Origin of the sequence: Ruminococcus sp. CAG:330 (assembly GCF_000437175.1) — a bacterium.
Lineage (GTDB): Bacteria > Bacillota > Clostridia > Oscillospirales > Ruminococcaceae > Ruminococcus_C.
This window is the reverse complement of record NZ_FR898087.1, coordinates 9517-50870: the sequence shown is the minus strand read 5'-3', so window position 1 is coordinate 50870 and position 41354 is coordinate 9517. Positions and strand designations below refer to the sequence as shown.

Below are 41354 nucleotides of genomic sequence, written 5' to 3'. Positions count from 1 at the left end.
GTTCCACCTGCATCGGGTATCGTCTGGCAGAATCGGCAGGACACACCATTGTTCCGCCGATGCCCTCCCTGATCCCGCTGGTGACGGAGGAGAACTGGTGCCGGGATGCCATGGGGCTGTCCCTGCGGAACGTCACACTCCGACTCTATCGGGGCGACCGCTGCGTTTTTGAGGAGCTTGGCGAAATGCTCTTCACCCACTTTGGCATCTCCGGTCCGCTGGTGCTCAGCGCAAGCGCCATGATGCGCAAGGGCACGCCGCAGGACTATCGGATGGAGATCGACCTGAAGCCGGGACTGACACCGGAAAAACTGGATCGCCGCATCCAGCGTGATCTGAGCGAAGCTCCCAACCGTGATGTGGGGAATCTGCTCCATGCGCTGCTGCCGGCAAAGCTGATTCTTCCGGTGCTGAAGCAGTGCCGCATTGCGCCGGACACCAAGGCAAACAGCCTGACACGCGTGCAGCGCCAGACGCTTGGCAGCGGTATCAAGGCGCTGCCGCTGCACATCCGTGCGTTTCGCCCCATTGACGAGGCGATCATTACACGGGGCGGTGTCTCGATTCGGGAGGTCAACGCCAAGACCATGGAGTCCAAGCGCTGTCCGCACCTGTACTTTGCCGGCGAGATTCTGGACGTGGACGCCTATACCGGCGGTTTCAACTTACAGATCGCCTTTTCCACAGCGTACTGCGCCGGCGCATCCATGGCGCTGGTGGAATGAGCGTCCGTTCTGCATCACACATTTCATAATTCTAAAATTGATGATACACATAAGGAGTTTTACAGTATGAAAACGATTAACATTGCCATCGATGGCCCTGCCGGTGCCGGCAAAAGCAGCATTGCACGGGAAGTGGCTTCTCAGCTTGGATTTGTCTACGTGGACACCGGCGCACTCTATCGTGCGACAGCACTGTTCTCGCTGGAGTATTCCACACAGGAAGAGTTTCTCAGGGCGCTGGAGGATGACTGCCACCTGGAGCTGAAGTACTTCGGCGGAACACAGTGCATCTTCCTCAACGGCGACAACGTCACCGAAAAAATCCGCACGCCGGAGATCTCCATGAAAGCGTCTGAGATCTCGGCGCTGCCGGAGGTGCGGGCGTTCCTGCTGGAGACCCAAAAGGACATCGCACGGGAATTCAACGTCATCATGGACGGCAGAGATATCGGCACCGTAGTTCTGCCGGATGCCGATCTGAAAATCTTCCTGACGGCATCGGCTGAGGAACGTGCCAGCCGCCGGTACTTAGAGCTGGAGGACAAGCCCGATGCGCCCACCTATGAACAGCTTCTGGAGGAGATCAAGCAGCGGGACTACAACGACACCCACCGGAAGATCGCACCGCTGAAGTGTGCCAAGGACGCCGTACGCATCGACAGCACCACCATGGGCTTCCACGAGGTTTGTGAGGAGATCATGGATCTGGTGGAGGATCGACTGGATCTGGAATGACGTTCCCAAAGGAGGTGATTTCTTGCCGTATCCCATTGTCTTTTTCTTTTACCGCATCGCCTATTATCTGGTGCGGATCGCATTTTTCTTTTACTACCGCATTTCCTTTGAGGGACGGGAAAATGTCCCCAAGGGCACCGCTGTCATCTTCGCCTCCAACCACCGCAGCTATCTGGATCCGGTGCTGGTGGCAATGGCAGCGCCCCATCCGTTCAACTTCATCGCCAAAGAACCACTGTTCAAAAACCCCGTCTTCGGCGGCTTTATCCGGCTCATGGGCGCATTCCCCACAGCGGATGCCAAGCACCCCGACTACGACATGCTCTCAGAGGCCACCAAGCGGCTGGACAGACGGCGCCACCTCACCATCTTTCCGGAGGGTACCCGCCACACTGACGGCAAGGTGGGCAGAGGCAAAAGCGGCGTCTGCGTTCTGGCGGCACGCAGCGGAAAACCGGTTGTCCCCATCGGGCTGATCTTCGACTCCAACAATCTCCACTTCCGCAGCAGGATCTGCGTGCGTGTGGGCAAGCCCATCTATGCCGCAGACTACGGACTGAACGCTGACTCCAATCCCTACGAAATGCACGCCATGCGGAAGGACATCATGGACAGCATCAAATCCATGGTGGAGGAAAATCCGCCGTTCCCCATTCTCCACGATGTGCCGAAACACCGCACGTCCATCGAGATCGCACAGGACAAAAAGCGTGCCGCTCTGGAAGCGCAAAAAAAGGCAGCGCAGTCTGCCGACACCACGGAGGAGTGATCGCATATGGCTGAAATTACTGTCGCCGATTCCGCCGGCTTCTGCTTCGGCGTAGACCGTGCCGTCAAGCTGTGCTATCAGGCGCTGAAAACATACCCCAAGGTCGCCACCCTCGGTCCCATCATCCACAACCAGAGCGTGGTGGATGACCTCAAGAAAAACGGCGCACGCATTGTGAACGCCATCGCCGAGCTGGAACCGGACGAGTGCGTAGTCATCCGCTCTCACGGTGTCAGCCGCAGCGTTTACGACCAGCTGGCAGCGTGCGGCAATCCCTATGTGGATGCCACCTGTCCTTTCGTGGCAAAGATCCACGACGTTGTGGAAAAACATACGAAAAATGGGGACATTGTCCTCATCGCCGGAGATGCAAAGCATCCGGAAGTAGAAGCCATTGTTGGACATTGTAACGGCAATTGCTTTGTTTTCGAAAGTGAAAAAGCTCTGAACATTCTTTTTCAAAAAAATCCTGATTTTCTGCATAAAAGACTTGCAATTGTTGCACAAACAACGTATAATATATTAGTATGGGAAAAGTGTTTAGAAGTTCTTCCCAAGGACAACCCAAACATTATGGTTTACAATACAATCTGCCGTGCCACACAGGTGCGGCAGTCCGACGCGGACAAACTCTCCCGCAAATCAGATTTAATGATTATTGTGGGCGGCAGGCACAGTTCCAATACCGTAAAGCTGTTTCATGTCTGCAACAGAAACTGTAGGTCTTATCATATTGAGAATTCGGATGAGCTTTACACTTTAGACCTTTGTAATGCCGAGAAAATCGGGATTACGGCCGGCGCGTCCACACCGGCACATATCATTAAGGAGGTTCAGGAAACTATGACTGAAATTATGGATGGAAATACTCTGGAGGAAGGCGCTTCTTTCAAGGAAATGCTGGATCAGTCCTTCAAAAAAATACATACAGGAGAGAAAGTCAAGGGTACTGTTGATGCGGTAAGCAACACCGAAGTTACAGTAAACGTTGGCACCAAGCACACCGGCTATGTGCCGCTGAGCGAGCTGACTGACGACCCGTCGGTAAAGCCGGCTGACATTGTCAAGGTCGGCGACGAGCTGGATTTGATCGTCCTGAAGGTAAACGACCAGGAGGGTATTGTGACCCTGTCCAAGAAGAAGGTCGATGAAATGAAGGGCTTTGAGGAGATCATCAAGGCAAAGGATGAGGGCACTGTTCTGGAGGGCACTGTAAACGCAGCTGTCAAGGGCGGCGTCATCATCACTTACGCTGGTGTGCGGGTATTCATTCCGGCATCTCAGAGCGGTCTGCCCCGTGGCGCAGAGATGGATACGCTGGTAAAAACCAAGCAGCGTTTCGTCATTCTGGAAGTCAACGAACACCGCCGCAGAGCAGTTGGTTCCATCAAGGCTGTTGTAAAGGCTGAGAAGGACGCTGCAAGAGAGGCATTCTGGGAAACTGCTGAAATCGGCAAGACCTACAAGGGCGAAGTAAAGTCCCTGACCAGCTACGGCGCATTCGTAGATCTGGGCGGCATCGACGGTATGGTTCACATCTCCGAGCTGTCCTGGAAGCGCATCAAGCACCCGAGCGAAGTTGTCAAGGTTGGCGACTATATCGAAGTATACATCAAGGATCTGGACAAGGAGAACAACCGGATTTCTCTGGGCTACAAGAAGCAGGAAGACAATCCGTGGGAGAAGTTCAAGGCAACCTACAAGGTTGGCGACGAGATCGATGCAACTATCGTTTCCATCACTCCGTTCGGTGCATTCGCACAGATCATTGACGGCGTAGACGGTCTGATCCACATTTCTCAGCTGGCTGACAAGCGTGTTGAGAATGTCAAGGACATCGTTTCCGTGGGCGACGTTGTCAAGGTAAAGATCATCGACATCGACATCCCGAACAAGCGCATCAGCATTTCTATGCGTGCACTGCTGGATGACGAGGCTGACGCTGGCGAGGATGAGGAATAATCTCCCCTTTTCCGGTAACGAAAACAAATAAAAGAAACGGCAGTACAGCGTTTGGCTGTACTGCCGTTTTTGCGTTCCCGCTTATTTTTCCGTGGCATCGATCCAGCGCCACGGCATATTTTTCCAACGCTCTCCGGCGTAGTCAATTCCCACCCGCACATCGGTTCGGAGAGGCGGCCGGTATCCGTCATCGGCAATCCAAAGCACCGGACTGGTGACGAAGCTGCCGCCGTTGAATGTCCCGTCGATTTGCAGGAACTTCGTCAGCTTTGCCGGCCCGCTATGCACTGCGCCGGCACGAAGCAGCACGCCCTGCGGCTGTTCTTTTTCGCCGGTGATGACGTTCATCAGCCAGTGGATGCCGTAGCAGAGATAGACGTAGATGACACCGCTCTCCCGATAGAGCAGCTCTGTGCGCGGCGTGCGCCCCTTGGAGGCGTGACACGCCAGATCCTCCTGCCCGCGGTATGCCTCTGTTTCAGCGATGCGCTCCCATAGCAGCGTGCCGTCCGGCAGCTGACGCACCAGCAGCTTTCCCACCAGCTCCGGCGCAACTACCAGACAATCCCGATGGTAAAACGATTCGGTCAGACGAATGGGTGTCATAAAATCCCCCTCTATTCTGCGATGATACATTGATACAATTTCAAATACTGCCCCTCTTTCAGCGTGATGGGAACAGAATCTACAACGGTGCCAGTCGATGTGTCATACAAACAGCCGGACTCCACGATCACAGGTGCAACGCTTCCAAGCGATGTGTAAACGCCATATAACGGATACTGATCTTGATTTTCCTTTTCCATGGGACAAATGTGATATGTTCCAGGCTCGATATCCCGTCCCACACAGAACATGCCGGAGTGCTTGGTGGGATCGTTGGGAACGTTGTTCTTTGTGATATCATAGCAATTTGCCCACGAAAAGCTGAAATATGTGCCCTCTTCCAATTGCACAATGGCAGAATATTCATGCCATCCCTCACTCAGTTCCTGTTCTTTCTCTCGATCTGCATAGATGCCGGCATAGAACAAATGATCCGTTTCTTCCGGGTCAGAAACGACTACATATTCCCCTGCTGGGATCTCTTCTCCGACCAGATACGTTCCGGCGGAAAACACACCGCTCTCCTGCATTTTTTCCAAGACCACTGCATCATTCTCAACGATCTTCGGAGAGGCGTCTTCCATATATCCCATTCGTATTGCTGCGATCACCGCACCAGCCACAAGGATCACCGCTGCCAATATGCACCACAGCCAGACGTGCTTTCGTCTTTTTGCCGGAACAGGTACATTGTTCTCCACTGGCATCTGACAATATTCACACACATTCCGATACATCGGCGCACCGCAGTGCGGACAAACTCGTTTCATGCTCTTTTATTCCTCCGTCACACACTGCTGCTCCGGCTTTACATACAGGGTATGCTGGTTGGAAAAGATCACCATTCCCGGCTTTGCGCCGGCGGGCTTTTTCACGTAACGCACAGCACAATAATCCACCGGCACCTGCGCCGAATCCCGTGCCTTGCTATGATACGCCGCCAGCTGTGCTGCCTCTTCCAGCACCTTCTGCGTTGGCTCTTTTCCGCCGGTCTCCAGAATCACGTGGGAACCGGGGATGTTCTGGGTGTGCAGCCAGATGTCATTTTTGTTGGCGGTTTTCAGAGTCAGCTGGTCGTTCTGGCGGTTATTCCGTCCCACCAGAATCCGTGTTCCGTCCGATGCCGTATACTCCATGGGCGGCAGAGACTTGGGCGGTTTGCCCTTGCGCCGCAGCAGGCGCAGATAACCCTGCTCCGCCAGCTCCGCACGCAGCTGTTCCAGATCGTTCTCATTTTCCGCACGGCTCAGCGCATCCAGCACGCTGTCCAGATACATCAGTTCCTCCCGTCCCTTGGCAATCTGCTCCGTCAGAATCTTCTCCGCCGTGCATGCTTTCTTATACGCCTGATAATAGCGCTGGGCGTTCTGCGGCGGCGTCAGACGGACATCCAGCGGAATGTGTACTGTGGGACACTCCGGCTCGTAGAAGTCCTCCAGAACGGCTTCTGTGTCGCCCTTGTGCAGACGGTAGAGGTTGGCGGAGATCAGGTCTGCCTTTCGGCGGTCGTCATCCTTTTCCGCACACGCCTCCAGATCTGCCGACTGGGTGGCGATCCGGCGCTGAATCCGCTCCGTGGCGTGGAGCAGCAGGTGGAACAGATCATTGGCACGCTGTTTCAGGCGTGCAGCGTGGTCACGGCTGGCGAAAAATTCGTCCAGCAGCGCACAGGCGGAGGGCATGGTCTTGGTTACCATCAGTGCGCCGTACTGGTGCAGCGGCAGGAACGAGAAGTCCTTGGGCTGCCCCTCCCGCGTGCTGACCATGGTGTACACCTCGTTCCCCTGTTCCAGCAGTTCCCGTGTTCTGGCGATGGTGTAACAGAGCCGGTCTTTCTGGTCGTCTGTGAGGGACTCCGCCCGGCAGGGCTGTCCCTTTCCCGCATAGTATGCCCACTCCCGCACCAAAACCGGCGAAACACCCTCCAAGGTTTGCAGCAGCGCCTTGGAAAGTTCTCCCGTCTTTTGGGAGAGCACCGCCAGAATCTCCGCCGGCGGTGCCTCCAGGAAGTTCAGACGGTCGTCCCGTGGCGGCATCTCGTAGGGCAGCCCCGGCAGCACCAGCCGCTTGCTGGACATGGTGGCGTCCACACGCTTCATGCTGTCGATGACAATGCCGTTTTCATCAATGAGAATGAGGTTGGAGTACCGCCCCATGATCTCCACGGCAAGCGTCAGCTGCACCACATCCCCCAGCTCATTGATGCAGGAGAAATCAAAGTACAGCACACGTTCCAGCCCATCCTGCCGGATTGCCAGCAGTTTGCCGTTTCCCAGCCGTTTCCGCAGAAGCATGCAGAACATGGGGGGTGCCTTGGGGTTTTCCACAGCGATTTGCGTCAGGTGAACTCTCGCCCGATCGGCAGCGCAGGAAATCAGTATCTTTGCGCCGCCGCTCCGGCTGCGGAATGCAAGGATCAGTTCTTCCCGTGTGGGCTGGTGAATTTTCTCAATGCGTGCGTCGATCCACGGCAGAAGCTCCTGCCGTACTGCGTGTAAATATGCGCCGTCTAATGCCATGTGGTACTCGTCCTTTCTCGTCTATTTCTCATGCTCATAAATCACAACTCCATCCCGTGCAATCTCCTCCAGCAGCGACGGCTGAACCGGTTCATCCAGATTCACCACGTCAAACAGCAGCAGCGTTCACACCTCTTCGTCCAGATCCAGCGCAAATCGGGGAATGTCGCCGCCGGAAACCGCCAGATCAATGTCGCTCTGCTCCCAGTTATCACCTCTGGCACGTGAGCCAAACAGAATTACCTTTTGAATCCCGTGCTCCTTTGCCAGCTGGATGATCTTCGTTTCCACACGCTCGGATATGTTCTTCATCTGGCATCTCCCTGCGGCTTGTCCGCCGGAGCAGACGCTGCAACTGCCCGATACTGTAAAATTTCAAAGGAGATCTGGGTAGACAGGCTCTCCAGCTGTTCCAGACGGGCGTGCTCCTCCCGTCCGGTCTTATAGTAATAGGGCGTCATCTGGAACAGGTTCTGGATGTCCGCCGGATTGTCCAGCTTCAGCCAGCCGTCCACATACTCTGCCTGAATCAGTTCGAAGCCATCCAGCGCATAGTCCCGCACGGCATTGGGATAGGGCACGTCATAGATCGCCTCTTTCAGCCCCCACAGATGCTGCTGCCCCGGAATCACCATGAGCATGGTGCCGTTTTTCCGCAGCACCCGATGATACTCCTCGCCGCAGTATGGCGCAAAGATAGTCATGAGCATGTCACAGCAGCGGTCTGCCACCGGCAAATGGTACACACTCCCCACGGCAAAATGCCCGCCCGGACAGCGCTTTGCCGCTGCGTCTGCTGCACTCTTGGAAATATCCACTCCATACACCTGCATGGGAAGTGCAGCCTGTTCCAGCGCCCTGGACACGCCCTCAGTATAATACCCCTCACCGCAGCCGGCATCCAGCAGGACACCGCCGGCTCTGCCGTAGCGCACCGCCGCTTTTTCCAGCGCCTGCAACAGCGGCGCATAGTGTCCCGCATCCAGAAACCGTTTTCTGGCACGCATCATCACGGCGTTGTCTCCCGGATTCTTGGCGTGCTTCCGATTGGCGGGAAGCAGGTTGACATAGCCGCTGCGTGCCATATCGAACGTGTGCCCCTGGGCACAGCTCCAACACTTTCCCCGATGCTGCATAAACGAACCGCACACCGGACATTTCCAGATACTCATTGTTCTTCCCCTCCTGCACAAATTTCAGCGGGATCTGCGCCTGCCTGCGCAATCACCGTGACCTCCGGATGCGCTGCCCGAATATGCGCCGCCAGAATCTCTGCGGCAAAGCGCTCTGTCCCGTAGTGCCCGCAGTCGAACAGCGCCACATCCGAAAACTCCGCCGCATACCAGCGGTCGTGCTTGATATCGCCGGTAATCAGCGCATCGCAGCCCTGTGCCGCAGCCAGTTCCAGCATAGAGGCAGCAGAACCGGAGCAATAGGCGATCTTCCGAATGGGCGTTTCCTTGGCGGAATACCGCACGGCTCCGCCGAACACGCTCTGGAGCTGCTGTGCCAGCGCCTGCGGCGTCCACGCCCGTGTACTGGTATCCGTCCATCCAAAGCCTCTGCCGTCCTTCCAGCACGGTTCCAGCACGTCTGTGCGCCCTTCCAGCGACAGACGTTCCCGCAGCAGCGTGTGAGCGTAGGCATTCAGCCCCTCCGGCGCCATGTCCAGCGGCGTATGTACGCAGATCGCTGCGATCTGATGGGCAGCCAGCTGGTACACCGGATGCTGCACCGGCAGCGCCTTGAGGGGAGAAAAAATTACCGGATGGTGGGAGACAATGAGCTGAACGCCCTGTGCGGCCGCCTCGGCAATGACGCCTTGGGAAATATCCAGCGTCGTCAGAATTTTCTCCGCCGGCTGTGTGCCTGCGCCCGCCAGCAGTCCGGAATTGTCCCACGACTCCTGCGACGCAAACGGTGCAAATGCATCAATGGTTTCATAGATTTCCTGAACAGTTGTCATCTTGGATTCCTCCCCAATTTTGCCGCAGTTTCCTCCGCCAGGGACTCCCACAGCGAATATTCCGGCACGCCTGCCTGTTTCAGCTGCTGCGCCAGTTTCTGGAAACGCTTCAGCTTCCAGCTGGCGTAGGCGCTGGCACACGGTTCCTGCCAGTCAATGCGTCCCACTTCCTGTTCCAGCAATGTCAGCGGCTGCGGTGCAGCTGCGCTTCGCACATCCAGAACGACGTAAAACTTCCCGCCCTCTGAAACTACCTGTTCCGTCCAGTCAAAGCCGTTTTTGGCGAGCCACTGGCGCAGAACGGGCAGCTTGGTCATGGGCTGTAAAATCAGGTGCACCTGCGCCCGCCACGGACAGTTTTCCAGAATGTGCACAATGGTTTCTCCGCCCATTCCGGCAACCACCACATCAGTGATGCCCTCCGGGAGCACCTGCTCCAGCCCGTCGCACAGAAGCAGTTCCGCACGTGCCAGAACGCCGGCTTCCGTCAGCGTGCGCCTTGCCGCCTCCAGCGGACCGGCGTGGATGTCCGTGACCACCGCACGGGGGCAGCGGTTTTGCCGGAGCAACTCCGCCGGCAAATAGGCGTGATCCGTTCCCACATCGCAGACAACACCGCCCTCTGTCACCAACGCTGCACAGGCAGCCAGCCGTTTTGTCAGCATATTTCACGTCATCCTTTCCATGTATCAACTAAAGGCAACCCCGCACAAAGACCGCCTGACAGCTATCTTACGCACAAGCTTTGTACGGTGTTGCCGAAACAAAAATTGCCCCGCCGTGGAACTACCTTTTGGACGGCAGAATCACACGGGGAGCAATTCGAAAAAACAGGGTTACTGTACATCACCGGCTGCGATCTGCTTGTTGAGTTCTTCCAGCAGTTCTTCCGGATCGATGCCATGCACCATGCAGGCTTCTTCTACCGTTTCGCCACGAGAAGCCGGACAGCCCAGACAATGCATGCCGATTGCCATGAACAGCGGAGCTGTCTGCGGTGCAATGTCCAGAATATCACCAATGATGGTTTCCTTTGTAATCGTTACCATACTCGAAACACCTCCAGTCTGGCTGCAATGTGCAAAAATAGCATACCCAAAAGAGATACGCTTATGCAAAGACAGGCACGGCACGCTTCCGGCCACGCCTCTCTCTGTCACCTGTTTTGTGCGTTTTCTACGGTGCTTATGCTTCTTCTCTCATCTTTGCGAAGCATGCGCTGCAGTAAACCGGACGGCCTTCACGGGGCTGGAACGGAACTCTTGCCTCGCCGCCGCAGGAATCGCATGTGCCGATGAACATCTCACGCTCCGGCTTGGATGCGCCGCGCTTTGCGTCACGGCAGCTCTTGCAGCGCTTCGGCTCGTTTACGAAGCCTCTCTCAGCGTAAAATTCCTGTTCGCCAGCAGTGAAAACGAATTCCTGTCCGCAGTCCTTGCATACCAAAGTCTTATCTTCGTACATAGTGTAACCTTACCTTTCTCGAGGAGCTTTCCAATGTGCGCCTCGTGCCGGACAATGTCCGGTCTTTCCAATTCATGTGTCCCATTGCAGGGCAAGCGCCTCGCCATGGATCTGCTCCAGTGCAATCACACCACATCGGCCGCCGCAGAATGAAGCTTCCGCCGGGCACGCTGCAATGCGTTATCCACCGATTTCACAGAAAGGTGCAGCCGTTCTGCCGCTTGTGCATACGAAGCCCCTCCGTAAATCAGCATGCAAACCTGATATTCCCGTTTGGATAAACAGTTCAGCATGGTGCAGCAGAGCTCCGCCGTTTCCAGACGGCTCTGCACCACCGAATCCGGTGTGCGCTCTGTGTCCTGCACCAAGGAGAAAGGAGGCATATCTGCCGCCCCCACTGGCAGCGGAATATTCCGGCTGCGCCGGAGCGCAGATACCACCCGATTGGTCACGCATCTGCCTGCATAGGCAGAAAAAGGCACGCCGCGTATGGGATCATACCGACATGCCGCAGAAATCAGCCCCAGAAAGCCTTCCTGCGCGAGATCCTCGGCATCCGCTCCGCCCCGATACTGCCGCACCAGATTCCACACGAAATCGGTATAGCGCAAGATCAGGACCTCCATCGCCTGCCGGCTCTGCCGCGCCAGGAGGGCAAGTTCTTCGTCCGGTAGCTGTTCAAAAGATACCGGCTTCAATTTACATTCCCCTATCGATCCTCGAAATTGTTCAGTTTGCCATTGCTCAGGAAACACCGGCAACGTTCCTCTCAGACCGCCGCTGATGCTTTTTCTATTATACCGAAAAAAGGGCAAGTTGTCAATATGATTCCGAACAATTGTGGATTTTCCTTTGAAAACTGGCATATCTCCCAGTTTTGAGTATCATTTTTCCAGCAACATGCACAGTTCCGGCAGGACACCGCCGCCAAAAAATCCGGTGCATTTCTGCACCGGATCTGGTTCATTCTCTTGAATTTTGCAAAAGCTTAACGGCCGTCCAGAATGTTCAGGATGGCGGTGATGTCATCTCCCAGCGGATCGGAAGCCGGTGCAGCAGCAGCGGGCTGAGCCGGTGCGGGTGCAGGAGCCGGAGCAGCCTGCTGTGCAGCAGCGCCACGGTTTCCGCCAACGTTCACATCCTTTACCAGCGGGTTGTCCACTGGAATCGGCTCTTCCTGTGCTTCCTCCGGCTCTTCCGGAATGGCATCCGGATCTTCCATATCGAAGCCAGCAGCGATAACGGTAATGACCATCTCATCCTGCATGTCTTCCTTGAACGCAGTACCGAAGATGAATTCCACATCCTCTGCTGCCTTGTCTGTAATCATCTTGGTTGCAACATCCACGTCGGAGGAGAGGATATCCTCGCTCATTGCGATGTTGATCAGCAGGCGTCTTGCACCGGCGATAGAGGTTTCCAGCAGCGGGCTTGCGATAACAGCGTTGGCTGCTTCCTTTGCCTTGTCCTTGCCGGAGCCGTGACCGATTGCCATGTGGGCATAGCCTGCGCCCTTCATGATGGTGGAAACATCGGCGAAGTCCAGGTTGATATAGCCCTCTTCCACGATCAGGTCGGAAATGCTCTTCACGCCGGTCTTGAGAACATCGTCTGCCAGTGCGAACGATTCCCGCATGGTCAGCGGCTTGTCCAGACCCTCCAGCAGCTTTTCGTTCGGGATCACGATCAGAGAATCCACGTACTTCCGCAACTCTGTAATGCCCCGTTCTGCCTGCATCATCTTCTGTTCCCGCTCAAAAGCAAACGGCTTTGTGACAACGGCAACGGTGAGGATCCCGGCCTCCTGTGCCAGACGTGCAACGACCGGTGCTGCGCCAGTACCGGTGCCACCGCCCATACCAGCGGTAATGAATACCATATCCGCACCCTTCAGTGCAGCTTCGATCTCGTCCTTGTTTTCCTCGGCGCTCTGTCTGCCGACATCCGGTTTATTTCCGGCGCCACGGCCTTTGGTGAGCTTTGCACCGATCTGGATCTTCGAGGTTGCCTTGGAATTGTTCAAAGCCTTGGCATCTGTATTTACTGCAATATATTCAATATCCTGTACGCCGGAAGACACCATGCAATTCAGTGCGTTTCCGCCGCCGCCGCCGACGCCAATCACTTTGATATTTACATCAGGATCAAAGGAATCCTCATAGATAAAATCAGCCATCTAACATTTCCTCCTACAAAACTTCTGTGACACGCTGTATCGTGCTGTCCGCCGTGTAATTGAAAAGCGGTACAGCAGCTGTGTAAGTTCCCGCAAATATGGAACAAAACCTCTGGAAATACACTTATTATCTTAACACATTTTCGAAAACAATGCAAGCTTTTTTTTGAAATAAATTTGGTTTTTCATTTTCCCACAAGAATTTCCGGCCACACCGCCGGTATTTTTACAAAATTGTACAGGAATGTCGAAAATCGCCTGTACTTTTCTGAAAAAACCGGCAAGTTTACCACTCTTCCAGCGGTGCAGCGGTGGTGGTAGTCTCAGTGGCGGGCGAGATGGGGTTGCCGTTTTCATCGGTCTCCAAAATAGGCATGCCATTCTCATCCGTCGCTGTGGTCGCCAGCGCTGCCGTAGTCTGCTGTTCCACCGCAGACTTGTCCCGATAGGAGCACTGGTGATCCCCGACCATGGAAAGATACCCGATTTTATCCGGCGCAAGCTGATCCAGCACCGTTTCCGCCAGGGTGATCTTATAGTCCAGTTCACTCCAGTTTCCCACTTCAAATTCCACACGGGAGTCAAACACCAGTTTGATATCATACTTGTCAGTCAGATCAACGCTTGTGATAGGATAAGTCAGACCGCCCGCCATCTTCTTGGAGATGGTCTGAAAAATCCGATCTTTCTGGCTGTCCTGCGAGGTGAGCTTCTGACCTGCCTCCCGGGTCGCTGCCTCGTATCCGGTTACCGTGGGGAGGCTGCTGTCCGCATCGGGACTGTTTTTCAGAATCTTTCCGGCAGCGCTCACCTGCAGCGTTCCGCTGTCGTCCACCACATTGAACGCCGAATGGCTGGCTGAAACCGTAATGACCAGCACATCGGGGAATTTCTTCTCCACCTGAACATCCTCCACAAAAACCAGACTGTCCAGAATATTCTGCGCCACTTCCTCTTTGTTCAGACGCATCATATTGTCGCCGGTATGCACGCCGGATGCATGCGCAATTTCATCTTCATTATACTGCTTCGGTTTGTTCCCGCCGACCTCAATGGTGGCGATGTTAAAAAATGCGGTCATGGACAACGCAATGCCCACGCCAGCTACCAGCACGGCGACCACGAGGAAATAGAGTGGCCGCAGCCGGTTGCGTCGGCGCATCCGCTTGGCACTGGTATTCCGCTGGATCTCTGTTTTTTCCACATCCTGCATGGATAAGCTCCCTCCGCTGTTTTCTGTTCCTGTTTCGAGCCTAGATACGAAGTAGACCCTCAGACGGTACATCTTTCCGCACGATCTGTGCGCCCACACTGCGCAGCACAAGTTCCATCGTTTCGTACCCCCGATCGATGTGCGAGATCTGGCGCACTTCGGTGCGCCCCTGCGCTGCAAGCCCGGCCAGTACCATGGCTGCGCCGCCACGCAGATCGGTGGCGGAAACGGCTGCACCGCTCAGCGCACGCACACCGGCAACCACCGCCGTCCTGCCGGAGACGTGAATCCTTGCGCCCATTTTCACCAGCGCATCCACATGGCGGTACCGGTTTTCAAAAATGTTCTCCTCCAGCACGCTCACGCCGTCTGCCAGCGAGAGCATTGCCATGAAAATCGCCTGCGCATCCGTGGGAAATCCCGGATGAGGCATCGTCCGGAGGAACGGCACTGCCCGAAGCCGCCGTGGCGCAAGCAGATGCAGCCGATCCGGTTCCGGATAGAGCCGGCAGCCCATCTGCTCCAAAGTGGGCAGCATGTTCTCCATGGGCTGGGCATCCGTTCCCTTCAGGCAGAGCGTTCCGCCGGTAATGGCTGCCGCACCCAGATAGGTAATTCCCGCAATGCGGTCCGGCATAATGGCGTGCACGCAGCCGTGCAGCCGTTCTGTTCCCTCGATTCGAATGGTGCTCTCACCATCTCCAGAGATCTTCGCCCCGCATTTTCGCAGAAACGCCGCCAGGTCGCAGATCTCCGGTTCCCGTGCCGCATTGTGCAGCACTGTCTCGCCCTTTGCCAGCACGGCCGCCAGCAGCACATTCTCCGTTGCCCCTACTGAGGGAAACGGCAGGTGGATCACTGCGCCGTGCAGCCCATCCGGTACAGTGCAGTCCAGCTGACCCCCACATACGGAAAAGCGTGCACCCATTTGACGCAGCGCCTCCAGGTGCATGTCAATGGGACGGGGGCCAAGCTCGCATCCGCCGGGATACGACACATGACAGGTTCCGGCACGCCCCAGCACCGCCCCCAGAAAAATAATGGAGGAGCGCATCTCCTGCATCAGCGCCTCCGGAATGGTGTCGCTGCACAGCGCCCGCACCTGCACCGTCACGGTGTGTTCCTGAATGGTACACCGCCCGCCCAGATGGGTGAGAATCCGGCACGCTGCAAAGACATCCGTCAGGCGCGGACAATTTTCCAGTGTCGTTTCGCCGTCGCACAGCAATGCAGCGGCGAGGATGGGCAGGGCGCTGTTTTTGGCACCATGTAGAAAAATCTCTCCCTCCAGCGGAACTCCGCCGTCAATGACCAGTTTTTGCAATCCGCATCACCTCTTTTTATTGCCAGTGTATGCAAATTCCAAAAAAATGGTGCAATCGGGGTTATTTTCCCTGCTTCGATGCCGTCAGGCCCTCGATGACCTTCCAGATCCGGTCTGCTGTATCCGGAATTTCCAGTCCCTTGGCGTGCACTGCCATTTGTTCCAGCTTTGCACGGTTCTGGTACAGTTTCTCCACTTCCTGAATGATCCGCTGCGGCGATGCGTCTTTCTGTTCAATGACGATAGCAGCGCCGGCATTGCCCAGAACATTGGCGTTGTGCAGCTGGTGGTTGCCGGTGACAATGGGCGAGGGAATCAGAATCGAACCTCTGCCCACTGCCTCCAATTCTGCCAGCGTCGAAGCGCCGGAACGGCAGATGACCAGATCGGCTGCCGCCAGACAAACGTCCATGTCGTTGATGTACTCCGTGATCCGCAGGCGGTCGCTCTTCATGGGCACGCCAGTCTGCTCCATTGCCTTGGGGAATGTATCCCTGCCCATGCCGCCGTATCCGTGAATGTGGTTGATGGCAAGCCCATTTTTCACGTGCCACGGAATCAGCTCTGCCATTGCATCATTGATGCAGCCGGCACCGAGGCTTCCCCCAAAGGAGAGGATGCACATGCTGTCATCAAAGCCCAGCTTTTTCCGGGCCGCCGCCCGATCGGGATGGGAGATCCCGCCACGCACCGGCAGACCAGTCACGGTATAGGCGCAGTTGGGATGGAGATATTGCAGCGCCTGTTCCACGGTGAGCATGACATGATCCACTTCTTTGGAGAGCATCTTGTTGGTCACGCCGGGGAACGCATTCTGCTCGTGAATGGCACAGGGAATGCCCAGATGTGCCGCTGCATGCAGAATCGGCCCTGCCACATAGCCGCCGGTTCCGATTGCCACATCCGGCTGGAACTGCCGGACGATCTTGCGGGCACGGGGCTGCGAGGTCGCAAGATAATACGCTGCCTTGACATTACGCTTGACGTTTTTCCAGCTCAGCTTCCGCTGAAAGCCGGCGACGTGCATGGTTTCCAGCCGATATCCAGCCTGCGGAACCAGACGTGCTTCCATTCCGTTGGGCGTTCCCACAAAGAGAAACTCCGCCGACGGATCATGTTCCCTGATAATGGAGGCGATTGCCAGCGCCGGATTGATATGGCCGCCGGTTCCGCCTCCTGCCAATAATACTCTCATGCGATACCCTCCTGCTGCTGCATTGCACCTGTCTCCTGAAGCTCTCCCTCTGCGGCAGTGCTCCGCTGCCGTTTTTTCCCGACGTGGTATCGGGTGCGGGAGATGTTCAGCACAATTCCCATTTCCGCCAGCTGTAAGATCAGCGCCGTACCGCCGTAGCTGAAGAACGGCAGACTGATACCCGTGTTGGGGAACAGATTGCTGACAACGGCGATGTTCAGAAACGCCTGAAGTCCGATGTGGGAGGTCAGTCCGATCGCCAGCAGCATGCCGAACTTATCCGGCGCATGGGTGGCGATCTGATAGCCACGGATGACCAGAAGCATGAACAGCAGAACAACGGTCACCGCACCCACAAAGCCCAGCTCCTCGCAGACGATGGAGAACACGAAGTCGTTCTTGGTCTCCGGCAGGTACAGATACTTCTGACGGGATTCGCCCAGCCCCAGACCAAACAGTCCGCCGGAACCAATGGCGATCAGGGACTGGCAAGTCTGCCACGTGTCGTTCAGGCTGTCCGAGAACGGGTCGCGCCACGACTGGATACGCTTTCCGATGTACTCGTAGCTGTCCATCATCAGAAGTCCGATCACCAGCGCTGCACCGATGCCTGCCAGTCCCAGAAACAGGAAGTGTTTCAGGTTGGCATTGCCCACGAAAATGAGGATGATGCAGAGCAGTGTGATGATGATCGTACCGGAGAGGTGGGGTTCCAGAATCAGAAGCGCAGCCACGATTGCCAGTGCCAGCAGCAGCGGCAGCAGCCCTTTTCGGAAGGAGCGCATGTTGTCGTAGTTCTTTTCAATGAAGTAGGCGAAGAAGATGACGATACCGATCTTCATCAGCTCCGAGGGCTGGAAGTTGAATCCGCCGATGTCCAGCCAGCGGGTTGCACCGCCCTCTGTGACGCTCAGCGCCGGCACAAATGCCACGATTGCCAGCAGGATCACCGGAAACACATAGGAGAACACGGCAATCGCCGGTTTCCGGAACACATGATAATCCACGGTGCAGAGAGCGAACATGATGACCAGTCCCACAACGGCATTCTTGATCTGGTTATAGGCGTAGAAAGAACCGGACTTTCCCTCCGCAGTCGCCCACGCATAGCTGGCGGAGAACATCATGATGATCCCGATGACCAGCAGTGCAATGACGATCAGAAAAAACGCCACATCCACTTCGCCATAGCGCACGTTGCGCTGCCACAGCGGCAGATTAAACCAGCGCTTCTTTTGTGATTTGACAGATGTCTGTTCTGCCATAATGCAACCTCCTTCTCGCCGTTCCGGCCGCTCAGAGTGTAACCAGCAGCAATCCAACTGCGCCGGCGATCAGACCGAACAGAGAAAACGTGATAACGATTTTATATTCACTGAATCCGCTCATCTCAAAATGATGGTGAATGGGCGTCATCTTGAAGATACGGCGTCCCTCGCCGTACTTCTTCTTAGTATATTTGAAATAGGTGACCTGAATCATCACGGAGAGCGCCTCCAGAATGTAGACCAGCGCCACCAGAATCAGCACCAGATGCTGATGCGTTGCCAGTCCCACTGAGGCAACGGCTGCGCCGAGGAACATGGAACCGGTGTCACCCATAAAGCACTTTGCCGGATGCAGATTCCAGACCAGAAAGCCCAGACAGCCGCCTGCCAGCGCCATGGTGAACAGGGTGTAGCTGGTCATTTGCAGCCGGCTGCAAATCAGGGTGAAGATCAGCATTGCCACCAGCGTCACAGTACCGCAGAGTCCGTCTACGCCGTCCGTCAGATTGACGGCATTGGTCAGGTAGAGGATCACCAGCACCATCACCGGATAGTAGAACCAGCGGATGTCAAACCGCACGAACACCAGATCAATGGTAGTACTGCGGTCGCCCAGCCAGTACATGGCTGCCAGCCAGAGAATGGCTGCCACCACCTGAAGCACCAGCTTCTGTTTCGGGGTCAAACCCTCGTTCTGTTTCTTTGCCACCTTGGCAAAGTCATCGATGAAGCCGATGATACCGAACAGCAGGCAGAAGATCACGCAGCTCATGACACGGAGCGCCTCCCGATTGCCGGAGATCGCCGTGACATCCACGCTGCTGGTCATACGGTAAACGGCATAGCCCGCTGCCGTTGCCACAATGCTGCCCACAATGAACAGAATACCACCCATGGTGGGAGTGCCCTGTTTGTTGGCATGCCACTTGGGACCAAATTCCACCTTGATGGGCTGCCCGAATTTCAGTTTATGCAGCCAGGGGATGAGTGCCTTTCCGCCCAGCGCTGCCACCGCAAACGCCAGCACTCCTACAAGTACATTAATCCAGAACGGCATTTTCAGTTTCCTCCCCTTGGTCAAAAATCATATCGATGCAGTCCTCCAGATGCATGCCGCGGCTCGCCTTAAAGAGCACAGCATCTCCCGGACGCAGATAGCTCCGAATGACACGGCACAGTTCCCGCCGATCCTCGGTGTGGTAGACCGATACTTTCTGCATGGCTGCCCGCTGGGCAATGTAGAATGCCTCCGTGCCCAGACAGAACAGAGCGTCCACTTCGCTGGCTGCTGCCATATCGCCCACCAGCGTGTGCAGCTGGCGGGACATCTCGCCCAGTTCCAGCATGTCGCCCAGCACGGCAATGTGCCGTCCCTTACAGGGAAGTTCCCGCAGAACCGTCAGCGCTGCCTTCATGGAATCCGGGCTGGCGTTATAACAGTCTGCGATAATGGTATATGCACCCCGATGTGAAATATTCTGGCGCATGCCCACGGTCTGATAGCGCTCCAGCGCTGCGCAGATCTTCTCCGGCGCAATGCCCGCCTGCGTTCCCACACAGAACGCTGCCAGCGCATTCATGACGTTGTGGTCTCCCACACAGCGCAGCATTGCCGGATACTTCTTTCCGTCTGCTGCCGCAATGGTAAACGTGGTGGAATCTGCATTCCGCACCACATCCTCTGCCCGGACATCCAGCTTCTCAGCGTGCATGCCATAGGTAATCACCGGACGGGACAGGTTGCGCTTCAGGGGTGCCAGCAGGGCATTGTCCCCGTTGACGATAAGCGGCGCATCGGCTGCCATGCCGTCCAGAATCTCCAGCTTTGCCTGAAGAATGCCTTCCTGTGTCTTGAGATTCTCAATGTGGGAATAGCCGATGTTGGTGATGACACCCATGGACGGCTCTGCGGTGCGGGAAAGGCGGCTGATCTCTCCGAAGTGGGACATGCCCATTTCAATGACAGCTGCGGTGTGCTGCTCCTCCAGCTGCATCAGCGTCTTTGGCAGCCCGATCTCGTTGTTCAGGTTGCCCTGTGTTTTCAGCGTGCAGAACTGGGATTCCAGCACGCAGGCGATCATTTCTTTTGTAGTGGTCTTTCCCACGCTTCCGGTGACACCGACCAAAACCGGATGGAACTTTTCCCGATAGAACCGTGCGATTTTCAGCAGCGCCCGTCCGGTGTTTTCCACCACCAGACAGGGGCAGCCTTCGATGGGCTGTTCCGTCACGGCAGCCACGGCTCCGGCAGCAATTGCCTGCGGCACAAAGTCGTGGCCGTCGAACCGCTCCCCCCGCAGCGCCACAAACAGGCAGCCCTGCGGCAGGTTACGGGTATCCGTACTCACGCAGGTGATCTCGGCTTCCACCGGAATCTCACACTGCAAAACATCTTTTAATTCTGACAACATCCATGCTTTCATCCATCTGTCCCCCTTATTTTTTACCGCTTCGGCACCAGCGGCAGGCAGTCCCGTACAATTTCCCGTTCGTCCATGTGGATGTGCACGCCGCCGGCGAGCACCTGATAATCCTCATGACCCTTTCCGGCGAGAACGATCACATCCTCCGGCTGGGCAAGCTGCATGCTGCGTAAAATGGCTTCCTTTCGGTCAACCACCACTTCATAAGGCACATCGCTGTCCTCCAGTCCTGTCAGGATGTCGGCGATGATCGCCTGCGGTTCTTCATCCCGGGGATTATCCGAGGTGATCATCAGGAAATCGGCGTACTTTGCCGCTGCTGCTGCCATCTTCGGGCGCTTTGTGGCATCCCGATTTCCCCCGCAACCGAACAGGCAGATCAGTCTGCCCCTGGTGTACTCCTTAACGCTGCGCAGGATGTTCTCAATGGCATCCGGTGTGTGCGCATAGTCGCAGATCACGGTGAAATCTCTGCCGGTGGGGATGACCTCGCATCTGCCGCGCACGCCGGTGCAGGTTTCCAGTCCCGCCAGAATCCGCTTCATGGGCATGCCCAGAGAAGCGCAGGCTGCGACTGCTGCAATGGCGTTGGACACGTTGAACATACCGGTCAGGTGCAGATTCACCTGATAGGACTTTCCGGCATTGCACAGCCAGAAACGTGTGCCGTCTGCCCGAAGCTTGATGGCGTCGGCATAGTAATCGGCGTGGCTGCTGCTGCCATAGCTGCACTTGGGGCAGCTGATCTCCTCATACAGCCGTCTGCCGTAGGCATCGTCTGTATCAATGACAGCATTGTCGCACCGCTGGAACAGCAGCTTCTTTGCCTGATAGTAATTTTCCATGGTGCCGTGGTAGTCCAGATGATCCTGCGTCAGGTTGGTGAACACGGCGGTGTCGAAGTGCGTCACGCCAATGCGCTCCTGCACCAGACCGAAAGAGGAAACCTCCATGACCACGTAATCGCAGCCGGCCTCTGCCATCTGCGCATACAGACCCATGAGGTCGTAGACGAAAGGCGTGGTATTGTCGGTATGCACAATCTTGTCGCCGATCTCGTTCTGGATCGTGCCGATCAGACCGACCCGATGCCCTGCCTCGGTGAGGATGTGTTTGATCAGGTTGGTGATGGTCGTCTTTCCGTTGGTTCCGGTCACACCCACGAAATGCATCTTTCGCTCCGGATGTCCGAACCAGGCGGCACAGAGCTGTCCGTACAGCTTCCGTGTGTCGTCTGTGAGAATCTGCCGGTCGCCCAGTCCCAGATCGTGGTCTGCCAGCACCGCAGCAGCGCCGCTCTCCAGCGCTTTTCCCGCAGCATTGTGTCCGTCAAAATGCTCTCCGCGAATGCAGGCGAACAGCATCCCCGGCTTCACCTTACGGGAATCATCTGTCAGACCGGTGATCTCCATGTCCGGCAGGTTTGTCTTTGCATACTCTTCCAACAATGCATATAACCGCATTTTCATCCCATCCTTTCACACTATCTCCGTTTAATCCGACTGCTGACTCACGGACAGCGTCAGGGTAATGGCAGTTCCACGGGGCACGACCGTTCCGGCCTCCTCCGACTGGTACTGCACCAGAGCACCGGATTCCGATGCCGATGACCCGACAATGGCGTAGTTCAGGTCGTAGTAAGTCATGGTCTCGTTGACCTCTGCGGCAGTCATGCCCACCAGATTCGGCACCTCGATGGTATCACCGCTGTTTCCGCCGACCTCGGTATACAGAATCACCTTTCCGCCCTTGGTCACGCTGGTGCCGGTGGAGGGCGACTGGGAGGCAACGGTTGTGCCGTCGCCCACGACCTCGTAAGTCAGGCCCAGCTGTGCCAGTGTGGACTCTGCCGAAGTGATATCCGCACTTTGCAGATAGGGCACGGTCACAGTGGAATCGGTGTCCTCGCCGTCGGAGTACTCCGGATAGAAGCCCATTGCCGGCAGGATCTCCTCCATGATATCTCTTGCATAGGGCACAACGACCTGAGAACCGTAGTAGCCGATCTCCTTGTTCGGTTCGTCCGCCATAATCAGCATAATGACCTCCGGATCATCCGCCGGCGCAAAGCAGCAGTAGGATGCCACATACTGGCGGTCGTCTGCCGTGGAAGTGTCCAGCTTTTCCGCAGTACCGGACTTACCGCCGATGCGGTAGCCCTGAATGTAGGCGTTATGAGAGGGGTTGTTGTTGACAACTGCCTCCAGCTGTTCCCGCACAATGGCGGAGGTCTCCTCCGACACGATCTGCCGCTTTACCTCTGTCTCGTTTTGCAGCACGATGTTTCCGTTGGAATCCACCACATGGTCTACCACATGCGGCGTTACCATATAGCCGCCGTTGATGGCAGCCGAATATGCAGTCACCAGTTCCATGGCGGTCACCTTATTACACTGACCGTATGCCGCAGAGGCAAGGTCAACGATGTTCATATCATCGCCGGTGACGCTGTAGCTGACTGCCTCGCCGGGCAGGTCGATTCCGGTCTTTTCCGCCAGACCAAATCCCTCAAAATAATAGCTGAACTTATCGATGCCGATGCGCTGCCCGATCTCGATGAACGCCGGGTTACAGGAGTTGGTCAGCGCCTGTGTAAAGGTCTGTGCGCCGTGTCCAGCAGTGTTGGAGCAGCGAATGGTCGCATCTGCCACCTGAACCTGCCCCGAACAGTAGAAACTGTCGGTCTCCATATTGATGAGGTTTTCCTCGAAAGCATCCGCCGTGGTGACGATCTTAAACGTCGAACCGGGGTAGCTGATCTCGCTGATGACCTTGTTCTTCCACTGGGTTTCCCGTGCGGTGGCGTAGGCGGTGCTGTACTCGCTCTCCGGCAGTGCTGCCAGTTCCTGCGCCGTCTTGGTGTCGTAAATCTCCGACGGGTTGTTCAGATCAAATGTGGGGTAGGTCGCCATAGCGTAAACAGCGCCGGTCTTGGGGTTCATGATGACACCGCAGGCACGCTCCTTTACCTCAAACTTCTCCACCATCTCCGCCAGACTCTTCTCCAGATAGTACTGAATGGTGGTGTCCAGTGTCAGGTAGAGGGAGTCGCCGTCCTCGGCATCGTAGGTGGTGGAATACCGGTAGGGCATTTCCTCGCCGTTGGCAGCCTGCGCCGAGATAACACGGCCATCCACGCCGGAGAGGTAGTCGTCATACTGATATTCCAGACCATACTGTCCATCGCCGTCGCCATTGGTAAAGCCGATAACCGCTGCTGCCAGTTCATTTTGCGGATAGTACCGGCGTGTGGTCGCCTCGGTTCCGATGAAGCTGAGGTTCAGCTTTTCGAAATACGCCGTGATCTCATCGGTCACGTTCTTTTCCACCTGTGTTTGCAGCACATAATAACGGCCGTCTTTTTCGAAAGATGCCTCCACTTCCTCTGTTTTAAGTCCCAGCTTCTCCGACAGAAAATTGGTGATGGAGGTTTTCAGCTGATCCACATCCACCAGATTGTCAGCGGTTTCGTTCTCTTCCTCAGCAGCCGACTTTTTCTTGTCGTTGGCGTCCTCAATGGACTTCATCTCCTCCCGATACAGGGTCGGGTCTATGTAAATGTTATATACTGTCGCACTCCACGCCAGCGCCGTGCCATTGGCATCGTAAATTGCGCCACGGTTAGCACTGAGCGTCATGGTTCCGAAGTGATAGTTATTCGCCATTCCCTCGTATTTGCTATTGTCCACCACGGACACCACAAACAGGCGGACGATGACCGCAGCACAAAAAACTGTCATCAGACCCAAAACGCCCTTATTGGTGCGGTTCCGCATCCGAACGGTCGCAGAAACCTCTGCTTTTGTCTTTTTCTTTTTGGATTTGTCAGTGTTTCCTCTCAGCAGCCGCATCCGGCACTCCTCCCAGGTCAATCGCACACCGAGCGCAAACCGCCCGGCAGGTTTCACGCATCTGTCCCGCACTTCGGGAACAGACACAACATTGTTTCTCCATAATAGAATCAGGCAGGGAATCGAACACAATTACCCCGCCTGTCATGAACCGTCCATTTCCGGAAACAGCATCTGCCTCCCAGACGGGAATTTCCGTTTCTGCGGCAGTCGCCCGCCGCAGAAGGTCGTCAGAATCCCACCGATTTTGCAAACAGCATCTGTCCGATGCCGCTTCATCTGTGCGCCATCGGGTTTCTCTGACTCCGACACCCGAATATTATCTCTTGCCCATGTCATTTATACTAACGGCACGCATAGTTGCGTCGCAGTGATGCAGTTCGCCGAAAGTACCACCAATTGCTGAACGGGAGCTTGATTTCAATCCCATTCTATGCGGCTTATCCACGGAGATATGCCACAACATCCTCAAATTTATGCTTAATTTTCACAAAAATATTCTGATCCTCTGCCTCAATGGTCACCGCATCCTCGGTTTGAATATCCACATACTGAATCTGCGACTGGTGCAGCTTCTGCATGCCAAGCCGATTCTCTGCATATTCTTTGATGTTGCTAATCGAGGCCTTGCTCTCCAATTCCGTCTGCATCCGCACATTTTCGCTGCGCAGGACATTCAGCTGCGAATTGGCAGTAGAGATGTCAGAATACACCTCATTCAATTGTGCATTGCTGTTGATTACCACGCTGAACAGCACCAACGCTAGAATCCCCGCAATAAAGATCTTAAAAGCGACACCCCGTTTATTGGGATCGATCCGGAACACAAAAATTCCTCTGGTGGGGATTTTCGGCTCTTTCTGTTCCTCCGAACGTTCTTCCAGTTCCTCATTTTCCGGATTCAGCATGAAAAATCAACGGCTCCTTTCCAAGACACGCAGCTTCGCACTGCGGCTCCGATTGTTTTGCGCCAGCTCCGCTTCTCCGGGGACGATGGGCTTTCTGGTGACCAGCTTTGCCTCCGGTGTTCTGCCGCAAACGCACTGCGGGAAATCCGGCGGGCAGATACAGCCCTGACACCATGCGGCAAACTGCCGTTTGACCATACGGTCTTCCAGCGAGTGGAATGTGATGACCGCCAGGCGTCCGCCCACCTTCAAGACGGAAAATGCAGCCTGCAATCCCGCTTCCAGATGTTCAAACTCCCCGTTCACGGCAATCCGAATTGCCTGAAACGACTTCTTACACGGATTTTTCATCCGGCGCACCTTCTGCGGCACACCGCTTTTGATCAGTTCTGCCAGCTCCAGTGTCGTGTGAATCGGCTTTTCCTGCCGAGCCTGCACGATGCGCCGTGCAATGCTGCGGGCGAAGCTCTCCTCTCCATAGGTAAAGAGAATCCGTGCCAGCTCTTCCTCTGAGATGGTATTAACCAAATCCTCGGCCGTCATTCCGGTCTGGCTCATGCGCATATCCAGCGGTGCATCGGCGTGATAGGAGAAGCCACGGGACTCCTCGTCCAGCTGATGGGAAGAAACACCCAGATCCAGCAGCACGCCGTCCACCGGCGCCAGCCCCATCTCCGTCAAAACCGTCTGCATTTCGTCATAATTATGGTGCACCACGGTGGCAGGATAGCCCGCCAGCCGTTCAGTTGCCGCTGCAACTGCATCCGGATCACGGTCAAAGCCAATCAGCTGTCCGCCGGCAGTCAGGCGCTTGGCAATTTCACGGGAGTGTCCGGCACCGCCCACGGTTCCGTCCACATAAATGCCGTCCGGCCGGATTGCCAGTCCGTCCAGCACCTCCTGCAGCAAAACCGGAACATGTTGAAATTCCATGGGATGCCTCCTCGCTCCAATCCAAGCCGCCAGCCGACCCAAAATTTCCGAGTCGTCATGCGGGGTATTCCGTGCTTCTTCCGGGGATTCTCCTCAAAATTCCGCACGTATGATATTATTATACCGTATCTGCTGGGAAATTGCAAGGAAAGAAAGAGAGAATGCCGCAAAAAATATGGTCAAAAATCAATTTCCTTTTTATGCATGTTGCACAAGGAAAAATGCAAAAGGGGGAGTGAACCGAAGTCCAACTCCCCCTCGCAGGTGTGTAAAACGCCTGTAAACTTATTCGTTAATTGCAGTTACGACACCAGAACCTACAGTTCTACCACCCTCACGGATAGCGAAACGCAGACCCTCTTCGATAGCGATCGGCTGGATCAGCTCAACGTCCATCTCAACGTTATCGCCCGGTGTGCACATTTCAACGTCTGCCGGCAGAGTGATGATACCGGTTACGTCAGTTGTTCTGAAATAGAACTGCGGTCTGTAGTTGTTGAAGAACGGAGTATGACGGCCGCCCTCTTCCTTCTTCAGAACGTAAACCTGGCCCTTGAACTTGGTGTGCGGGTGAATGGAACCCGGCTTGCACAGTACCTGACCACGCTCAACCTGGTCACGAGTGATACCACGCAGCAGTGCGCCAACGTTATCGCCAGCTTCTGCGAAGTCCAGAGACTTACGGAACATTTCCAGACCAGTTACAACGGTGTTCAGCTTCTCTTCAGACAGACCAACGATTTCAACCGGCTCGTTAACGTTCAGCTTTCCGCGCTCTACACGACCGGTAACAACGGTACCACGGCCAGAAATGGTCATAGTATCCTCGATCGGCATCAGGAACGGCTTTGCATCGTCACGTTCCGGAGTCGGAATGTACTCGTCAACAGCATCCATCAGATCCAGAATCGGCTTGTAAGCCGGATCGCTCAGATCGTCCGGAGCTTCCAGAGCAGCCAGAGCAGAACCAACGATGATCGGAGTGTCATCGCCCGGGAAGTCATATTCGTTCAGAGTCTCACGAACGTCCATTTCAACCAGTTCCAGCAGTTCCGGATCGTCAACCTGGTCAGCCTTGTTCAGGAATACAACGATTGCCGGTACGCCAACCTGACGAGCCAGCAGGATGTGCTCCTTGGTCTGAGCCATCGGGCCATCAGATGCAGCAACTACCAGGATAGCGCCGTCCATCTGAGCTGCACCGGTGATCATGTTCTTAACGTAGTCAGCATGTCCCGGGCAGTCAACGTGAGCGTAGTGACGCTTGTCGGTCTCGTACTCAACGTGAGCGGTGTTGATTGTGATACCACGCTCTCTCTCTTCCGGAGCCTTATCGATCATATCGTAAGCTTCGTACTGAGCCTGACCCTTCAGAGCCAGAGTCTTGGTGATAGCAGCAGTCAGAGTGGTCTTACCATGGTCAACGTGACCGATGGTGCCAATGTTTACATGGGGTTTGGTTCTTTCAAATTTAGCCTTTGCCATTGGAATAATCCTCCTCAATAAATAAAATGAGCGTAAATGCACTTAACGAGAAGTGTTACACATATTGTACCAGATTTCAAAGAGAAATGCAAGTGTTTTTTGAAAAAATCAGGATTTTTTCGAAAAACTTCTTATTTCTTTCTGGAAGACATAATCTTTTCTGCGATATTCTTCGGAACTTCCTGGTAGCTGTGGGGTTCCATCGAGTACTGACCACGGCCCTGGGTATTCGAACGCAGATCGCTGGTGTAGCCGAACATCTCGGACAGCGGAACCAGTGCATCGACCTGAACGGTACCGGTGCGGGTTTCCTGACCCTGAATCTGACCACGGCGAGAACTCAGGTCACCGATTACAGTACCGGTATATTCATCCGGCACGATAACGGAAACCTTCATGATCGGTTCCATCAGAATCGGCTGTGCCTGCTTCATTGCTTCCTTGAAAGCGATAGAACCGGCGATCTTAAATGCCATTTCCGAGGAGTCGACTTCGTGATAAGATCCATCGTACAGCTCAACCTTTACGTCAACGACTTCATAGCCAGCCAGAATACCAGCCTGCATTGCGCCGCGGATACCGGCATCAACAGCAGGAATGTATTCCTTCGGAATTGCACCGCCGACAACCTTGTTGGTGAATTCATAGCCCTTACCGGATTCGTTCGGGGAAACACGGATTTTAACGTGACCGTACTGACCGGAACCACCGGACTGCTTCTTGTACTTATAGTCCACATCGGCATTGCCCTTGATGGTTTCCTTGTAGGATACCTGCGGTGCGCCAACGTTTGCTTCTACCTTGAACTCACGGAGCAGACGGTCTACGATGATATCCAGATGCAGCTCGCCCATGCCGGCGATAATGGTCTGACCGGTTTCCTCGTCTGTCCAGGTACGGAAAGTCGGGTCTTCTTCTGCCAGCTTTGCCAGCGCAATGCCCATCTTGTCCTGACCAGCCTTGGTCTTCGGCTCGATTGCCAGCTGGATAACCGGCTCCGGGAACTCCATGGATTCCAGAATTACCGGGTGCTTTTCATCGCACAGTGTATCACCGGTGGTGGTGTTCTTCAGACCAACAACGGCAGCGATATCGCCTGCGTATACAGTTTCGATATCCTTTCTGTGGTTGGAGTGCATCTGTACGATACGTCCCATACGCTCCTTGTTGTCCTTGGTAGCGTTCAGAACGGTAGCACCTGCGTTTACAGTACCGGAATATACACGGAAGAAGCACAGCTTACCAACGAACGGGTCAGTTGCGATCTTGAATGCCAGTGCAGCGAACGGCTCTTCGTCCGAAGAGTGGCGGAATACTTCCTCGCCGGTATCCGGATCGGTACCCTTGATAGACGGTACATCCAGCGGAGACGGCATATAGTCAACAACAGCATCCAGAAGCTTCTGTACGCCCTTGTTGCGGTAAGAAGTACCGCAGGTAACCGGAACCATTGTGTTTGCGATGGTGGACTTACGGATGCAAGCCTTGACCTCGTCGATGGTGATTTCTTCATCGTTAAAGAACTTCTCCATCAGCGCATCGTCCTGCTCTGCAACGTGTTCCATCAGGCTCTGGTGATATTCCTCAGCCTTTTCCTTCATATCGTCCGGAATCTCTTCCACACGGATATCCTTGCCGAGGTCATCGTAATAAACATACGCCTTCATCTCAACCAGGTCGATGATGCCCTTGAACTCGTCCTCAGCGCCGATAGGCAGCTGAATCGGAACAGCATTACACTTCAGTCTCTCGTGCATCATGTCAACGACGCGGTAGAAATCGGCGCCCATGATATCCATCTTGTTGACATAAACCATACGAGGAACCTGATACTTGTCAGCCTGTCTCCATACGGTTTCTGTCTGCGGCTCAACGCCGCCCTTTGCGCACAGTACAGTAACAGAACCATCCAGTACACGCAGAGAACGCTCAACTTCTACGGTGAAGTCAACGTGTCCCGGAGTGTCGATGATGTTGATTCTGTGGCCTGCCCAGTATGCAGTGGTTGCAGCAGAAGTGATCGTGATACCACGCTCCTGCTCCTGTGCCATCCAGTCCATCGTTGCAGCACCCTCGTGGGTCTCACCGATTTTGTGGTTGATACCGGTGTAGAACAGAATACGCTCTGTTGTGGTTGTTTTACCGGCATCGATGTGCGCCATGATACCGATATTTCTGGTTTTTTCCAGGGAACAATCTCTAGCCATAGATAATTCTCCTTTCGCTTACCAGCGATAGTGAGCAAATGCCTTGTTGGCTTCTGCCATCTTGTGTGTATCGTCACGCTTCTTGCAAGCGCCGCCGGTATTGTTCAGTGCATCGAGGATTTCTCCTGCCAGACGTTCCTTCATGGTCTTTTCGTTCCGCAGTCTGGAATACTTGGTGATCCAGCGCAGACCCAGAGTCTGACGGCGTTCCGGACGAACTTCCATCGGAACCTGGTATGTTGCACCGCCCATACGGCGAGCCTTTACTTCCAGAACCGGCATTACATTATCCATAGCCTCCTGGAACATTTCCAGCGCATCCTTGCCGGTCTTTTCAGCGACAATATCAAATGCACCGTAAACAATCTTCTGGGCAACGCCCTTTTTTCCGTCTACCATCACATTATTGATCAGACGGGTAACGAGCTTAGAACCGTAAATCGGATCTTCCAGCACGTCACGCTTTGCGATTTTACCTCTTCTTGGCATTTTCGCTTCCCTCCTTCACATTCATGCATGAATTCACAGGTACTCGTTCGGGCGGATTGTTCCGCCGACCGTCAGGCCAATGGAGAGGAATACGCCGTGCCGCAGCGGCACATCTATATTCATATCTCCACGTTCCTGTGGTGATCTAAAGCTTTCCTGTTCATACCGAACCCGCTGTGCAGCGGGTTCCCGGATTTTGCCGAAGCCGGACAATCTTACTTCTTGCCAGCCTTCGGTCTCTTTGCGCCGTACTTGGAACGGGCCTGCATTCTGTTTGCAACGCCCTGTGCGTCCAGAGTACCGCGGATGATGTGGTAACGTACACCAGGCAGGTCCTTTACACGGCCGCCACGGATCAGAACCACGCTGTGCTCCTGCAGGTTGTGGCCGATACCCGGAATGTACGAAGTAACCTCGTAGCCATTTGTCAGCTTAACTCTGGCAATCTTTCTCATAGCGGAGTTCGGCTTCTTCGGGGTTGCAGTACGAACCGCCGTGCAAACGCCTCTCTTCTGCGGAGAACTCTGATTTGTGGTCACTTTCTTCTTGGCATTATAGCCCTTCTGCAGTGCCGGAGCGGTAGACTTGTACTGCTGTACCTTTCTTCCCTTCCGAACCAACTGATTAAACGTAGGCATAATTTTCCTCCTTTGCTGAAAAATAAACTTGACATGCGATGCACCTGTGTGCCGCATGCCTTTTCATTATAACGCACCTGCGGCGGCTTGTCAATATATTATCAGAAATTTTACAATTACACCGCCGGAAAATTACACAGCCCCGATACACCTTGGAGTATCGGGGCTGAAATTTGATGGAGTTATGCGAGAATCTGCGAAAGCCAGTCGTCCAGCGAACCTACCTCCCGTCCGGCGGAGCGCAGGGAGTCGTACTGTAAAATATAGAAGGCATCGTCCAGATCAACGCAGCCGCTGCCGTCCACATCCGCCCGCAGCAGCTGCCAGTCCTCCAGACCGCTTTCAGCACCGGCGCTGACACGTGCATACGCCTGTAAGATCAGGAACGCATCGTCCAGAGAAACTGCGCCGTCGCCGTCCACATCGCCCGTTTCTGCAACAGGTGCGGTTTCCGTTGTGGTGCTGACCGCAGCAGTTTCTGTGGTCTGAGCTGTCGTTTCTGCGGTGGTCGCTGTAGTCGTAGTAGTCTGTGCAGCGGTGACCGATTCGGTTGCCGTCAACACCGCTGCTGTACTGGTGACAGGCGATGTCGCAGTCGTTTCCGGCGGTGCGGTCGTGACAGACGGTGTTGTCATCTCCGGTGTATCCAGCAGCACATATTTCCGTCCGTACTGCTGGGCATACCAATACAGGGAGGAATCCTGATAGCAGTAGAGCAGCACCTGTTTTGGCAGCTCGTAGTCTGAAGTCATCAGATGGCAGTCCGGATTGTACACCGTCAGCGACAGAAGCGCCGTGTCTCCGTTGAAGTTGTTCTGTCCCACATAGGATACTGTTTCCGGCAGGGACAGCGCATAGAGGGAGGAGCACTGGACAAACGCCTGCGATTCAATTCGCTCCACGCCGGAGGGAATCACAATCTCGTTGAGGCTGGTGCACTGGTAAAAAGCACGCTGGGGAATGCACTTCAGATTTTTGGAGAGCACCAGCTTTTGCAGTGACGTGCAGCCAAGGAACGCATCCTCTCCCAGCTCCGTCACCGAGTCGGGAAGCACCATGGTTTGCAGTGCTGTACAGTCCTGAAAAGCACCGATGCCGATTTTCGTCAGGTGCTCCGGCAGGACTACCTTCCGCAGCGAAGTGCAGCCTTGGAATGCGCCCTTGGAGATCTCCTCCATCTGAGCGGGCAGTGTGATCTCGTTGACGCTGGCAGGATTTTCCAAAAAACCGTTGCTGATGACGCAGACATTCTCCGGAATCTCGATCTTGCTGCGGTTTCCGCGGTATTTTAACAGAATCCCGCTGAGCACGATCCAGCTGCCCGTCTGTTCCTCCATCCACGCCGTTTGCAGGAATACCTCCTCGCCCAGATCTTCCAGTGTGTGGGGAAGTGTGATGTTGCTCAGGCTGGTGCAGAGGGAAAACGCATAGGAGCCGATGGAGCACAGTCCGTCCGGAAGCTCTGCTGCACGCAGACTGGTGCAACCGCAAAAGGCATAGGCGCCGATGTCCGTCAGGGAGTTTCCAAATGTCACAGATTCCAGACTGCTGCACCCGTAGAACGACTCCTCGCCAATTCGTGTCACCGAATCCGGCAGTTTAATTTGCAGCAGACTGGTGCAGTCCTGAAAGGCGTTGTTGCCGATGAGGCGCACATTTTCCCCAATGGTAACTGATTCCAGAGAGGTGCACGATTCAAATGCGCCGCCCTCGATCTGATAGATGTTCTGCGGAATGGAAACAGACTTCAGCGACTTGCAGCCGTAGAAGCTCCAGAAAGAGATCTGCTTGAGATTGCGGGGAAACGTAATTTCCTGCAGGTTCTCGCAGTACATGAAGCATCCGCTGCCCAGGACGGTCAGGCTCTGCGGCAAGTCCACAGTCATCACATTGCGGTCGCCGTCCGAAAACAGGTAGTCCGCCAGGATCGTCACACCCTCCGGTATTGTCACATGGGTCGCAGCGGTATTCAGCGCCACTGCAATCTTGCCGTTCAACACGACAACCTCGTCCTGACACTGGTTTTTCCATGCGGTATTGAGGAACGTCTTGTCCCCCATGTCCGTAACGCCCTCTGCACCCTCAATGGTCTTGAGGCTGACGCAGTTCTGAAAGGCATAGCGCCCGATGGAGATGACGCTGTCAGGAATCGTGATCTTCTCCAGTGTCCTGTTGTCCCGAAATGCGCCGTTATCGATCTTCGTCACGACTCGTCCGTTGATCATCTCCGGAATCTCGATTTCTTTCACTGCCGCACCGCCGGTAATTGTAATATTTCCCAGCACATCCAGCTCATAATTGACTGCACCATAGGAATTCGGATGGCTTGAGGCAGCCTGCGCTGTTACAGTTCCCATACTGTAAAACGCAGTCAGCAGAACCGAAATGCACAGCAGCACTGCCAGCATTCCGGAAGCCAGTCTTTTCCAACACATTTTCTGCATATGGCACACTCCTTTCTTTTTGCTCCGGCAAGCCGGAGGATTTTTTCATAAAATTCCCGTTGTCTATTCTTTCTAAACCGAACCGGATGCGCATCCGTTTCCGGCGGCATTTTTAGAGTACGCCTGCAAAATTCCAAAGGCATCCTCCAGTGCAACTGTGCCATCGCCGTCATAGTCCGCCGCATACTGTTCCAAGTCTGTCAATGCATCCGGATTTCCGGCGGCAGATCTGGCATAAGCTGCCAGCACTGAAAAGGCATCGTTCAGGGTGAGTTCGCCGTCTCCGTCGAAGTCCCCCCGCAGCCGGTCCATGGGCGTAAACGCCCGCTCATACTTGCTGGCATACTCGTGCGCCGTGGAAACCGACATGCCCCGAATGCGTGCTGCCGAGCTGATGGTAGTTTCCAGATCGAAGATCTCGCAGTCCGGATTCAAAATCGAGAGCTGCTGCAAATTGACGCATCCATCAAAAACGCCTTCGCCGATCTTCTGCACCGATGCCGGAATTTCCAGCTGTTCCAGTGCCGCACAATCCTGAAATGCCTGCGTGGCGATCTCCGTGACAGAATCCGGAATTTCCACAAATTGCAGGGATTCGCAGCCGGAGAATGCGGTATTGCTGATGCGTGTCATTCCCGTGGAGAGGCGCACGTGTTTCAGCGATTTGCAGTAGGCGAAAGCGTGGTTGCCAATCTCCTGCACGCTGTCTGGCAGGGAGATTTCCCGCAAACTGGTGCACCAGTGAAACGCATACGCACCAACGCTCTGCACGCCCTCCGCCAGCGTCACCGTTTGAAGCGCCTTACAGCCGCTAAAGGAAAAGGCGTCCACCGTTCCCACCGTTGCCGGAACGGTCACGGCAGTGATGACGGTATTGGTGGCAAAAGCATAGCCGGCAATCATCCGGACGCTGTCCGGAATCGTCACCTCGGCAGCTGTTCCGTTGTACGACAGCAGAATGCCGTCGCCGACCACCACAAAATCCACCGCCTGCTGTTCCAGCCACGGCGTGCCCTGCAAAATGCTCCAGCCGACCTGCGTCACCGTATCCGGAATGCTGACCTCTGTCAGGCGGGTACAGCCGGAAAACGCCATGTGTCCGATCTTCCGAACGGTTTCCGGAATCACAATGCGCTGCAATCGGGTGCAGGAGCGAAAGGCATAGTTGCCGATCTCCGTTACCGGACAGCCGTCGATCTCCTCCGGCACTTCCACATCGGTCACGGAGGGACGTGCCTGTTTGATGACCACTTCATTTCGGGCAGTCACAGAGTAGTACAGGCTGTCCTGATAGAGCTTTTGCGATTCTGCTCCGGCATGCAGCAGCGCACCGCTTTTTCCCAAAAGGCACAGCACACAGACGGTCATAAGCACCGCCGCCCAGATGTGTTTCCATGGGGAAATCATCCGCAAATTCAAGGCACATTCCTCCTTTCCATGTGCTTTTCTGATGTTGTCTCTATTATAACACACTTCTATAATGGCGTCAATATGACATGGTGCGCAAATTATGGCGCTTCTCTGTAGGAGCAGATTCAACTGTATCCATTGGTTCTATGTTTCGTTGAAAACGTTCCGCCGGAACGTTTTCAAAATCAAGGCATTACAAACGGGACACAGGGCGGAGCGGTCTTGTTCGCTCCGCCCTCGAAAAGCTGTCGCTTTTCTCACCCACCTTCCCCGTGCGCCAAAAGCATGGCGCAGGGATTTCGCCGTCTGCGGACGGCGACTTAGAGGGCACGTGCCCTCTAAGAACACCTCGCCAGCTGCGCTCATCTGGAGCAGCCTTATGAGGAAAGTGCATGGAAATTATTTTTGTGTTACCGCATGCTTTTTCCCGTAGTCTGTTGATTTGTATCAAAGGGCACTCTGCCACAGCATCCATCAAAAAGCGGTGCAAAAGCTGCCAAAACCGCTTCCGCACCGCTGGTATCTCTTTTTCTTTGCCGATTACTCTGCGCCGTCTCCCTGCAACACCGCACGAGCCGTTTTCCACAGGATCTTGACATCGGTTTTCAAGGACTGCTCCCGAATATACCGGAGATCCAGCTCCACCCACTCGTCAAACATGATATTGCTTCTGCCGGAGCACTGCCAATAGCAGGTGAGACCGCCCTTCACATCCAGCCGGTGGTTCTGATACGGCGTATACTGCTCCACCTCTCTGGGAATCGGCGGGCGTGGGCCGACCAAACTCATCGAACCGCCCAGCACGTTCAGAAACTGCGGCAGCTCGTCCAGACTCATCTTTCGCAAAAACTTCCCCAGCTTCGTCACACGGGGATCATCCTTCATCTTAAACACCGGTCCGTCCGCCTCGTTGCGCTGCTTCAGCGCATCCAGCTTCTGTTCGGCATCCACACACATAGTGCGGAACTTGTACATGTAGAAGTACCGCCCGTCCTTCGTCACACGAACCTGACGGAAAAACGGATTGTGAAAGTCCTGCAAAAAGATCAGCAGGGCGATCACCAGCATGGGAACCGCCAGAACTGCAAGGGCGCACAGCGACCCTATAATGTCCATGCACCGTTTGGCGAAATAGTAGCCTCTGGACGGCCGCATTCGCTCCGATGAGCGTGCACGAAACCGATGCCGTTCCCCATAGCTGACAGCATGCGGCAGATCTTCTTCCCGGCTCAAATAGCCTAAATTTTCCATAAAAACCGCTCCTTTCCAAGTATTCTTTCCCAGGGGAAGCCCGGAACAGGCTCCCCCGCACCGAAGGCAGCCCGGCGCAGCAGCGCCAGAGCCAACAAAGTGCCTCCCTTTGCACTTTGCCCCCGATATAAAAAAATTATATCATTTTACGCCATCGCATGTCAATATACTATTCATACAAGAAACAGCCCCTTTTTTCAGTATTTTTAGACAATCCCATCAGAAAACCGCCGGAAACACAGGCAATTTTTCCGAAATCAAATACATTTGGCAAAGGATTTTTTCCCCAGCGCCAGAGCATGCAAAAAGCGCCTATGGAATCCTTTCCACAGGCGCTTTTCTTCGATTGTTTATGATAGCACGGTGTAGAGTGTCACAGCGTCTTCCTTTGTGACGAACTCCGGCACCTTTTCCACCCGAACGGACAGTTCCTTCTGTCCCATCTGAATGGCGATCACATCGCCTACCTTGACATCATAGGATGCACGGGCGATCTTTTCATTGACCAGCACTTTTCCGGCATCGCATGCCTCGTTGGCAACGGTGCGCCGTTTGATCAGGCGTGAAACTTTCAGGTATTTATCCAATCGCATCGGCTGCTTCCTCCTCAAAAGATCGTTTGGTGCGGTTCCACATTTCGATCCACTCCCCGTGGGTCAGCGTGTCCAGTGAGCGTCCGCTGTCCAGACAGCGCTTTTCCACCGCAGCGAAGCACTGGATGAAGTGGTTCGTGGTATCGGTCAGCGCCTGTTCCGCCTGAATGCCGAAGTGCTGTGCAGCGCTGGCGCAGCAGAACAGCATCTCGCCCATGGCACGGGCCAGCTCGTCCTTGTCCTCCAGATACACCGCCTGTTCCAGCGTGTGCTTGCACTCCGTCACGCTGGCAAGCGCCGACTCCTTGCACAGGAAATGCCCCTTGCCCTTGGCAGCACGCTTGCTCACCTTTTGCGCACGCATCAGCGCCGGCAGTGTCTTGGCGACAGCTTCCAGCGTTTCTGTCCGTGTGGTCTGATGCTTGGTCTCCTCTTTGATGGTATCCCAGTTTTTCAGGACATCCTCTGTGGTATCCGCCTGCACCGTGCTGAACACATGGGGATGCCGGACGATCATTTTCTCGCAGATCTCCGTGCAGACATCCTCCAGCGTGAAGTGCGCCTGTTCCTGCTCGATCTGTGCATGGAACACCACCTGCAAAAGCAGGTCGCCCAGCTCCTCCCGCAGCATCGCCGGATCTTTCTGGTCGATTGCCTCGATCACCTCATAAGTCTCCTCAATCAGCTCGCTGCGGATGGACTCGTGGGTCTGTTCCCTATCCCATGGGCAGCCCTCTTTGCTGCGAAGGAGTGAGATGATCTCTGCCAGATCATCAACAGTGTAGCGTTCTTTGCGTTCATACGGTATCATACTGTGCCTCCGGTTTCATGAAATTGTGGTTTACTTTTCTTCCGCTGGCGCTGCAAATTCCAGGCGCTCTTTCTGAATCCGGCTGCAAACCGCCTGCTCCCGGGAAATTCCGGCAAATGCGTCCTCCGCAAATTTTTTCAGAGCTTGTGTTCGTAGGAAATATATGCGGATTTTCGAGCAAATTTTTTTGCAGACAAGGCAAAAATTTGCGGGCATACTTTCGTATGGCAAGAATTTTTAACGCAGTATGCAACAAAATTTGCCGAAAAGACGTAGATAGACGCTTATGAACACAGGCTCTCAGCGCAGCGCCCAGATCGAATTGCATTTAAAGGGCATCCACAAAGCCGACCTTGCGGTATACCTTGCGGACAATGCGGGAGGAATACGCCAGCGCCTTGGCGTCGGAAGCGGTGTAGCACTCCTTCAGATACGCCTTGTCGCCGATGAGTTTTGCATAGGTCTCCCGCACCGGACGGAGATGGTCAGCAACTGCCTCGCCCACTGCCATCTTGAAGTCGCCGTAGCCCTTGCCCTCGAACTCCCGTTCAATTTCCGCATAGGTCTTTCCAGTAACGCTGGAATAAATGCTCATCAGGTTGTTGATGCCGTCCTTGCCCTCGGCATAGCGCACCTGCGCCTCGCTGTCGGTCACGGCACGCTTGCACTTGCGGATGATGGTATCCTTGTCGTCCAGAATCAGAATGCACGCATTGGGGTTGGTGTCAGATTTCGACATCTTCTTGGCAGGATCCTGCAGGGACATGATCTTTGCGCCCACCGGCGGAATATACGGCTCCGGCAGCGTGAAGAACTCGCCGTAGCGCTGGTTGAAGCGCTGGGCAATGTTTCGTGTCAGCTCCAGATGCTGCTTCTGGTCGATTCCCACCGGCACCAGATCGGCGTTGTATGCCAGGATATCCGCTGCCATGAGCACCGGATAGGTGAACAGACCGGCGTTGACATCATCCGGATGGCGCTGGCTCTTGTCTTTAAACTGTGTCATGCGGGAGAGCTCGCCGAACTGGGTATTGCAGCTGAGAATCCAGCTCAGTTCCGCATGGGTTCTCACGTGGCTCTGGATGAACAGAATAGACTTGTCCAGATCAATGCCGCATGCCAGCAGCAGCGCATACGCCTGAAGGCTGTTCTGCCGCAGCTTTACCGGATCCTGCCGTACTGTGATGGCGTGCATATCCACCACGCAGTATACGCAGCGGTACTCGTCCTGCAGCGGGCCCCAGTTCCGAATCGCACCGATATAATTGCCCAGTGTAAACGTGCCTGTGGGCTGGATGCCGCTGAAAATCAGTTTTTTGGTCTCTTGTTCTGCCATGTCCGGCACATCCTTTCGTTTACTGGTTCTTCTGTGCAGCCGCACGATCCTTCATCTGTGCGGAATGCAGCTCCTGCATCACTCTCTGGTACAGGAAATAAACGCTCTGTACTTCCTTGCTTTCATTAGAAACTTCTGTGGGTGAAACGGTTTTTTTATAGATGCCGTTTCTGGTCAGCAGGAAGATGTTGTTGTTGCGTCCCATGGGCAGGTCAAACTGCTTGGTCTTCTGCGCATCGCCCAGCATCCGGCTTGCGTTGGTGACCAGAATCTGTCCGGCCTGTACCACAGACTGATACCGCTGGGAAGCGCCGGTGTAGCAGCCCATGTGCTCGCCGTCATACATGTTGAAGTACAGGTTTGCTGCGCCGTTGATATAGACAACCAGCGTTGCCAGTGTGGTGGGGTTCATGGGGATGTCGATCACTACGCCATAGACGCTGTGCTCCGGAGTGATCAGCTTCGAGAACTGCTTTGCCGGAAAGTGCAGCGCTGCACCACGTGTCATCAGGTAAGATTCGGTTGCGAGATAACGCACCAGCGGGGTATGATTTTTTGTATTTGCCATGATATATAAAGTCCTTCCTCTTTCAAAAATTAATTGTCTAACATTTCTTTGGTCATGTCGCCCAGAATCCGGATGCCCTTGACGATCTGGTCATCCGGCGGTGTGGAGAAGTTCAGGCGGATGGACGAGCTGGGCTGTGTCTCATCCACCAGAAAAGCATTTCCCGGAACGACAGCGATCTTGTACTCCGAAACGGCACGCTTGCAGAATGCAGGCATGTCGCAGTCCTCCGGCAGTGTGCACCAGATGAACAGACCGCCCTCCGGTTCCTCCCAGCGGATCTTCTTGGAGAAATGCTGGCGCATTCCGCCGATCATCAGTTCGCACTTGTGGCGGTATACCTCCCGCAGTCCCTCCAAGTAGGCATCCATATCGGTTTCCTCCAGGAACTGTGCGCAGACTGCCTGTGCCCAGATGTTGGAGTGCACGTCCGACACCTGCTTGCAGACGGTGATCTTGGAAATGATCTCTGCCGGTGCGCTGACATAGCCCACACGGAGTCCCGGTGCCAGAATCTTGGAAAACGTGCCGCTGTAGATGACACGGTGTTCGGTGTCCATGCTCTTGATGGAGGGAACCGGCGTGCCGGCAAACCGCAGGTCGCCGTAGGGGTTGTCCTCCAGAATGACCACGTTGTATCTGCACGCCAGTGCGTACAGCCCCCTCCGCTTTTCCAGAGACATCACACGGCCGGTAGGGTTCTGGAAATTGGGGATGACGTAGATCAGCTTGGGGTTGCGGCTGGTGCGGAGCGCCTCCTCCAGCGCATTCAGATCCATGCCGTCCTGTTCCATGGGAACGCCAACCAGATTGACGCCGTAGGAGCGGAACGCATTGAGCGAGCCGATGAAGCTGGGGGATTCGCACAGCATGGTATCCCCACGGTTCAGCAGCACCTTGCAGGCAAGCTCGTTTGCCTGCTGTGCGCCGGAGGTGGTGATCAGATCATCTGCCAGCGGGTCGAAGCACTGCTGTGCCTCCATCCGCTTTTTCAGCAGTTCCCGCAGCTTGGGATATCCCTCTGTGATATTATATTGCAGCGCCAGAAGCGGATCCTTTTGCAGCAGATCCGCAGAGATCTGGCGGATATGATCCACCGGAAACGCCTCTGATGCCGGATTTCCGGCAGCAAACGAAATCACACCCGGCATACTGGTAAACTTCAGGATCTCCCGAATTGCAGAGGGCTGCAGGGATGACACATTGTCCGAAAATGCATATTGCATGTTGGTTTCTTCCTTTCTGAAAATTCTGAAAATAGAATCTGCCGGATCCTGCGCCAATTTCCCGCAGAATCCCGTTTCCGAAGCCGTGCAGCTTCAGAAACGGCGGCATTTCCTTTTTATTATAACACATATTTTCGATTTCGGCAACATAAATTTTTCAGTAAATGGGACAATTTCATTTTTCTTTTGAAAGACCTGTCTAATATTTCGAAAAATTCGTGGAAAAAACGCATACTTTCAGCGAAAGGAGCTGCCGCTTTGAAACAACAGACATTTTGGAAAGGGTCTGCCATTCTGCTGATCTCTGCCATGCTCACCAAGGTTCTGGGGGCATGCTTCAAGATTCCCCTCACCAACGTGCTGGGCGGAACCGGCATGGGATATTTCAGTACCGCCTACGGGCTGCTGCTGCCGGTATACGCCCTCTCGGTCACCGGTCTTTCCGCCGCCGTATCCCAGACTGTCTCCCGTGCCGCCGCCCTCCGGCGGTGGAAAGAGGTGCGCTGCATCCGGCGTGCCGCCCTGCTGGCGTGCGGTGTTCTGGGACTCTTACTGAGCTGCGGCATCCTGCTGCTGGCGGAACCGTTCACCGGTCAAGTCGCCAAACAGCCCTATGCCGTTTTCTCCGTGCTCGCCATTGCGCCGGCAGCGCTGTTTGGCTGTCTGACGGCGGTAGAGCGGGGCTACTGGGAGGGCTTGCAAACCATGACACCTACGGCGGTTTCGCAGGCGGCGGAGGCAGTGGCGAAGCTTGCACTGGGGCTGCTGCTGTGCCGGTGGGTGCTGACCCATCCGGAACAGGTCTGTATGCTGGTTCCGGCAGACGTTCCGCTGGCAGCTCTCGCCGCAGCTGCTGCCG

Annotated in this window: 39 protein-coding genes (1 of these 39 running past the window's edge); 5 read left to right on the top strand and 34 right to left on the bottom strand. The window is 55.0% G+C overall.

Annotated elements, in window-relative coordinates; translation table 11 throughout:
- The 4 genes from QZL66_RS10185 to QZL66_RS10170 form a co-directional block, all read left to right on the top strand.
- Nucleotides 1-725, top strand: partial view of an NAD(P)/FAD-dependent oxidoreductase gene (locus QZL66_RS10185; RefSeq protein WP_022411611.1) — the 3' portion only. 562 nt of this gene lie to the left of the window's left edge; the window shows 725 of its 1287 coding nt (coding positions 563-1287); its start codon lies beyond the left edge, outside the window; the stop codon is at nt 723-725.
- 66 nt (nt 726-791) lie between these two features.
- Complete coding sequence (cmk, locus tag QZL66_RS10180) at nt 792-1460, top strand: (d)CMP kinase (RefSeq protein WP_022411610.1); 669 nt, start codon at nt 792-794, stop codon at nt 1458-1460.
- A gap of 22 nt (nt 1461-1482) precedes the next feature.
- A complete protein-coding gene (locus QZL66_RS10175) occupies nt 1483-2229 on the top strand; it encodes a lysophospholipid acyltransferase family protein (RefSeq protein ID WP_022411609.1) in 747 nt (248 codons plus the stop codon).
- 6 nt (nt 2230-2235) lie between these two features.
- Nucleotides 2236-4191: a bifunctional 4-hydroxy-3-methylbut-2-enyl diphosphate reductase/30S ribosomal protein S1 gene (locus QZL66_RS10170; protein WP_022411608.1), complete on the top strand. Its 1956-nt coding sequence runs from the start codon at nt 2236-2238 to the stop codon at nt 4189-4191.
- A gap of 81 nt (nt 4192-4272) precedes the next feature.
- Here QZL66_RS10170 and QZL66_RS10165 read toward each other — a convergent pair whose 3' ends face one another.
- The 34 genes from QZL66_RS10165 to QZL66_RS10000 form a co-directional block, all read right to left on the bottom strand.
- Nucleotides 4273-4797, bottom strand: coding sequence for a DNA-3-methyladenine glycosylase (locus QZL66_RS10165; RefSeq protein ID WP_022411607.1), 525 nt, complete (start codon nt 4795-4797; stop codon nt 4273-4275).
- Between the two features lie 11 nt (nt 4798-4808).
- On the bottom strand, nt 4809-5567 hold the full coding sequence (locus QZL66_RS10160) for a hypothetical protein (RefSeq protein WP_022411606.1): 759 nt from the start codon (nt 5565-5567) through the stop codon (nt 4809-4811).
- Between the two features lie 6 nt (nt 5568-5573).
- Nucleotides 5574-7316 (bottom strand): Rqc2 family fibronectin-binding protein, encoded by a 1743-nt coding sequence (locus QZL66_RS10155; protein ID WP_022411605.1) that lies wholly within the window; start codon nt 7314-7316, stop codon nt 5574-5576.
- Nucleotides 7317-7442: 126 nt separating this feature from the next.
- Nucleotides 7443-7628 (bottom strand): nucleotidyltransferase family protein, encoded by a 186-nt coding sequence (locus QZL66_RS11985; RefSeq protein ID WP_022411604.1) that lies wholly within the window; start codon nt 7626-7628, stop codon nt 7443-7445.
- The gene (locus tag QZL66_RS10145) at nt 7625-8488 is read right to left on the bottom strand and encodes a putative RNA methyltransferase (protein WP_022411603.1); all 864 of its coding nucleotides are present in this window, start codon (nt 8486-8488) and stop codon (nt 7625-7627) included. The genes QZL66_RS11985 and QZL66_RS10145 overlap by 4 nt, the downstream gene beginning before the upstream one ends.
- Nucleotides 8485-9282: a Nif3-like dinuclear metal center hexameric protein gene (locus tag QZL66_RS10140; RefSeq protein WP_022411602.1), complete on the bottom strand. Its 798-nt coding sequence runs from the start codon at nt 9280-9282 to the stop codon at nt 8485-8487. The genes QZL66_RS10145 and QZL66_RS10140 overlap by 4 nt, the downstream gene beginning before the upstream one ends.
- The gene (locus tag QZL66_RS10135; RefSeq protein WP_022411601.1) at nt 9279-9947 is read right to left on the bottom strand and encodes a class I SAM-dependent methyltransferase; all 669 of its coding nucleotides are present in this window, start codon (nt 9945-9947) and stop codon (nt 9279-9281) included. Before QZL66_RS10135 ends, QZL66_RS10140 begins: the two co-directional genes overlap by 4 nt.
- A 171-nt stretch (nt 9948-10118) precedes the next feature.
- Nucleotides 10119-10331 (bottom strand): DUF1858 domain-containing protein, encoded by a 213-nt coding sequence (locus tag QZL66_RS10130; protein WP_022411600.1) that lies wholly within the window; start codon nt 10329-10331, stop codon nt 10119-10121.
- 136 nt (nt 10332-10467) lie between these two features.
- Complete coding sequence (locus tag QZL66_RS10125) at nt 10468-10746, bottom strand: zinc-ribbon domain containing protein (RefSeq protein ID WP_022411599.1); 279 nt, start codon at nt 10744-10746, stop codon at nt 10468-10470.
- Between the two features lie 125 nt (nt 10747-10871).
- Nucleotides 10872-11372 (bottom strand): sigma-70 family RNA polymerase sigma factor, encoded by a 501-nt coding sequence (locus QZL66_RS10120; RefSeq protein ID WP_293614986.1) that lies wholly within the window; start codon nt 11370-11372, stop codon nt 10872-10874.
- Between the two features lie 362 nt (nt 11373-11734).
- Nucleotides 11735-12922: a cell division protein FtsZ gene (gene ftsZ / locus QZL66_RS10115; RefSeq protein WP_022411597.1), complete on the bottom strand. Its 1188-nt coding sequence runs from the start codon at nt 12920-12922 to the stop codon at nt 11735-11737.
- A 286-nt stretch (nt 12923-13208) separates the two neighbouring features.
- Nucleotides 13209-14135: a cell division protein FtsQ/DivIB gene (locus QZL66_RS10110; protein WP_022411596.1), complete on the bottom strand. Its 927-nt coding sequence runs from the start codon at nt 14133-14135 to the stop codon at nt 13209-13211.
- Between the two features lie 40 nt (nt 14136-14175).
- The gene (murA, locus tag QZL66_RS10105; RefSeq protein WP_022411595.1) at nt 14176-15459 is read right to left on the bottom strand and encodes a UDP-N-acetylglucosamine 1-carboxyvinyltransferase; all 1284 of its coding nucleotides are present in this window, start codon (nt 15457-15459) and stop codon (nt 14176-14178) included.
- Between the two features lie 61 nt (nt 15460-15520).
- The gene (murG, locus tag QZL66_RS10100; protein WP_022411594.1) at nt 15521-16654 is read right to left on the bottom strand and encodes an undecaprenyldiphospho-muramoylpentapeptide beta-N-acetylglucosaminyltransferase; all 1134 of its coding nucleotides are present in this window, start codon (nt 16652-16654) and stop codon (nt 15521-15523) included.
- The gene (gene ftsW / locus QZL66_RS10095) at nt 16651-17919 is read right to left on the bottom strand and encodes a putative lipid II flippase FtsW (protein WP_022411593.1); all 1269 of its coding nucleotides are present in this window, start codon (nt 17917-17919) and stop codon (nt 16651-16653) included. Before ftsW ends, murG begins: the two co-directional genes overlap by 4 nt.
- Before the next feature lie 31 nt (nt 17920-17950).
- Entirely contained in the window at nt 17951-18979 is a 1029-nt protein-coding gene (mraY, locus tag QZL66_RS10090; RefSeq protein WP_022411592.1) for a phospho-N-acetylmuramoyl-pentapeptide-transferase, read from the bottom strand.
- Nucleotides 18963-20345 carry a UDP-N-acetylmuramoyl-tripeptide--D-alanyl-D-alanine ligase gene (gene murF / locus QZL66_RS10085; protein ID WP_022411591.1) on the bottom strand — a complete coding sequence of 461 codons (1383 nt, stop codon included), beginning with the start codon at nt 20343-20345 and terminating at the stop codon, nt 18963-18965. Before murF ends, mraY begins: the two co-directional genes overlap by 17 nt.
- Before the next feature lie 20 nt (nt 20346-20365).
- A complete protein-coding gene (locus QZL66_RS10080) occupies nt 20366-21808 on the bottom strand; it encodes a UDP-N-acetylmuramoyl-L-alanyl-D-glutamate--2,6-diaminopimelate ligase (RefSeq protein WP_022411590.1) in 1443 nt (480 codons plus the stop codon).
- 30 nt (nt 21809-21838) lie between these two features.
- Nucleotides 21839-24196: a penicillin-binding transpeptidase domain-containing protein gene (locus QZL66_RS10075; protein WP_022411589.1), complete on the bottom strand. Its 2358-nt coding sequence runs from the start codon at nt 24194-24196 to the stop codon at nt 21839-21841.
- A gap of 440 nt (nt 24197-24636) precedes the next feature.
- Nucleotides 24637-25104 carry a hypothetical protein gene (locus QZL66_RS10070; RefSeq protein WP_022411588.1) on the bottom strand — a complete coding sequence of 156 codons (468 nt, stop codon included), beginning with the start codon at nt 25102-25104 and terminating at the stop codon, nt 24637-24639.
- A gap of 6 nt (nt 25105-25110) precedes the next feature.
- Nucleotides 25111-26037 (bottom strand): 16S rRNA (cytosine(1402)-N(4))-methyltransferase RsmH, encoded by a 927-nt coding sequence (rsmH, locus tag QZL66_RS10065; RefSeq protein WP_022411587.1) that lies wholly within the window; start codon nt 26035-26037, stop codon nt 25111-25113.
- Nucleotides 26038-26322: 285 nt separating this feature from the next.
- Nucleotides 26323-27522, bottom strand: coding sequence for an elongation factor Tu (gene tuf / locus QZL66_RS10060; protein WP_022411586.1), 1200 nt, complete (start codon nt 27520-27522; stop codon nt 26323-26325).
- A gap of 131 nt (nt 27523-27653) precedes the next feature.
- Nucleotides 27654-29729 (bottom strand): elongation factor G, encoded by a 2076-nt coding sequence (gene fusA / locus QZL66_RS10055; protein WP_022411585.1) that lies wholly within the window; start codon nt 29727-29729, stop codon nt 27654-27656.
- A gap of 18 nt (nt 29730-29747) precedes the next feature.
- Nucleotides 29748-30218 carry a 30S ribosomal protein S7 gene (rpsG, locus tag QZL66_RS10050; RefSeq protein WP_022411584.1) on the bottom strand — a complete coding sequence of 157 codons (471 nt, stop codon included), beginning with the start codon at nt 30216-30218 and terminating at the stop codon, nt 29748-29750.
- 215 nt (nt 30219-30433) lie between these two features.
- A complete protein-coding gene (rpsL, locus tag QZL66_RS10045) occupies nt 30434-30856 on the bottom strand; it encodes a 30S ribosomal protein S12 (protein WP_022411582.1) in 423 nt (140 codons plus the stop codon).
- 182 nt (nt 30857-31038) lie between these two features.
- Nucleotides 31039-33300, bottom strand: coding sequence for a leucine-rich repeat protein (locus tag QZL66_RS10040; RefSeq protein WP_022411581.1), 2262 nt, complete (start codon nt 33298-33300; stop codon nt 31039-31041).
- 72 nt (nt 33301-33372) lie between these two features.
- On the bottom strand, nt 33373-34719 hold the full coding sequence (locus QZL66_RS10035; RefSeq protein ID WP_022411580.1) for a leucine-rich repeat protein: 1347 nt from the start codon (nt 34717-34719) through the stop codon (nt 33373-33375).
- A 531-nt stretch (nt 34720-35250) separates the two neighbouring features.
- Nucleotides 35251-35961 carry a sugar transferase gene (locus tag QZL66_RS10030; protein ID WP_022411579.1) on the bottom strand — a complete coding sequence of 237 codons (711 nt, stop codon included), beginning with the start codon at nt 35959-35961 and terminating at the stop codon, nt 35251-35253.
- A gap of 350 nt (nt 35962-36311) precedes the next feature.
- Nucleotides 36312-36554 carry an RNA-binding S4 domain-containing protein gene (locus QZL66_RS10025; RefSeq protein ID WP_022411578.1) on the bottom strand — a complete coding sequence of 81 codons (243 nt, stop codon included), beginning with the start codon at nt 36552-36554 and terminating at the stop codon, nt 36312-36314.
- A complete protein-coding gene (gene mazG / locus QZL66_RS10020; protein WP_022411577.1) occupies nt 36541-37365 on the bottom strand; it encodes a nucleoside triphosphate pyrophosphohydrolase in 825 nt (274 codons plus the stop codon). Before mazG ends, QZL66_RS10025 begins: the two co-directional genes overlap by 14 nt.
- Nucleotides 37352-37693 carry a hypothetical protein gene (locus tag QZL66_RS10015; protein ID WP_293614965.1) on the bottom strand — a complete coding sequence of 114 codons (342 nt, stop codon included), beginning with the start codon at nt 37691-37693 and terminating at the stop codon, nt 37352-37354. Before QZL66_RS10015 ends, mazG begins: the two co-directional genes overlap by 14 nt.
- Nucleotides 37694-38701: a tryptophan--tRNA ligase gene (gene trpS / locus QZL66_RS10010; RefSeq protein ID WP_022411576.1), complete on the bottom strand. Its 1008-nt coding sequence runs from the start codon at nt 38699-38701 to the stop codon at nt 37694-37696.
- A gap of 19 nt (nt 38702-38720) precedes the next feature.
- Entirely contained in the window at nt 38721-39269 is a 549-nt protein-coding gene (locus QZL66_RS10005) for a hypothetical protein (protein WP_022411575.1), read from the bottom strand.
- 29 nt (nt 39270-39298) lie between these two features.
- Nucleotides 39299-40495 carry an aminotransferase-like domain-containing protein gene (locus QZL66_RS10000; RefSeq protein WP_022411574.1) on the bottom strand — a complete coding sequence of 399 codons (1197 nt, stop codon included), beginning with the start codon at nt 40493-40495 and terminating at the stop codon, nt 39299-39301.
- Between the two features lie 258 nt (nt 40496-40753).
- On the opposite strand from QZL66_RS10000, the gene QZL66_RS09995 reads away from it, so the two are divergent.
- The coding region (locus QZL66_RS09995; RefSeq protein WP_293614964.1) for an oligosaccharide flippase family protein at nt 40754-41354 on the top strand (601 nt) is incomplete at its 3' end.

Coding starts and splice junctions, on each gene's coding strand:
- cmk (WP_022411610.1), top strand. CDS start 792: ATGAAAACGATTAACATTGCCATCGATGGCCCTGCCGGTGCCGGCAAA.
- QZL66_RS10170 (WP_022411608.1), top strand. CDS start 2,236: ATGGCTGAAATTACTGTCGCCGATTCCGCCGGCTTCTGCTTCGGCGTA.
- QZL66_RS10165 (WP_022411607.1), bottom strand. CDS start 4,797: ATGACACCCATTCGTCTGACCGAATCGTTTTACCATCGGGATTGTCTG.
- QZL66_RS10160 (WP_022411606.1), bottom strand. CDS start 5,567: ATGAAACGAGTTTGTCCGCACTGCGGTGCGCCGATGTATCGGAATGTG.
- QZL66_RS10155 (WP_022411605.1), bottom strand. CDS start 7,316: ATGGCATTAGACGGCGCATATTTACACGCAGTACGGCAGGAGCTTCTG.
- QZL66_RS11985 (WP_022411604.1), bottom strand. CDS start 7,628: ATGAAGAACATATCCGAGCGTGTGGAAACGAAGATCATCCAGCTGGCA.
- QZL66_RS10145 (WP_022411603.1), bottom strand. CDS start 8,488: ATGAGTATCTGGAAATGTCCGGTGTGCGGTTCGTTTATGCAGCATCGG.
- QZL66_RS10140 (WP_022411602.1), bottom strand. CDS start 9,282: ATGACAACTGTTCAGGAAATCTATGAAACCATTGATGCATTTGCACCG.
- QZL66_RS10135 (WP_022411601.1), bottom strand. CDS start 9,947: ATGCTGACAAAACGGCTGGCTGCCTGTGCAGCGTTGGTGACAGAGGGC.
- QZL66_RS10130 (WP_022411600.1), bottom strand. CDS start 10,331: ATGGTAACGATTACAAAGGAAACCATCATTGGTGATATTCTGGACATT.
- QZL66_RS10125 (WP_022411599.1), bottom strand. CDS start 10,746: ATGTACGAAGATAAGACTTTGGTATGCAAGGACTGCGGACAGGAATTC.
- QZL66_RS10120 (WP_293614986.1), bottom strand. CDS start 11,372: ATGGAGGTCCTGATCTTGCGCTATACCGATTTCGTGTGGAATCTGGTG.
- ftsZ (WP_022411597.1), bottom strand. CDS start 12,922: ATGGCTGATTTTATCTATGAGGATTCCTTTGATCCTGATGTAAATATC.
- QZL66_RS10110 (WP_022411596.1), bottom strand. CDS start 14,135: ATGCAGGATGTGGAAAAAACAGAGATCCAGCGGAATACCAGTGCCAAG.
- murG (WP_022411594.1), bottom strand. CDS start 16,654: ATGAGAGTATTATTGGCAGGAGGCGGAACCGGCGGCCATATCAATCCG.
- ftsW (WP_022411593.1), bottom strand. CDS start 17,919: ATGGCAGAACAGACATCTGTCAAATCACAAAAGAAGCGCTGGTTTAAT.
- mraY (WP_022411592.1), bottom strand. CDS start 18,979: ATGCCGTTCTGGATTAATGTACTTGTAGGAGTGCTGGCGTTTGCGGTG.
- murF (WP_022411591.1), bottom strand. CDS start 20,345: ATGAAAGCATGGATGTTGTCAGAATTAAAAGATGTTTTGCAGTGTGAG.
- QZL66_RS10080 (WP_022411590.1), bottom strand. CDS start 21,808: ATGCGGTTATATGCATTGTTGGAAGAGTATGCAAAGACAAACCTGCCG.
- QZL66_RS10075 (WP_022411589.1), bottom strand. CDS start 24,196: ATGCGGCTGCTGAGAGGAAACACTGACAAATCCAAAAAGAAAAAGACA.
- QZL66_RS10070 (WP_022411588.1), bottom strand. CDS start 25,104: ATGCTGAATCCGGAAAATGAGGAACTGGAAGAACGTTCGGAGGAACAG.
- rsmH (WP_022411587.1), bottom strand. CDS start 26,037: ATGGAATTTCAACATGTTCCGGTTTTGCTGCAGGAGGTGCTGGACGGA.
- tuf (WP_022411586.1), bottom strand. CDS start 27,522: ATGGCAAAGGCTAAATTTGAAAGAACCAAACCCCATGTAAACATTGGC.
- fusA (WP_022411585.1), bottom strand. CDS start 29,729: ATGGCTAGAGATTGTTCCCTGGAAAAAACCAGAAATATCGGTATCATG.
- rpsG (WP_022411584.1), bottom strand. CDS start 30,218: ATGCCAAGAAGAGGTAAAATCGCAAAGCGTGACGTGCTGGAAGATCCG.
- rpsL (WP_022411582.1), bottom strand. CDS start 30,856: ATGCCTACGTTTAATCAGTTGGTTCGGAAGGGAAGAAAGGTACAGCAG.
- QZL66_RS10040 (WP_022411581.1), bottom strand. CDS start 33,300: ATGCAGAAAATGTGTTGGAAAAGACTGGCTTCCGGAATGCTGGCAGTG.
- QZL66_RS10030 (WP_022411579.1), bottom strand. CDS start 35,961: ATGGAAAATTTAGGCTATTTGAGCCGGGAAGAAGATCTGCCGCATGCT.
- QZL66_RS10025 (WP_022411578.1), bottom strand. CDS start 36,554: ATGCGATTGGATAAATACCTGAAAGTTTCACGCCTGATCAAACGGCGC.
- mazG (WP_022411577.1), bottom strand. CDS start 37,365: ATGATACCGTATGAACGCAAAGAACGCTACACTGTTGATGATCTGGCA.
- QZL66_RS10015 (WP_293614965.1), bottom strand. CDS start 37,693: ATGCAATTCGATCTGGGCGCTGCGCTGAGAGCCTGTGTTCATAAGCGT.
- trpS (WP_022411576.1), bottom strand. CDS start 38,701: ATGGCAGAACAAGAGACCAAAAAACTGATTTTCAGCGGCATCCAGCCC.
- QZL66_RS10005 (WP_022411575.1), bottom strand. CDS start 39,269: ATGGCAAATACAAAAAATCATACCCCGCTGGTGCGTTATCTCGCAACC.
- QZL66_RS10000 (WP_022411574.1), bottom strand. CDS start 40,495: ATGCAATATGCATTTTCGGACAATGTGTCATCCCTGCAGCCCTCTGCA.